This is a genomic window from Anaerosolibacter carboniphilus (assembly GCF_014205875.1).
GTDB classification, from domain to species: domain Bacteria; phylum Bacillota; class Clostridia; order Peptostreptococcales; family Thermotaleaceae; genus Anaerosolibacter; species Anaerosolibacter carboniphilus.
On the sequence record NZ_JACHEN010000015.1, the window covers coordinates 1 to 57,671 of the forward strand.

Genomic DNA, 57,671 nt, shown 5'->3' on the forward strand with positions numbered 1-57,671 from the left:
AAGACCCCAAGTAGACTACTTGGTTGATAGGTCGGAGGTGTAAGGGCAGTAATGTCTTTAGCTGACCGATACTAATAGGTCGAGGACTTGACCAATATTGTATAGATTCTCTAAATCATTGTTCAGTTTTGAAGGTATATGCCTTTAGTTGACGGTTGACCGTTGACTGTTTACAGTTGTTAGGGTAGTTCTTTGGAGTTAAAAAGGCCAAAGAGAATGACGTAAATAACTGATAACAGACAACCGATAACCGACAACGGTGGCGAAGCCACACAAATCCAGTGACTACAGCGAAGGGGTCACACCTGTTCCCATACCGAACACAGAAGTTAAGCCCTTCAGCGCTGATGGTACTTAGGGGGTAGCCCCTTGGGAGAGTAGGTCGTCGCTGGTTTGATAAAGAAACTCAGAAGCAATTGCTTCTGAGTTTCTTTATTTATACATAATTAATGCTGTAAATTTTTGATTACAATCTACGAGTTCATGGTTGTATAGACATTTATTGTAAATTATTGTATCATCTATTTATAATATCTGTAAAACGGGTAATATCAATTGGATAAATCGAAAGTATCGATACTAAGGATGGCGAAATAAATTTGGAAATCCGATCAACTTATCTGAGGAGTTAGTGGCAGATAGTAAACTGGCATTAATTAATACTGTCATTTCATCATTTGCTGCTGTCACGCAGAATCGTATTATAAATAACGTCAGCCTTATAGCATAAGTTAAGTTCTAGATTTTATTTAAGTATAAAAATGAAAAATAAGTTTAAGGAGATTGCACTATGAATAATAAGCAAGTTCTTCCCAAAATAATTAAGCCCAAATTTATAAAGGATATTGAACAAACGTGTACGAAAATTATTGATATTGAAGATGAAGGTAGTATTAAGAATATCTATATATCAGATTGCAGAATCAAAAGACAAGCAGCTAGTCAAGTAAGCTTTGAAGGTGTGATCTTTAATAAAGTAGATTTCAAAGGTATCACATTGAATTCATTAGAACTTACTGATGTAAGATTTGAAAACTGTGATTTGTCAAACGCAAATTTTAGTGGGGCAATTATTCATAGAACGGAGTTTATAGACTGTAAGCTGATGGGGCTAAATCTCAATGAGGCTACATTCCAGAACATTTGTATGAATAACTGCAATGGTCAATTTGTTTTAATGAATTATACTCAAATGAAAAATGTGATCTTATCAGATTGTATATTTGAAAATAGTAACTTTCAACACAGTGATTTTAATAAGGTTGAGTTTAGAAAATGCAATTTTAAACTAAGTCAGATGTCCGGAACAAGCTTATCAGGAATAGACTTGAGTAATTCCGATTTTGAAGGAGTAGGTATACGACCCGAAGATATTAGGGGTGCAATCGTTTCTCCTATGCAAGCAGTAGACTTTTCAAAATTATTTGGACTTGTTATAAAAGCGTAAATATAGAGCCAAAAGTAACAACCTCTACCAATTGTACTTCAAGGAAGTGTGTGTGAGTTAATGTCTGTTTGGAATATGAACCGTTATATGTAATACCATGCATAGGGAGTACTGTGTGTTGCTAGAAAAGTTGAAAAATAAATAGACAGGATAGATTTTTAATGTGTATAATGTAAATATAATTAAAACCGATGAGTAAGAGTAGTAGACATAAGGCTTTGAATTTACAGAGAGCTATTGATGGTGAAAATATAGCATTTCAATCTATGTTGAATGGACTTATGAGGGCAACTCGAAAGCTTTGCTAGTAGATGTTGACGGAAATCCTAACCGTTATAATGGAAGCGTATGTTGGTACGTGAAATTTGTTATTTTGGGTGGCTAAACAGAACAATGAACTTCTGTCCCTTTTGGGATGGGAGTTTTTTATTTTAAGGAGGCGATTTCATGGAAGATGGTTGGTGGTGTCTATTTTAAAATAATATTCTAAAGGAGGCATTTAAAATGAAACGAATTTTAACAGGTGATAGAACAACTGGAAAGTTACACTTGGGGCATTATGTAGGTAGTCTCCAAAATAGAGTAAAATTGCAAGACGAATATGATACCTTCATTATATTAGCAGATATACAAGCGTTGACAACACATTTTGAACGACCAGAGTTATTAAATAAAAGCATTTATGATGTTGCGATTGACAATTTATCAGTAGGGTTAGACCCGAATAAGATAACTATGTTTTTACAATCTAAAGTTAGCGCGATTGCAGAATTGACAGTATTTTATTCAATGCTTGTTTCAGTTAATTCATTACGACATAATCCAACTATAAAAACAGAGGCAAAACAATATGGATATGATGATTTAAGTTATGGATTTTTAGGATATCCTGTTAGCCAAACAGCGGATATAACCTTTTGTGATGCGGATTTAGTTCCAGTTGGAGATGATCAAATTCCTCACATAGAGCAAGCAAGAAAAATTGCAAGAAGATTTAATGATTTATATGGGAAAGGAAAGGTTATTATTAAAGAGCCAAAACCATTGCTTAGCAATACTCCAAGACTTATTGGATTAGATGGAAATTCAAAAATGGGTAAAAGTCTTGGTAATGCAATCTATTTATCAGACGCCGTTGAAGATGTTAATGCAAAAATAAAATCAGCTGCAACCGATAGAAATAGAATAAAGATAAAAGATGCAGGTAATCCGGATATATGTACGATAAGCAAATATCATGAGGTATTTAACCCTAGCGAATATAAAAATATTTACGAAATGTGCAGAAATGCAGATGTTGGTTGCGTAGCTTGTAAAAAACTTTTAGCAGAAAAGATCAATTGTCTTGTTGCTCCATTTAGAGAAACACGAGCTTACTATGAGGAGCATAAAAGTGAAGTACGTGATATTATACTGGCAGGTAGTGAGAAGGCAAATATGGTTGGCAACAAGATTGTTGAAGACATTAAAAGAGCTATGAATATTCACATAGAATAGAAACTAAATAACTTGAGTTGTGCAAAAATTATATTGCTAGTTTTAGAATCTTGTACAACTCAGCAATATCCATTAAAGTAAAAGTAAATAATTAAATAATTTTTATAGCTTTTTTGAAAAATGATAAATATGCCTAGCTTATAGAGTGTGAAATAATTTATAGGCGAGTGAAATAGAACTCCTTTCTGTCATAGAAATCATCACTGATAGATAGGAGTTTTTTTATGTAGCTTTACTATATTTGCTGCCAATAATAGTAATTTCATATTTGATAGCAACGAAAACAAAGTTTAGAGTTTTCGCTATAGCTCTTTGTATTAGTAGTATTTTTATTTCGTTTAGAGTTTTTGTTTTAACTAGTTTATTAATATGGTTTTAGCTACTATATCTCTTCCAAAGCAATGCAAGAAATAGTAATTGAGCAATATTTAAAAGCTTCTGGTCATCCAAGAACTGTTATTATATGGTAGAATAAGTAATATACGGTTGTAGAAAATTACAAGGTACAGATTATTTATTCAAACAGGAGGTAAATTATATGAAGCCAAAAGAGATACTTTGTCAATGGGTTGACGCATTTAATGATGCAGATGCAGAAATTATTTCAGAATTATATGATAACAGTGCAATAAACCATCAGGTTGCCAATGAGCCAGTTATTGGGAAAGAGGCTATAAAGAAAATGTTTGAACAAGAATTTGCTCAAGCAAAAATGGTTTGTATCGTTGAAAATATTTTTGAAGATGGACAATGGGCAATTTTGGAATGGCGCGATCCATTGGGTTTAAGAGGTTGCGGTTTTTTTCAAATAGTGAATGATAAGATTTTATTTCAAAGAGGTTACTGGGATAAACTATCTTTCTTAAAACAGCATAATTTGCCTATTGAATAAAACGAGTATAATCCTTATTCGGAGTAATATACATTATTTCTATAATACAAAGCAAAGTTATGAATCGAATGCAATGCAATTGAAATTGAGTTGAACTCGAAAACTTCTGGTTATCTAAAAGCTTTTAAATTATTTATATAACAGGAGGATTTAGAATATGAGTATGGCTGACTTGCTAAAACAGGAGGCATTGATACATGGTGACAAACTACAAATGCTATCTATAAAGTGTTTGCAAAATCTTAAAAACGAGATTGAACTCTTCGAAAAGGACGAGGGTTTAAATGGTTTTCAAAGATGGATTGTGAATAACTTGTATAAGTTGGATGTACCGACTGTTGAATCTGTAATAAAATCTATCATCATTATCGCTGTTCCACATCCGTCCTATGCAAAAGTGGAGTTTGTGAGACAGGGCAAAAAATATAATTTTGTAAGTCTTGTAAAGTCTGACTTTGATAATACTGAAAAATATCTGAATAATTTTCTCACACCAAAACATTATCATATAAAAGCTGCACCCAATCTGCCGCTGAAACGATTAGCTTCCCAAAGTGGTTTAGCAGTCTATGGCAGGAATAATATCTGTTATATAGAGGGAATGGGTAGTTTTTTTTCCTTTATTGCTTATTTCTCAGACATACCCTGTGAGAATGATGATTGGGGGGAAATGCGACAGGCTAATAGATGTATTAATTGCAATATTTGCTTCAACAATTGCCCTACAGAAGCTATTAGAGAAGAACGTTTTTTAATAGATAATGAAAGATGTTTGTCATATTTTAATGAAAACTCAGATGAATTTCCAGAATGGATACCGTTATCGATACATCATTGTTTATATGACTGTTTGAAATGTCAAATTAATTGTCCAATGAATAAAGAATATGTGAATAATGTTGTAGAATCAATCAAATTTAGTGAAGAAGAAACTGATATGTTATTATCAGGAAACTATTTTGATTCATTTTCCCTCGCTCTAAAACAGAAATCAAAAGTATTAGGTTTAAATGATTGGCTTGATGCTATTCCAAGAAATTTAAAGATATTATTTGAGCTAAGCGACACACATAATGAGACTACTCTTTAGTACATTTATTATGCAATTTTCTTATATTGCGAAGTAAGGGTTATTTACATAATACAGGATGGAGGGAACGAAAATGAGAATTTGTCGGCAGTGTCAATGTGAGATGGTTGAGGGATTTGATGTGAAGGTTGAAGGTGCAGGATATGGTATTAAAATAGCTGAAGGTATCGGCATCTTTGCCAACAGAATAGAAAAGCCTAAAGTTGCAATTTGTCCTGAATGTGGAGAGATCTCTTTGTATATTGAGAATACAGATAAAATTTCAAAAAGTAAATAATAACTATGGATATTTCTTATGCGGTGAAATACACATTTCATAAAATAAAACAAAGAGTAGCTGGATATTAAATCGACTACTCTTTGTTATTCTGTATTAATAGAGACTGTTAAAAGTTTTATTGCGAGTGAAATAAAACTCCTTTCTGGCATAAAAATAACTGCAATCATAGAAAACATTTTTTAACGCATGGATCGCAGCCGTAATCATGATTATGGGGATTTAATTTACAGTTAAGATCTTTACACGAACAAAAGTGCTTTTTATTCATAGGAATTGACCTCCTTCGACTTGATAGCATGAATTAGTATTTGATAAAAAAATAAACCCAGAAAAATATCATCTAAGATATTTTCCCGGGCTTTTCTCCCTCCGTGTACACAGATAACTGTATGTTTTCTCTTGGACCAGACCAGCCATAAGCTGCGGAACCCTAGAAAACTTTATATTTATTATGTAGTATTCTAGATTAATTGTCAACTCAAATGGAACATTTAATTGCACTAAAATAAGATTGCATATCGATTGATAATCTTCCATGTTAGACGATGAAAAGATTAGAAATAACGCAATAATTGTTATGAATAAACTTATGTTCAAAGGATGTCTCCTCAAGATTATAGTCATGTTTCTATTTTATGAATGTAGCATTACTCATTAAAACAAAAGCTATCCTAATTATTACTACAAAAAATCTACAATCAATAAAAATATTTAGTGAAATCTGTATGACAGAGTAAAAAAGCGCCTTGTTAAAGGCGCCCTAGTTATAAAAGAATAAGGTTTATTAAATTAATCTTGAAACACTAGCAACGTTGTTTCATAAAGCGTTTTAAATGATCCATTGACCTTCATTTGAATCTGTACTTTATGATTACCTACTTTTGTAAAGTTAATATTGGTAAACTGGGTAAGATCAATTAACTGAGGAATGTCATCTGTTATTTGAACACTAAATTCTTCACTACTGGAAACTATTTCTTTATCCGGATCTAAAAGAACCATTCTATAGTGATATTCACCGGGATTAAGATTAGACACGGCTGTATATACATAGAAATCCTTAACATGAACACATGCTTTATTTGAAAAATTACCTAAAGTGTATATACCATCTTCATAGTCTGCATTTTTGGCAAATATCATGGTCACTTCAGGTTTAATAATATTTATTGTTTTTGTTTCGCTATTCCACTCTATGGCACCATTTATAGAATCTGCTATAGCGTTTAAGGGTAGCAGTATTTCATCATTGAAGTTAAGCACAGGGAAATTATTCTGTACAAATTCTCCGTTAATAGATACATTTATCTCTGAAAAATTAGTATTGGTTGTATTAGATTCCATTGATACTGCAACTACAGGAGTAGATGTAAAGATGAAGAGTGCAAACAATAAGATGAGTTTTCTTTGGATTGTCATTAGTAATCCTCCTAGCCATAGAATAATTTTTAAAAAATAATACTAAATATATGTTTCATTGAAAGAATGTTTTTTTATCTAAACACACTCCTCTCAATATAGCTTCAAGTTGTTATATTATAGCATGTCATGTAAAATTATGTAAGCGTTTGAAGTGCCATATTGCTAAAATAGGACATTGGAACCATACTGAAATATACTATGTTTATGTAATTAAAAAAGATATTAGAGTAATTTGAGATTTTGTAAGAGTTAGTATTGCATTATTTATAAACAAAGGGAGGCATATACAATTGAGAGAAGTAAAGTACGGAAAATTCGGTAGGCCCCTTTATGAATTAGAAGGATAGTTTGGATCATAACTAGGTTTTATTGCTAGTACAACAGATGCAAATTTGAGCGCAGCAAAAGCCTTCTGAGGGTCTAGTTTAGAGATAATCTTGTAAATAATAAAGCTGAATGAGAGAAGATAGACAATAAGCAGCACACTGGCAGCTACCTCCTTGATAAGTAAAAAGAAAAGAATTAAAAAGCGGGCAGATCGTATGGAAGTATCTACCCGCAGGACTATATATTAGTTTATTGAATTACGCAGTGATTGGTCCAAATGCTGCGATATCCCGTGCATCAATGGACATTAGCGTTCCTACTGGGATTGATCCAAAACTTTCAGTCAATATAATTCTAATGAATGGTATTGGTTCTTGAGATTCGCAAGATACTACTCTCCCAATTAAAGTGTTAGGGCTACCACCTTCAAGCACAAATGCTCCTATGGCACCAACAATTACACCACCTTGAGTTAAGATTTGACATGTGTCAGGCAAAACCTGCTCAATAGAAATTTCATTTGACATAGATTTTCCTCCAATCATAATATTTTGAGGCAATGCATAATGCAAACAACTAAGCATAGTGCCCTGTCCCAATTCATGGTATGCATATCACTGATTAGGTGTCACAAAATATTTAAAATGGGTTTTCATAGAAAGATATGATAAAAGATCAGCTTGATGGCTGATCTTTTACGTTGGTTCCTCTTGAGAGGCGAAATTTGCTTCACTAATTGTTTTATAACTAATGAAATATTTTAGTGATAAAATAAGCAGAAAACTGCCTATTATTAAAGCCACTAGATTAAAATTGCCATCAAAATAAAGAAGTTCACTTACAGCAATGAAATTATTGAAAATATGCATTACAATGCTTGGAATCAAAGAGTCAGTCTTTAGATAAATAAATCCAAAAATTAAGCCTATTATAAATGCATTGAGACCTTGGTGAATGTTTAAATGTATTAAACCGAATATTATTGAGGAAGTGACTACCGCCACCCAAGGCTTATTTCTCAGTAATAAACCTTTCATAATAATGCCTCGATAAAGAATTTCTTCATATATAGGACCTGTAATAACCACCAATAGAATTAGTACAATTGGACTTACGGATAATTCTTCAAAATAATCTATAAGATACTCATCTGGAGGGATATCTTTCAGAAGCTGCATAAGTGTATTATCAATGAACAAATTATAACCTACCATGAGCAATAGGATATACAAGCAAGTTTTTAAAGAGGGTTTACCTCCTAAAGTAATGCCTTGAGAAAATCTTTTTTTAGCGTATCGATTTAGATAAAGAAGAACTATTAAAAAAACAAATAATTCTTCAGCAAGTTGTAAAAAAGTCATTGAATTAGGATTTGAGTTGAAGAAGGGAAAGAATGCTGCTATTTCAAAAGGGATATACAATCCAGATTGAATCGCTAAGACTAAAAGTGCGAATAAAAAAGAACCTATAACGGTAAAGCCAGGTATTTTTCCTTTTGATTCTTCCATGATGGGCCTCCTAACACTTGATGAAGTAATTATAAAGATAAAATTTAGAAAAAGCAAATGCAATATATAGAAGAAGTACCACAACTATCTGCTATGAATGAATTAACTAAGGTATAATTGAAACTGAAATGTCGTCGGATACAAAGACTACTCTGGATAATTTGAAGTGTAGCAAAATGAATAAAAAGTTTTTTAAAAGCATCTATATGATATTACTGCTAATAATATCTGCGCTTATATTTTCTACTGGTTGTTCTGCGGAGCCAGCGCCCTTATAAGATAATGTAGAACCAGGGAATATCCCTGTCGAACAAACTTCAGATGTAAATCAGTCCAGCGGATCGACACAAGTGGGGAGCTTAGAAGGTTCCTTTATCGATGTTGGCTAAGCTGATTTATTGGAAATAAGTCACCATGGAAGTCATAATCTTTTAACAGATAGAATAATAGGAATAAAATGACGTATCAGGAGAATGTCTTTCTATTCCTATTGAGAGAATTATATTTACTATTTTAGATAATAAGTGCTAGAGGTATATCCTAGGTCATAAACAATCCTATAATCATATGGGAGAATAGGAAAATTTGGTTCTGGAAAATAAAAGAGATGGCAAATGCTGCCGAGAGACCAAAAAGAATAATGATAGTAAATTTTTTTCAAAAGTTCACCCCCTCTCCAGCGGTATAACTTATGCAATGGAGAAAAAAGTGTGACAAGCTGTAAAGTAATGAAGCAATAGTTTTGAGTATCGTTAAATATAAGTTTAGACAAAGTAAAAAATAGAGCCCTATCACAAGGATAGAAGCTCATAGGTTAAAGGAGGATTTCATTGTTTCTATTCATAAATATATCCGACTTGAGAATGTCCAAATCAAAAGATTATTGTTTAAGATAAAGTTTCTGAGGATACGAACATACTATATAAATTAACAGCTCCTGCTCTGAACTGGCAGGGTGGAAAACTAAGTTGGAATGTTTATGACAAAAGCAAAGTAAGAATTCTTTGTGAATTAGAAGGGAAAGAGAAGATAGAATTAAAGTAGTTGTTATGATTGAAGATTACTAGTTGACATACCTGCAATAGTTGGCCCAATACTTCTTACGTGAGTTATAGCACATATATCTGGGCTTGATTCAAGAATAGTACTTCTAAGAATTTGAGCGAATCTTGTACATAAACTTCCTCGGTTAGGCTTTGTAAGCATGTCCTATACAGTGAACATGATAATCCTGTAAGGTTTTTATAAGGTATATTCAAAATGCAACATCGAATAAAAAGCCAGAAGAAATATCCTCTGGTAGCGGGAATTAGATAAATGTAATTTCGTTGAATCCTAGCCTTGGCATAAAGCCTACCTGACCAGTGTTAACTACCATAACTTGATCATATATTTGTATGCCTCCACGAGGACCTTCTTCACTGGTGGGACTAGGGATATTCCAACGTAATACGATTATTCTGATTCCTTGGGAAATTGTAGTACTTGGTGAAGCTAAATCAGGTTGAGTTAGTAAACGATTTGGATTGGTCATAACATGGAGTCTATTACCTTGTACTTCTACCAAGTTGATACGTCTAAGCGCTAAGGCAGCTATTTCAGCAACAGCACTACTTGGATCATTTCTTGCGACATATCTAAGTTCTTCTTTAGCCCTCAATCCATATGCAAGTCTACCCAGACTGATTGCGGCATAGAAACGGACTGTTTCACATGGATGACTTAATAGGTCAATTGGGTATGGAACATACTTTTGACCTAGCGCTTGCCACTGAAATGAGCCTAAGTAGAAGATACCGTATTCTTCTAATGGGGTAATTAGATCGCAGTTTATATCTCCAATCCGTTTCCAACTTTGATAGAATTCTTCTGGGTCAGCGATATCTTGAACAATTAATAATTCATCACCAGAATAAATAAGATTGGTATCATGGATTTGATTGGCTGCAACGAGTGTTTGTAATGATACATTGAATTGTCTTGAAAGACAGTTCAATGTATCTCCTGGAAGTAAAATGTAATATGGAAGACCGCCCGCTTTGGGCAAGTTAGTATTAGGGTCTGGAATTATCAGAGGCTGGCCAACGAAAATGAAATCCGGATTACAGACAACATTTGCTTGGAGAATCGTATTGCTTGTAGTGTTGAATTTTTTTGCAATGCTACTTAAGCTATCGCCTCGCTGAACATGGTAGAGCATAAGAATCACCCCTTCTTATTAGAATATTAAATATTTACCTTTGGGGTGCAGATAATTGCGTTTTGATTCATTTAAAAAGAGAGGGTTAATTACAACACTCTCCAGATAATGTAGTTTATTTAATTAGTTTTTTAGCTTTTTGTGTATCATTAGGCTTGAGAGTCGGAGGGATTTTATCACGACCTAATTGTTTTCCTACAATGTAGCGAGCACACTTAGTTTCATTACCATTACAGTAATGATTTTCAATCAGCTTGACAAAGTGCTCAGGGAAATTTTTAAAACTATCTTTATGGGCATCACAGGTTTTCTTGAATCTACATCCAGACATTGACATTGTACCAACTCCTAAATGTTAAGATTATGATAGTACAATATATTCCGTAAGCAGAACTGTTTATGATACAAAGTAGAATCTTGATGACGTTGATAAAAGGAAAATATTTACACAATCTTCACAGTGGTTCCGATTGGGACTAGATTATAAAGTTCAATAACATCCTTATTATGCATTCTTATACAACCATTAGATATGAATTTTCCGATAGAAGAAGGATTATTTGTGCCATGAATTCCAATATGAGGTTTGCTTAATCCCATCCACCTCACACCAAAAGGACCACCTGGGTTTATAGATTTGTTTACAATTTTAAATGTGCCTTTAGGCGTAGGAGTAGCTGATTTTCCAACAGCAACAGGATAAGACTTAAACCATTGTCCGTTACGGTATAAGGTGAGTGTACGAGCCGTTGTATGAATAGCAATGCTGTAAGTTGATGTACTACGCCAATAATAATACACTTTGATCCCTCCCTGATTTAGCGTAAAGATAATACATATTATGCAGAGCGGCTACAAATATGAGGAAAATAAAAAATTAAATCAGAAGAGATATTAATGTTACGAAATAATAAGTATACAAATAACATCGCACATAATTCCAAAAATGTTTGTAAAACTATGGCCTAATGAATCGAACTACCCGAGGGGGATCGGGTAGTTTGTGAGGAGTATTATAATGAATCTATGAGTCAATCAAGAACTCTTTTTCTAATCTATAGTATTCAAATCTGAGGGACAAGGTTACAAAATTATAGTTTAGTGAAGGGGAGGGAGTCAACAATATCTACAAATAAAAATCCAAGTAATATCAACTTGGATAAAGAGGCTGTCTTATTTTGTTTTTAGGACTAATAAATTTCTAAGTTCACGATATTCATCAGGTTCGAGCTCTAAACTTTATATAAAACAATACCATGTTTCATTTTTACCTGATTTTTGAAAGGAAATCAATATTATATTTTATATAAATAACCATAACAGTAACATAATCATTTCCCTTTCACTCCACCCATTTAGCTAATAAAGGTTATCATTGGTTTTTATTGCTAATCTCAAGTACTTTGAAAAATATCTTCAGTACTTCGACGATTTTATCTTAAGTAAATGGATAGTAGAGCATCTATGATATTAAGCACACTGGCTATAATTATCAAACTTTGCGTATCAAACTCAAGACAAATGTTCAATTTCATATCCATTCACCGCCCTTATTAGCTTTTTAAACTATTATTGACAGCCAACTGGGTGGAGTTTAGGGGTTGACTTGATTATTAACAAAACTAATTATGTTTATACATCGAATTAGCATTAAATATAAGTTTAGAAACTGAAAAAACATAAAGAATTTCCAAACAGCAATGGAAATCCTTTATAGGAGGGGTGTTCTTGTTTAAAAGCTACCAGCAATTTTATTCTATATAAAGAAAAATCAAAATTCATGTGATGATTAGAGTTTCCGAGGAACCTAGTATACTGCATAAATCTACGACTTCTGTCCTAAACACGGCAGTTTGGGATACGAAATGGGAATTTTCGTTAGATCTATTGAAAATTTACAATATGAAATGACAGTTGAAGAGTTTAAAGAAAATCTTCCATCGATGATTAAGCGTGAGAAATTAACTGCTTCACAACATAAAATCAATTATGATGCTATGTATTTTGAGTCATCCAATTATGCACTTTTATTTTACAATAAAGGAGACAATGAAGAATTTATCGAAAATTTAGAAAAAAAGAAGGATAATGGAAAAAGGGATTGAACTATAGAATATGAAAAGATTTCCAATTGTATTGAGGTGGAAGAAAAAATGCTATCAAAAATATTTAGCTGTACACTGAATGGACTTGATGGAAGTACCATAGAGGTTGAGGTAGACATATCAAATGGTCTTCCAGCACTAAATATTGTGGGCCTACCTGACACCGCTGTAAAAGAATCGAAGGAAAGAATTCGAGCAGCCATCAAGAATTCAGGTTTTGAATTTCCCATGAAAAGGATAACGATTAACCTAGCACCAGCCAACACGAAAAAAGAAGGGACTCATTTAGATTTACCGATGGCTTTAGGCGTGTTAGATGCTGCAGGGATTATTAAAAATGATAAAATGAAGGAATATGCATTCATTGGTGAGTTATCTCTTAATGGAAAGATCAATAGAGTCACAGGTGTGTTGCCATTGGTCATTGCGTTGAGAAATAATGGATTCAATAAGATTATACTACCAGAGGAAAATGCAGAGGAAGGAGCAATCATAAAGGATATTGAAATATATTCTTTTTCAAACTTATATGAAATTGTCCAATTCTTTAATGAGGAAATAACTGCTGTTCCAGCACAGAGAAAACCAGTCGTAGAAAGGCAGGATGCATCGGAGGGAATAGATGATTTTAGTGATGTTGTAGGACAGGAGGGCATAAAGCGGGCTTTTCAGATTGCAGCAGCTGGTGGACATAACATATTGATGATAGGTCCACCGGGATCAGGGAAAACAATGCTTGCAAGAAGATTTCCAAGTATTCTTCCAGATATGACCTATGAGGAAGCTATTGAAGTTACAAAAATACATAGTATTGCTGGGCTGCTAACAAACTATTCTTCTCTGATAACAAAAAGACCTTTCAGATCCCCCCATCATACTATTTCTAGCATTGCCTTGATTGGCGGAGGAAGAATGCCTAAGCCCGGGGAAGTTTCCCTTGCTCATTATGGAGTCCTTTTTTTAGATGAACTTCCTGAATTTCAAAGGAATGTATTGGAAGTGCTGCGGCAGCCTATTGAGGATGAAATTGTAACTATATCTAGGGTAAATGGAACACTTACGTATCCCTCTAAATTCATTCTAGTAGCCAGCATGAATCCTTGCCCTTGCGGCTATTACGGCGATAGCGTCCATCCGTGTAGCTGCACGCCACCTCAAATTAAAAAATATTTATCTAAAATTTCTGGTCCTCTTTTAGATCGTATTGACATGCATATAGAGGTATTTCCAGTGAAATACAGTGAATTGCAGATTCAACAGGGAACGAGGAGCAGCTTAGAACTGAAACAAAGCGTAAATGAAGCCCGTAAAATTCAGCTTGAGCGATATGAAAAAGATGGTATACTTTTTAATTCCCAGCTGAAGCCCAAGCTAATAAAGAAGTATTGTAAAATGGGAAGCGCTGAGAAGGAGCTTTTAGAGACAGCATTTAATAAGCTTGGACTTAGTGCAAGGGCCTACAATAGAATCGTTAAATTAAGTAGGACAATTGCAGATTTAAGTGGTAGTGAGAAAATCCAAGTGACACATATAGCTGAGGCCATTCAATATAGAAATCTAGACAGAAAATATTGGAATCCATGATGGTAAGGGTGATAAATAATGGAGGAAAAATACTATCTTGCTTGGTTAAATTATGTAAATGGTGTAGGTTTAAAAACGATTGAAGCACTCATTCGCCGATTTGGGAGCGCACGAAATGTTTTTTTTGCATCTGCCAGCGAATTGTTGAGAAGTGATGGAATAAATGAAAACATAATTCATAACATATTACAAAATAGAGATGAAGAAAGAATTGAAGCGCAGAGAATAATTATAGAAAAACTAGGTATAGATATATTATCAAGAAACGATATGGAATTTCCATGCAATCTCAGAAATATTTATGATCCACCATACTTGCTTTATAAAATTGGAAGTATCCATACAGATGATGAAACTGCTGTAGCTATTGTTGGTGCTAGGAAGGCAACACCTTATGGGAAGTGGGCGGCATATAAATTGGCTGGAGATTTGGCGAAAAGAGGTATTACAGTTGTAAGTGGCATGGCATATGGTATTGATACAGCTGCCCATAGGGGAGCCTTAGATAATGGTGGCAGAACCATTGCTGTATTAGGATGTGGTGTAGATATTTGCTATCCAAAATCAAATTATTCACTCATGAAGGAAATACAAAAAAATGGTGCTGTAGTCTCTGAATATGCCATAGGCACTCCACCTTTACCCAATCATTTTCCGCCACGTAATCGTATTATTAGTGGAATGGCAAAAGGTATTGTTGTTATTGAAGCAAACGAAAAGAGCGGGTCTTTGATTACTGCAGAATTTGCTTTGGAACAAGGGCGAGAGGTTTTTGCTGTACCTGGAAATATCAATAGTAGCCTAAGTAGGGGTACAAATCAGCTTATTAAAGATGGAGCCAAGATTGTAACTTGCGTAGAAGATATCCTTGAAGAATTAGGAATGGAGGAAGTGAAGGCTATAGATCAGCAAATGATAGAGCTAAGTACTCATGAAATGGAGATATACCACACAGTTAAGGAATGCCAACCTGTCCATATGGAAATTTTATCCTTGAAAACGAAGCAAAGTATTGATAATATAAACAGTATTGTTACTATTTTGCAATTAAAAGGTTTAGTAGAACTTTTACCGGGAAAAATATTGATAGCAAGATAAACAAGACGAAGTGTTTTGAAATAACAATAGGTTTTTGATATAATAACTATTGTTTTATTATATGGAGGTGAAAAAGTGGCAAAATCCCTAGTAATCGTAGAGTCTCCTGCGAAAGCAAAAACAATAGGAAAATTCTTAGGCAAAAATTATAAAATAACAGCCTCCGTTGGACATGTGAGAGATCTTCCTAAAAGTAAAATGGGTATTGATGTTGAACATGAATATGAGCCTAATTATATTACAATAAGAGGAAAAGGGCCCGTTATACAGGAATTGAAGAAAGAGGCTAAAAAAGCAAAGAAAATACTATTGGCAACCGACCCTGATAGAGAAGGGGAAGCGATATCATGGCATCTGGCACATATTTTATCCATTGAAGAGAATGACAAATGCAGAATTGAGTTCAATGAGATAACCGAAACAGCGATCAAGAACGCTGTGAAAAAGCCGAGAAAGATCAATAAGAGTCTTGTAGATGCGCAGCAAGCCAGAAGAGTACTAGACCGTCTAGTAGGCTATAGTATAAGCCCTCTCTTATGGAGAAAGGTACGTAAAGGGCTGAGTGCTGGCCGAGTGCAATCTGTTGCGACAAAGCTCATATGTGATAGAGAAAAAGAAATCAGTGAATTTATACCACAAGAGTATTGGAGTATAGCTGCATATCTTAGAAAAAAGAATTCAAAAGAAGTAATAGAGGCCAAATTTTACGGATCGGATCAAGAGAAGATTGAGATTCATTCGAAAGATGAAGTAGAGGGAATTTTGGCAAGGCTGAATAAAAGCGAATATGTTGTTTCCGATGTTAAGAGAAGAGAGAAGAAAAGAAATCCTTATCCACCCTTTACTACCAGCAGTTTGCAACAAGAAGCGGCCAATCGATTGGGATTTACGACGAAAAAGACAATGATCGTAGCCCAGCAGCTTTATGAGGGGATTGAGTTGAAAGCTGAGGGATCCGTAGGGCTTGTTACCTACATAAGAACAGATTCTACCAGAATATCTGATGAGGCAAAAGAAAAAGGTCGTCAATATATCGTTAATACTTTTTCTGAAAAATATCTCCCAGAAGAAGAGAAACAATATAAAACCAAAAAGGAAGCACAAGATGCCCATGAAGCGATCAGGCCAACGGATATTGAGAGAACTCCTGATCATATAAAAGAATCCCTTACGAACGATCAGTATAAGCTGTATAAGTTAATTTGGGAGCGATTTGTGGCGAGTCAAATGAAAAATGCTCTTTATGATACATATGCGGTGGATATAGCGAATAATGGATATATCTTCAAGGCTTCAGGGTCTAAATTAGTTTTTGATGGTTTTCTGAGGGTATATACCTATGCTACGGTTTCCGATACAGAAATTCCAGAAGTTGAGTTAAATGATAAGCTAGTACATGATAGCCTCGATCCTAAACAGCATTTTACACAACCACCACCTAGGTTTACAGAAGCTACTTTGGTAAAAGAATTGGAAGAGAAAGGTATTGGAAGACCTAGTACCTATGCACCAATTATTACAACCATCCTAAGTCGTGGATATGTTGAAAAGGAGAACAAAGCGTTAAAACCTACAGAACTTGGACTTATTGTTACTGAATTGCTGGAAGAGTATTTTAGCGATGTCGTTGATCAAGACTTCACAGCTGAACTAGAAATAAAACTTGACGAAGTTGAAGCAGGAAGATTAGACTGGATTAGGGTAATTGACGATTTTTATAAGCCTTTCAGTGTTGTGCTTAAACACGCAGAGGAAGAAATTGAAAAAATTGAGTTGGTTGAGGAAGCCACCGATGAAATTTGTGAAGAATGTGGAAAGCACATGGTTGTGAAATATGGTAAATTTGGAAAATTCCTCGCTTGTTCAGGATATCCTGAATGTGAACATACAAGACCTTTTGTGCATAAAATTGGTGTTCCTTGTCCTCACTGCCAAGGGGAAATTGTCGAAAGAAGATCAAAAAAAGGTCGATTGTTTTATGGGTGTATAAACTTTCCTAAATGTAATTTTGTTACATGGAGTAAACCGATCGATGAAAAGTGTCCAGAGTGTGGAACGCTTCTTGTTGAAAAGAAAACAAAAAAAGGAACTATAATTCAGTGTTCAAGCAAGGAGTGTAAATATAAGCGTCAAGGCGAAGAGGAATAGTGTTTGTCAATCTATTATGAAAATTTTAACTTTTTTATCTTGCAAATTATGACAAAATGTGCTAACATTCTCTTAGTTTCTCGAAATATGTCTTTCATCTTAAAACAATATGTATATCATTATGTTTGTTATAAAGCGAAGGATCAGATGAATAATGCTTATGAGGAACCTTTCTAAATATAGTTAATTGGATTTAAAAAAGCTCTGATATTATATGTAAGACCTGCTAAAAGAATCTGAAGGAATAAAAATCCAGCCTACTGAAAAAGATATGAATATGATGAAAGACTGTGATATTTCGCTATTAATTCAAAACCATTCTTACAGTAGTTGATCTATTGATTGCTGATGTTTGTTTTGAATTGGCAAGCGTCATCACGGGATTAGATTTTGATAAAACTGTCAGAGCGAGTGTTAGGTGGAGGTTATTTCTCTATTCATGATTCGAATAGATCTATATCATGGTTAATAAAGCGAAGGAGGAGAAAAATGGCTAGTACATTATTAGAAAAAACAAGACGACTGAATAAAATCCTACAGCAAACAGGCAAGGCGCCAGTATCATTTTCCGAGATGTGTAAAACACTGAGTGAGATACTTGATGCCAATGTTTATGTTGCAAGCAAGAAAGGAAAAGTACTTGGTGTAAGTCTTGCAGATGCTTCAGATTGTCCAATCATTACAGATCCTGAAACTGGAGAAGACAAATTTCCTGATGAATACAATGAAGAACTACTTAAGATTGTAGAGACGCAATATAATATTACGGGAGACTCATTGCTTGAGATTTTCAAGTATGATGTAGAAAGCTATAATAAGCTTGTTACGATTGTGCCTGTCAACGGGAGCGGTCAAAGATTAGGAACTGTAATATTAGCACGACATGAGAAAAGCTTTAATGATGAAGATTTAGTATTGGCTGAGTATAGCGCTACAGTGGTAGGCATGGAAATTCTTCGTGCGAAAAGTGAGGAAATAGAGGAAGAAGCAAGAAGAAAGGCTGTTGTACAAATGGCGATTGGAACCCTCTCATACTCCGAGTTAGAAGCTGTAGAGCATATATTTGATGAGCTTGAAGGGAATGAGGGACTATTAGTAGCTAGTAAAATTGCTGATAGAGTGGGAATTACGAGATCTGTAATTGTAAATGCATTAAGAAAGTTTGAAAGTGCTGGAGTAATTGAATCCAGATCTTTAGGAATGAAGGGTACACACATCAAGATTTTAAACGATAAGTTAACGGATGAATTGAAAAAGCTAAAAAGATAAATATGAATAATAATATCCTGCGAAAAGCAACCAAATCAATAGGTTGCTTTTTTTTATAAAAATTCAATATTTTAAAATTACAGTTGTGTTAAATTGCCTCAAAATCTAATGAGGTAATATCTTTTTACACAGCAATATAGTATAATATAAAATAATTATGTAAACTTGCAAGGCCTTAGGCACTATTTGACGAAAAAACGCATAATTTTGCAGCTTTTTAGTGAGATTTGTTGTATTATTATATTGGGAAAAAGAAGGAAAATGAAAAATCTTGTTGAATTATAGTACATAAATAATGTCGAAATTTCGTATATTATAGATTTTATTATAGGAGGCGTTCACATTAATGCTAAATAAATCCTTTGGAAATATAAAGACCCTTGAAAAGTCTTTAAATGCATCATGGTTAAGAAATGAGACGATATCTAACAATATTGCAAATGTCAACACGCCAGGCTATAAGCGCGAAAGTGTAGAGTTTGAGTCCATACTAAAGGATAGCCTTCTGAACATAGGGATTGAAGGGAAAATGACTCATGAAAAGCATATGCCGATTGGCGCTGTTGATATTGATCATATTGAGCCCAGTATAAGCAAAGATTTTAATAGTAAGTACAGGCGGGATGGCAATAACGTAAACATTGATGTTGAAATGGCCAGTCTAGCAAAAAACACTATTCGGTATAATATGATGACCCAAAGGGTTACTGGAAAACTCAACAAACTAAAGAGTATCGTTAAGGATGGGAGGTAGTAGGTAATGAGTATGTTTAAAGCAATTGATGTCAGTGCTACAGGTCTTACGGCTGAAAGATTGAGGATGGATATCATATCCAAAAATATCGCCAACGCCAACACCACTCGTACAAGTAGTGGTACTCCCTATAGAAGACAAGTTCCTATTTTTAAAGAAGCATCAACGAATTTGACATTTCAGCAACACTTAGACGCAGCAAAAAACGGGATTGTTGGGGGAAATGGGGTTGAAGTTACAGCTGTAAAGGAAGATAAGTCACCATTCAAGAGAGTTTATGATCCAGGTCATCCCGATGCGGACAAGGATGGTTATGTACAAATGCCCAATGTAGAGATTGTAGCTGAAATGATCAATATGATTTCATCCACAAGGGCCTATGAGGCAAATGTCACCTGCATTAATTCTGCAAAGAGCATGGCCATGAAGGCACTAGAGATTGGTCGCTAAAGTCAAGGAGGGTTTTAAATGAAAATAAATAATGTTTTGAGTATAGGAAATAACGATCTTCAAGTAAAAGAGAATAAACCACAAATTGACTTTGGGGGGTTTTTAAAGGATGAGATCGGAAAGGTAAATGAATTGGAACTCCAGTCTCAGCAAGCTGACGAAATGCTTGCAATTGGTGAAACGGAGAATATTCATGAAGTGATGATTGCTGCACAAAAGGCTGAAATTGCCCTACAGTTCACGATGGAAGTTAAGAACAAAATCATGGAAGCTTATAAAGAGATAATGAGGCTTCCGCTATAACAGAATTTGTATGATGATGAAATGAGGTGGATTAATGGGGGACACAATACAGCAAATGAAGCAGCAATTAAATGAATTTTATCAATCTTTGAATAAATCCCAAAAAATTAAAATTGGTGTTAGCGGATTACTAGTGATTACTGCAATCTCATTGATGGTCTTTTTTACATCAAGACCTGAATACACTCCTTTGTATAACAATCTGACGACCTCAGATGCCGGGGAGATGACCAAGAAACTTGATGAACTGAAAATACCTTGGAAGAATGCAGATGGAAGTGAAAATGGTAAAACAACCCTTTTGGTACCGAAGGAATACTACGATAAGGCAAAAATGAGTTTGGCCATTGAAGGGTTTCCAAAAGAAGGTTTTTCATATGAAGATATGATGAGCACTAGCAGTTTAACGATGACAAATGACGAACGAACAAAGCGTTTTATTATAGCACAACAGAATTCTTTAGCACAAACAATCGAAGAAATCGATGGCGTGAAAAATGCAATTGTAAATTTATCCGTACCAGATGATACAAAATTTTTAATTGATCCCCAGCAGTCTAAAGCGTCAGTATTTGTCAATTTGGACAAAGGTAAAGAACTTTCAAAAGAACAAATTGATGGGGTAGTTATGTTGGTATCAAATGCAGTAAAAGGATTGGCACCAGATAATATTTCAGTAGTTGATAATCTAGGTAGGTTGTTGAATAAAAAGGATAGCGAGAACTTCGATGCAACAACGCAGATGGGATTACAACAACAAGTGCAAAATGACTTGAAAAATAGTATCGAAGAGTTTTTATCTACAGTCTATGGTCCGGGAAATGTAGCTGTAATGGTGAATGTCAAGCTGGACTTTGATAGTGAAGTAACGGATATTAAAGAATTTTCACCACCTATTGAAGGGGAAACCAATGGTATTATTCGTAGCATGAATGAGTTGAAAGAGCAGGTTATAAATGGACAAGCTGGTGGGGCACCAGGAACTGATACGAACTCAGAAGATATTACTCAGTATGTTGAAGGCAGCAATGAAGCGTCTAAATATGATAAAGCCAATCAGACTATAAATTATGAAATAAATGAATTAAACAAGAAGATTGTTAAAGCTCAGGGACAAATCAAAGACATTACAGTAGCTGTTTTAGTAAACCAAGGAGCTTTAGTGAATCAGGAGTTGACAGAAGAAGATAAACAAGAGATTATCAATTTAGTCTCTGCTTCAGCCGGCTTAGATACAAAAGTGGTTGAAGTAATGGCGAGAGATTTTGATAATACCCTTAGCAAGCAGTTTGAAAACGCTAATGCGCAAAAAGGAAATACTGGACTATTTGGCAATATCCCACTTTGGGCTATTGGAATATTATTGGCATTCCTCGTGGGTGGCGCTGGATATGCAGTATATCGCGTGAGACAAAGAAAGAATGAAGTAAATGACTTGTTGCAAAATCAACCATTGACAGTGGAAGAAGTAATCGACGAAATTGATTTAGAAGGCAGCGAAAAATCTGGATATAAGAAAGAAATTGAGAAATTTGTAGACAAGAAGCCTGACGCTGTAGCACAGCTGTTAAAAACATGGCTAAATGAAGAGTAGGAGTGTAATTTATGGCTCGTAAAGCAGGAATCACTGGAAAAGAAAAGGCGGCAATATTGTTAATTGCTTTAGGACCTGATAAATCAGCGAAAATATTCAAACATCTTCAAGAAGAAGAAATTGAAGAATTGACGCTGGAGATTGCAAATATGCGAAAGATTTCTCCAGAAGAAAAAGAAAGGGTGCTAGAGGAGTTTTATCAGATATGCTTAGCTCAGGATTACATTTCTGAGGGTGGTATTAATTATGCTAAGGAGATTCTAGAAAAGGCGCTAGGTTCTCAAAAAGCATTTGACATCGTTAATAAGTTAACTGCTTCTTTACAAGTAAGGCCATTTGATTTTGTGAGAAAAGCTGATGCAGGACAATTATTAAACTTTATCCAGAATGAACATGCTCAAACAATATCTTTAATTCTGGCATATTTAAATCCATTACAGGCAGGACAAATTTTATCTGCTCTTCCTCAGGCAAAACAAGCTGAAGTAGCTCAGCGGATCGCAACCATGGATAGAACATCGCCAGAGATCATAAAAGAAATTGAATCAGTTTTAGAAAGAAAACTATCAGCTATGGTGACTCAAGATTATACAACTGCTGGTGGTATTCAATCTATCGTAGATATTTTAAATGCTGTTGATCGAGGTACTGAGAAATTTATTATGGAAACCCTTGAAATTCAAGATGTTGAGCTAGCTGAAGAAATCAAGAAACGTATGTTTGTATTTGAAGATATTGTTACCCTTGATAACACTTCCATTCAAAGATTTATACGGGAAGTTGAGAATAATGAGCTGGCAGTTGCATTGAAGGGTGCCACAGAAGAAGTAAAAGAAATCATATTCAGCAATATGTCTAAGCGAATGGCGGAAATGATCAAAGAGGATATGGACTTTATGGGTCCTGTCCGTCTGCGAGATGTGGAGGAAGCACAGCAGAAAATTGTTAATATTATCCGTAAGCTAGAAGAAGCAGGTGAAATTATCATTTCACGCGGTGGGGGAGATGAAATAATTGTCTAGGATTTTCAAATCATCCTACGTGAACATTGGAGAAATAAAAGAGATTCATGTATGTACAGTAATTCCGTCTACTGATATAGAAATGGAAGAAACAAAAGAGGAAGAAACAAAAGACGAACAAGTAATTGATGTGGAAGCCTTGTATGAAGAAAAGCTAAAGGAAGCAGAGCTTCAGATCAATGATCAACTAGCAGAGGCAAAAAGAGAAGCTGACGAAATTGTTCAGAGAGCCCAACAAGAGGCAATGAGTGTATTGGAAAAAGCAAGACAGGAAGGTTATGTTGAAGGAAAAGAAGTTGGATATGATGAAGGCAAGCGCTCAGCTGATGCGATTATTCAAGAGGCACTACAGATCAAAGAGCATATTCAATCACAGAAAGTGTCCATGACGAAGGAAATTGAAAAAGATGTAAATGCTTTAATTATCCAGATTGTTGAAAATATATTAAACATGAAAGTACAAGATTGTGAAGACGTCATCATGGGGCTAGTGAAGCTAGGATTGGATAAATGCACATATACGGATCACCTCGTTATTCGCGTTAGCCCAGAGGATTATGGTTTTGCTATGGCATCTAAAGACAAGATACTATGCCTTGCAGAGAATATAAGCGACTTGGAAATTAAGCAGGATGCATCGTTGAACAAAGGGAGTTGTGTTATCGATACAATCTCTGGAAGTGTGGATTCAAGCGTAGAAACTCAGCTGCAATACATCAAGGATATTTTTCTAGAACTGCTGGAAAGTGAGTGATAGCTTGGAAGCATTAAACTTAAATAAATATCGATCAGCTATTGAAAATGCGAATCTTATTAAGTATATAGGAAGAGTGTCTCAGGTGATTGGGCTGACAATAGAGTCCAATGGACCCGCAGTTAAGTTAGGAGAACTATGCTTTATATATCCCTTAAAAGGGAATCAGTGCATTAAAGCTGAGGTTGTGGGATTCAAAGATAGTAAAGTGCTTTTAATGCCCCTGGGAGAGATGGATGGAATTGGACCGGGAAGTAGGGTTGTAGCCACTGGCGATGCATTGTACGTCAATGTTGGAGACGAACTTCTGGGAAGGGTATTAGATGGCCTGGGAAATCCCATGGATGGAAAAAACAATATTGCATTAAATAGAAAGTATCCCATTAACAATCAGCCACCCGATCCGTTAAGACGTAAAAAGATCAATGATGTCTTGTCTTTGGGAGTAAAAGCGATTGATGGATTGCTAACTTGTGGAATAGGGCAAAGGATAGGAATTTTCGCAGGTAGTGGTGTTGGGAAAAGTACTTTACTTGGAATGATCGCAAGAAATACCATGGCAGATGTGAACGTCATTGCGTTAATAGGAGAACGAGGTAGGGAGGTCCGGGAATTTATTGAAAACGATCTTCAAGAAGAAGGACTTCGCCGATCTGTTTTGGTCGTAGCGACATCAGACCAGCCTGCGTTGGTTAGAATGAAAGGTGCTTTGCTGGCAACAGCCATTGCAGAGTATTTTCGAGACAAGGGGAAAAATGTAATGCTTCTAATGGACTCGTTGACAAGATTCTCAATGGCCCAGAGAGAAGTTGGACTGGCTGTTGGAGAACCACCTGTCACTAGAGGATACACACCATCTGTTTTTGCAGCCCTTCCTAAATTGCTTGAGCGTTCAGGAAATTCAGATAAGGGTTCAATCACTGGACTGTATACAGTGCTCGTGGATGGTGATGACTTGAATGAGCCAATCACGGATGCAGTAAGGGGTATACTGGATGGACACATTGTATTGTCGAGAAAACTAGCAAACAAGAACCATTATCCCGCCATAGATATCTTGGCTAGTGTAAGCAGGGTAATGCCTAACATTGTAGGAGATCAGCACAAGGCTATGGCGAATCAATTTAAAAATCTATTGGCTGTCTATAAGGAAGCTGAAGATTTAATCAACATTGGTGCCTATGTAAAAGGAAGCAACAAAGAAATCGATCATGCTGTTGCGATGATCGATAAACTAAACAACTATCTGAAACAGAATACCCACGATAAGTTTGATTATGAAGATGCTCAGCAGCTGTTGGCAGAACTAATGGTTTAGGGGTGTAGCCGATGAATAAATTCAATTTTAAATACCAAAATCTTTTGGGCGTAAAGGAAAAATATGAGGAACTGATTCAAGGCAAATTAACTACGGCTCTCAAAAGATTAGAGGATGAGAAACAAAGGCTTGTAGCATACGAAAAGACCAAAGAAACTTACAATGGTATGATTCATACAAAAATGATAGAAGGAACGGATCTATCGGTGATTCGCATATGGGATATTTACGTTAGAAGTTTAGATAAGAAAATATCCTACCAGACGCAAGTGATAGAAAGGTGTCATCGGGATGTGGATGAAATTCGAACAAGCTTGGTAAAGGCTTCTCAGGAACGAAAAACATTTGAAAAATTAAAAGAAATTGGTTTTGACGATTTTACTTATAATGAAAAAAAAGAAGAAGAAAAATTCGTAGACCAATTGGTTACCTTTAAAAATTTTAAAAGTATTTAGGGGGAAAAAATGGCAAAATCGAAACCACTTGAAAACGAGAACCAAGGCCTAAGCATAGGAAAAATCGTCATCATCGTCATCCTTGTTTTTACATTTGTTCCCATTAGCGTATTGAGTATCCTGTATTTTACAAATGAGAATTTTAAGTATATCGCTAACGGACATTTGGGCAATGCGCCTGGTGCTATAGGAAAGTACTTTCAGAGTTTTCCTACTAGAGATGAAAGGGAGGCCCAAAAGAGAAATGTAGCCAATTATCTATTAGATCTGGATACTTCAAGGGCCGCAGATAAATTGATCTTGATAAAAAAAGAAGACAATGCCTTATTCTCAGATCTGATTAAGATCATGTCTGAAAAAAATGCAAAGAAAACGGAACCAATCTTAGAGTTGATACGAGATAATTCCATTAAAAAGGATATTCTTACATCAACCATTGAACAGATTAATAGCGAGAAAAAACTTAGCCTGTCAGAACAAGCGAAGTATTATGAAACACTTTCTGCTGCCAGTTTGGTACAAGAGATCAACAGAGTACTTATGGATGGAGCGGTTTCTTTTCGGGATATGGGCTTGATAATTGAACAGATGAATGAAAAGATTGCGGTCAGTGTGTTAAATAACTTAGATGAGGAGATGGCCCTCAAAATCCTTTCTAACTTTGATTCCTTAGAAAAAGGAAAAAAGTTGCAAGAGATCGTAGCGCAGATGAAGGATAAGGAAAGAAGCCTTGTAAGTAGTGCCCAGATCTATAATACAGAATTACCTGAAAAGCTAATCAATGATTTGGGACAAGTAAAAAAATATAAACTGGAAGAGCTTTCCGTACTTTATAGAAATATGAGCATATTGCAAGGCGCTCAAATTCTTTCTCGGGTAGAAGATAAAGATTTTAAATTAAATCTATTGAACAAGATCAAAGAGGATGAAATTGTTCGAGAAGGAAATGATTTGGTTACTTCAGATCTCATAAAGGCAACAAAAATGTTCGAAGAGTATAATCGTAAAATTTCTGATCTTGTGAATGTTTATAAAAAAATGGAGCCGCAGCAAATTGCGGATTTGATTTCAAAGCTGTATAAAAATAACAACGGAGTCAGCAAGTATTCCTTTGAAAATGGCGAAAGTTTCAACATTACAGATAAGGATCTTGCCATAGAGGTGCTAAGAAAATTATCTGAAAAGGTGACGGCTCAAGTATTAGCCGGCCTTGATGCCGATTTAGCATCCGAAATCTCAAAATCATTGGCATTACCGAAAGAAAAAATATAAATATACTACATGAAAGGAGGTGAAAAAAGTGGCGCAGATAAATTTGAATGCACTATCAGCAATGATGCAAGGCACTCGCAGCATTAAAAAAGTTCAGAGTGACAGCAATACCCATCAAGGTGAGTTTGATAAGGTTTTTGAGAGCAAGCTTCAAGGAACAAAGTCAGAGCAGGCTGCCAAATATCAAAAGCAAAACGCTGTTCAGGACAAAAACTTGAACAAAACAGCAGCTAGTTCATCCGAAAACAGTAAAATTCAGACTCCAGTTGAGGATGAATCCAGTGTCGACGAGCAACAAGCTAATGATCAGGATATGAATCCGGACCTACTTGCTATGATTCAGTCGATGGAAAAAATGATGGAGCAGATTAACATGCTTCTTGAAGGTACAGGCGATCTAGATAACGATAGTATGAACGCCATGATGAAGGACATTCGTGTTCAGCTTGGTGACTTACTAGCACAAATAGAAAAGTTCAGTCAAGGAAATCTGACTCAAGTTGAACAGACTGTTGATCTAAATCAACTTACTGACGCTGTATCTAGTTCCCTCACTGCATTGGATGATCTCTTAAATGGAAGTGAAGGGAATGAAAAATCCATTGAAATGGGTTCCGTTTTGGAGAAGCTGGACGGCGTATTACAACAGCACATTGATCAATTGAATACTGCAGCAAAGGGAATCGTTGCAAATTCTCGGAATGACCTTGTGGATGCTAGTCAAACAGATGATTCATTAGATCAACATGTCAGTGAATTGAAACAAGAAGAACCTGCAGTGCATCTGACGAAGGTAAATTCAACGGAAGAAAAATCGTCAAACAGTGATGGTGAAGAATTGAATCATGACAGCCTGGGAAAACAGGAAAGTCTCCACAGTGCAAAAGTTCTTGTAAATGTGCAGCATACTGATGCGCAGCCTGTTCAAGTGCAGCAGGATAGCCCTGTGGAAACAGTGAAAGTTGATTTGCCTATCATGCAGCAAGTGAAGGCCAACAATATCATTGAACAAGTAGCCAATAAGATTCAAATCAATGTAGGAGACGAAGGCTCCGAAATGACATTGCAGTTGAAACCTGAAAACCTAGGGAAACTGGATATGAAGATCTCCATCGAAAGGGGCATTGTGGTAGCTCGATTCGTAGCTGAAAGTCAAATGGTGAAAGAAGTTATCGAATCAAACTTCAATACGTTGAAGGATGCCTTACAGGAGAAAGGTCTTGCAGTTCAAGAGTTGAGCGTTTTTGTTGGCAATGATCCAAATTATCAAAATCAACAAAACTTCATGACGTTTAAACGAAAGGCAAGTAAGGGCAACAATGGTTATGATGAAGGCATCTTTGGCGGATCTGTAGAGGAAGTGGCAGCGAATCATTCAAGATCTTTAAGCACATCAAAAATTGACTTTTTTGCATAAGGAGGTATAAAAATGGCAGATGAGATAATCGGTAAGATTGGCCAGAATACGTCAACTTATAACACGACAAGCACCACTGGTTCATCCATGGATAAGGATGCTTTTTTAAAGCTTTTGGTGACCCAGTTAAGTCATCAGGATCCATTGAATCCAGTAGAGGACAAGGAATTTATTGCCCAGATGGCCCAGTTCAGTACTTTGGAAGCAGTACAAAATTTAGACAGTACGATGGAAGAATCTATGGATTTGATGTATGACCTTACTACCGTTCAGGTACAGCAGGCAAAAGAGCATAATGAAAAGATTCTTGAGAGCAATCAGAAGATCATTGATGAGTTGGTAAAACTCAGTAAGGCCATTGAGGCATATGGAATAAAAACAGAATAATACATAGTAAGGCGAAGGAGGAATGGGAATGAATAAGATTTGGATTCAGAATACAAGGCCCATTAATCCTAGCGTAGGCAATACCAAGCCGCCTTCCTACGAAGCTGTTGAGAAAAAGCCCTTTGCTCAAGTATTAGATACAATCATCAACCATCAGGACGTAAAATTTTCAAAACATGCATTGCAGAGGCTTGAGGCTAGGAATATACATTTGGACAACCATGAAATCGATCGAATTCATGATGGTCTAAAGAAGGCGAGTCAAAAAGGAATCCGAGAAACACTGATTTTAATGGACAACAAGGCTTTTGTGGCAAGTGTCCATAACAAAACTATTATCACGGCTGCTCTGGACGAGCAGTTAAAGGAAAGTGTATTTACCAATATTGACGGTGCTGTCATCGTATAGCTGGACCTTATAAAGGAAGCTAGGATGATTCCTAAATGACAGAGGGAATCATAGGCACCAAATTGAAGGAGGTCATGTAAAAATGATGCGATCAATGTATTCTGCTGTGTCGGGTTTAAGTGCACATCAGACGAAAATGGATGTAATCGGTAACAATATTGCCAATGTAAATACCGTAGGATTTAAATCTGGAAGAGTAACCTTCCAGGAGGTTTTTAGCCAAACCATCAGAGGAGCATCCGCTCCCCAGGATGATAGAGGGGGTTCAAATCCCCAGCAAATCGGACTGGGTGCCAATGTAGCATCCATTGATACCATCTTCACGAGGGGTGCTGCTGAGGCCACAGGTGTAGCAGCAGACTTAATGATCAATGGAGATAATGGATTTTTTATTGTATCAAACGATTCAAATTTTGCAAACAGAAGCTATACAAGAGCCGGGAACTTCAAAATTGATGCTGCAGGAAATTTAGTTACAACCGAAGGCTATAGGGTACTGGGATATCCGGTTGAGGAAAGCTCTTATGGAGGCAAACCTGTTTACAAGACGAGTCTAGAAGGATTGAAAATCAATCAAGCAGCCACAGTCCCAGCCCAGATCACGACAAAAGCGACAGCTTCAGGAAATCTAGATAGTGAAACGAAGTTACTTGACCCAGCTCCTGCAAATCTTATATCGGAGGATCCAACTGATAGAGATGCAGTTTATATTAAAACTGCCGATGGGAAATATGAAACCAATCCCGATTATGCAGATTGCATAGCCAGGGAATATACTTTTGAAGTAAATGATAAGCTAGGCGGAACCCATACTATCAGACAAGCATTTATCAAAACAAACGAAAATGAATTCACAGTAGTCTCTTTTTATGAGGGAAAAGATGGAACAATGACAAGTTTTAAGGATGGGGCAACAACTAATCCTGCTACTGAGGTCATAAGTTTTGAAGACGGCATATGGGAGTCAGGCGGTCCATTAGAATTAACAATAGATGGAGCAGTTACAAATGGTGCGGGAGCTGTTATATTTAACGTAAATTATAATGATTTAACCTCCTATGCTTCGGATTCCAATGCATCTGCTGAGAAAGATGATGGCTATAAAGCTGGTACCTTGGATGGATACACCATAGGTGCCGATGGAACGATTTCTGGTATATTCAGTAATGGAGTGAAAACACCATTGGGGAGAATCGCCATTGCAAACTTTAAGAACCCAGCTGGTTTGCAGAAGACAGATTCAAATATGTTTATCAATACAGCCAACTCAGGAGACCCTATCATTGGTAAGCCAGGAGAGGCTGGGTTTGCTTCGTTAAATCCTGGGACTCTTGAAATGTCCAATGTGGACTTATCCAGGGAATTTACCTATATGATTACAACTCAAAGAGGTTTCCAGGCCAATTCCAGGGTCATCACTACAACAGACCAGATGTTAGAAGAGTTAGTAAACTTGAAGAGATAATCAATAAATTAGGAATTATAATCCCAATTTTGGGATTATAATTCCCTACTAAAAAGGTGATAAGATGATCAAAGTATCTCGATTAAGCGGAGAAAGCTATATCGTCAACAGTGAACTGATTGAGTTCATTGAGGCCACGCCTGATACGGTAATTACCCTCACTACAGGGAAGAAAGTTGTTGTGAAGGAAAACGTAGAAGAAATTGTACAACGTGCAATTGAATATAAACAAAAAATTTTCACCAAAGAAGTAATCATAAAAAGCATTTCAGGAAATGAGGTGTAGCTATTGGATTTAGCAACATTAATTGGAATATTACTAGGTTTTGGTTTTATGCTAATGGGAATTATGCTGGGTGGACCGATTTCATCCTTCTGGGATGGGCCTTCTGTGGTTATTGTTCTTGGAGGTACAGTGGCAGGTACGCTGGTAGCATTTCCACTCAGTAAGATGAAGCTGGCTATTCCAGTGTTGAAAAAAGCATTCTCTTCCAAGGAATTGGAGCCTGGGGATACGATTAACAAAATAATCGATCTGGCCAATACAGCAAGAAGAGAAGGATTGCTAGCGCTGGAAGAGGCATCAGAAAACTTGGATGATGATTTTCTTCAAAAAGGTGTCATGTTGATCGTAGATGGTACAGATCCTGAATTGGTTAGAAACATTCTGGAGACAGAGTTGGCCTTTCTTGAGTCAAGGCATGGTTCAGGAAGGGGATTGTTTGAAATGATGGGGAGTCTTGCGCCAGCCTTTGGTATGATTGGTACGCTTATAGGATTGGTACAGATGCTGCAAAAGCTGGATGATCCGAAGTCCATTGGACCGAGTATGGCTGTAGCCTTAATCACAACCTTCTATGGGTCAGTATTGGCAAACCTAATCTTTATCCCAATAGCTGCCAAATTAAAGGTTCGCAGTGGTGAGGAAATATTGATCAAAGAGATCATGGTTGAAGGTCTTTTGTCCATACAGGCTGGAGAAAATCCAAGAATTATTGAGGAGAAATTAAAGGCATTCTTGCCACCAACAACCAGAAAAAGCCTTCAAAATGGAAAAGGGGAAGGTGCTGAGACATAATGGCTAGAAAAAAAGGTCAGGAAGAATCCCAGAATGGTTCTCCAGCGTGGATGACTACATATGGTGATTTAGTTACCTTATTACTATGTTTTTTCGTACTATTGTTTGCCTTTTCAACAATCGATGCCAAAAAGTTTGAAGCAATCATGCAGTCTGTCCAAGGTTCTCTCGGTGTTTTAAAAGGCGGACAAACGATAAATGAAACACCTTTCGTAAATGAGGCATTAAATGAGGAACAAACAACGAAGGAATTGCAGGAGTTAGAGGACTTCAAAAAGTTACAGGAAATTATTGAAAAGTACCTAGAACAAAATGGCTTCCAAAATGAGATTTTGGTGGATTTGGAACCAAGGGGATTACTTTTAAGATTTAAGGACAATGTACTGTTCGATTCAGGAAAAGCGGATCTAAAAGGGAACGCCAATGAAACGTTGGTCTTCTTATCTGATCTACTGAAGCAAGAGGAGTTTAAAGAGAAATATATAAGAATAGAAGGTCATACTGATTCTGACCCGATCATCAACATAAGAAAATATCCTACCAACTGGGAATTATCAGTGGCGAGGGCATCCAACGTTGTAAGGTTTCTAATTGAACAAGCTGGTTTACAGCCGGACCGGTTATCGGCATCAGGATATAGTCAGTACCATCCTATTGCACCCAATGATACCGACGGAAATAAAGGGAAAAATCGTAGAGTAGACATTGTGATTCTACGGTCGGACTTTGTGAAATCAGAACCATATTATTAGAATTTCAAAAGGGGCGTAGCGATATGACTGTAAAAAAAGTAATGTTATTTAGTATCGTAGGTTTTCTAGTAACAGCAATTATTTTCGGTGGTGTTTTCTATTTTGCAGTTTATAAAACACCTGAAAAAACAGTAAAGGAAGTAAAGACATTTAGTTATCCGATAGGAGAGCTTTACTCCAATGTAAAAGATAGCAGAAAAATATTAAAAGCCAATGTAGTGATTGAAACGCTGGACGAAAAGATTCAGGGAAAACTGGAACCCAATAAGTCTAAGATCACAAACAGCATCCTTGAAGTTTTAAGAAGTAAGGACGAAAGCAGCCTGGCTGGTGAAAAAGGACAACAGGCATTGAGAACAGAGGTTTTAAAAGCGGTGAAACAAATTGTAGACTCTGACAAGATTACAAATGTTTACTTTGTCGAGTTTATTGTCCAATAAGAGGGGGTGACGTAATTGTCCGATGTATTGTCACAGAGTGAAATAGACGCCCTGCTCCAGGCATTGAGTACAGGAGAGGTAGACGTTCAGGAGATCCAAGAGGATACGAAAGAAAAGAAAATTAAAAAATATGATTTTCGACGACCTGATAAATTTGCGAAGGATCAATTACGTACGCTTCAGGTTATTCACGAGAATTTCTCAAGATTATTAAATACCTATTTGTCAGGGTCATTAAGATGTTTGGTAAATGTAGATGTCTTTACGGTAGAGCAATTGACCTACCATGAATTCAGTAATTCTATTTCAAATCCTGCAGTTTTAGGCATCGTAGATTTTTCGCCTTTGTCTGGCCAAATTATTTTCGATATTACGCCGGATATTGCGTTTACGCTTATTGATCGCATCTTGGGTGGAAGCGGCAAGCCGATGGATGAGAATAGGAATTTTACTGAGATTGAGATTACGCTATTAAAATCAGTAATAAAGCAGATGATTCGTTTACTAAATGAACCATGGGAAAATGTTTTGGATCTAGAACCAAGGCTTGAAAAAGTAGAGACCAATTCGCAATTTGCACAACTGATTTCTCCTAACGAAACCATTGCACTCATAACATTGAATATTAAGATAGGAGAAGTAGAAGGAATGCTTAATATTTGTATTCCACATCTTGTGATTGAGCCAATATTGTCTCAGTTAAGTACAAAATACTGGTTTAATAGCACCACGAAAGAATCAACACCCGATGATCAGAAAATAATAGAAAGCCGTATCAACAAAGCATACATTCCTGTGCGTGCTGTGATTGGAAAAACCTATATTACGGTGAATGAATTTTTAGACCTTCAAGTAGGAGATGTAATCCAGCTTGATACGACGATCAATGAGGATATGAAAATTTTTGTTGGAGACGAACTGAAGTACAGAGGAAAACCAGGAACAAAAAAGAAAAAAATGGCAATACAAATTGTAAGTGTTGAACGAAAGGAGGAAATCTAAAATGGGTGATATGCTATCTCAAGAAGAAATAGATGCTTTGTTAAATGGTACATCGAATACTATCAAAAGCGACGAGAAGACATTAGATGAAAATGAAAAGGATGCCCTTGGAGAAATAGGAAATATCAGCATGGGGACTTCCGCGACAACATTATTTACACTATTAGGGCAAAAAGTTACAATCACTACACCGAAAGTATCCATATTGTCGGTTAGGGAGCTGCAGGAAAACTATCCAATTCCAATTGTTGTTGTGGAGGTAAAATATCGAGAAGGTCTCGAAGGTACGAACTTGCTGGCACTAAGGGAAGATGATGTTAAGATCATTACAGATCTTATGATGGGTGGAGATGGAACGAACTTTACAGGTGATCTGACTGAGCTTCATCTCAGCGCTATCAGTGAAGCTATGAATCAAATGATTGGTTCCGCGTCTACGTCTTTAGCAGAAATATTCCATAAGAAAATTGATATTTCGCCACCAAAGGCTTTTGCGGTGAATTTTTCTAGCAATTCTTTAGGCTTGGAATTATTTCAACCGGATGATAAAATTGTAAAGGTAGCCTTTAGAATGGTGATTGGTAGTCTCATAGATAGTGAGATTATGCAGATTATTCCTATTGATTTTGCGAAAACTCTGGTGAACAATCTATTTGAGGGTAACGCAGAAGCAACTGCTGAAAATCATAATATGGCTCCAATTCATACAGCGCCAGGAAAACCTGCAAAAGCACCAGAGTACCATGTTGACCAGATGGATTATGCATCACAAAATAGTCAGCCACACTATATGGAGGATTATAGTACTATGCCAAGTTCAGCTACTATACCAAATAGACAAATGCCTGTGAATGTGCAGCCTATTCAATTCCAATCCTTTGACGAACCAAGAACGAGAAATGACAGGGAGCATATCGCTTTACTTAGGGATGTGCCGCTGGAAATAACCGTAGAACTGGGTAGAACGTCAAGAAGAATTAGTGAAATTTTAGATTTAACACCTGGTTCTGTTATTGAACTGGATCGACTAGTGGGTGAACCTTTGGATATTCTAGTAAATGGACAACACATTGCAAAAGGAGAAGTTGTTGTTATTGATGAGAATTATGGCATCAGAGTGACTGACATTTTAAATCAAGATAAAAAATTGAACAAGATTAAATAACAAGGAGGAACACAAATGTCTAAAGGAATTTTAATAGTTGATGATGCAGCGTTTATGAGAATGATGATCAAGGATGTTCTTACGAAAAATGGATTACAAGTGGTAGGTGAAGCTGAGAATGGTGCAAAAGCTATAGAAAAGTACAAAGAACTTCAGCCGAACCTTGTGATTATGGATATTACAATGCCTGAAGTAGATGGAATCCAGGCAGTAAAGGAAATTAAAAAAATCGATGCCAATGCAAAGGTAATCATGTGTTCTGCAATGGGACAACAGGCAATGGTTATAGAAGCAATTCAAGCTGGCGCAAGAGACTTTATCGTAAAACCTTTTCAAGCTGACCGTGTCATTGAAGCTGTAAGAAAGGTTCTGGGTTAACTAGAAAGGGGATATATTCAGTATGTTTCATATGCTGCAAATTCCTGTTTATGCTGTGATAGAAGCGAAAGATCCCAGTGGTTTGCGTATGATTGGACAGTTGTTTTCGTTGATTTTTATGTTTATCCTAATCATAGCTGCAGCATACCTTACTTCTAAATACGTTGCCAAGAAGGGCGCTGTTATAGCTGGGAATAGAAATTTAAAAGTTGTTGAAAGATTGAATTTTGGTATTGATAAAGCAATGTATATAGTCAACGTGGGCGATTGCTATTATCTAGTAGCAGCAAGCAAAAATACATTTCAACTAATTGATAAACTTGAAAGAGAACAAATAAAAATCTTTCAGCATGAAACCGGAACTGGAATTTCTAATAAGGTATTTGATACCTACCTGGAAAAATTCATGAAAAAGAATAAAAACAATGAAGAGGATTCTTTAACTCAATTTGAAGATATGAATCCATTTGGTTTTGTAAACAATAAAGATCATTTGCTAAATAAGCTGAATCGGGTGAAAAGCCGAAGTGAAGAGCTTAATAAGCATAGAGATAAGGATGAAAATGATGAAATCTAACAAAACTAAAAGAATATCTATCATTACGCTGTTGATACTACTCGTTTTTGTCTTTTCTTTTTCTATTGTTTCTGCTGAACCAAATCTACCAATCCCCAAAATTGGTTTGAGCTTAGATGAGGCAAATTCTCCCCGAGAAGTAGCTAATAGTATTGAAATACTCTTCATGCTTACTGTGTTAGCGCTGGCACCATCTATTTTAATGATGATGACATGCTTTACTCGAATTATTATTGTTTTATCCTTTGTGAGAAAAGCAATATCTACTCAGACTACACCGCCAAATCAGGTGCTTATTGGTTTGGCCCTATTTCTTACCTTTTTTATCATGGCACCTATAGGGGCTAAGATAAATAGTGACGCAATTCAGCCATATCTTGCAGAGGAAATTTCTCAAGAAGAAGCCTTAAGCAAGGCCATGGAACCTGTAAGGGAGTTCATGTTCAAGCAAACCAGAGAAAAGGATCTAGCCTTATTTGTTAATATTTCAGGAAGTGCAAAGCCCAACAAATTAGAAGATGTACCTACAAAGGCTTTGATACCTGCTTTTATTATCAGTGAATTAAAAACGGGCTTTCAAATTGGATTTGTTTTGTTTATCCCCTTTATTGTTATAGATATGGTTGTTGCAAGTACGCTAATGTCTATGGGGATGATGATGCTTCCGCCTGTAATGATTTCACTTCCCTTTAAAATACTATTGTTTATTATGGTAGATGGTTGGAATCTAGTTATTAAGTCCCTGATCATGGGGTTTAAATAGGAGTGCATAGATCATGAGTGAAGGTTTAATTATTGAGTTGTTTCAACAGGCCATGTTTAATGTTATCATTTTGTCAGCGCCCATGTTAATACTTGGACTTGTGGTAGGTCTTGCTGTAAGTATTTTTCAAGCAACTACACAAATTCAAGAGGCTACCCTTGCTTTCGTGCCTAAAATTCTGGCTGTACTGCTGGCAGTTATTGTATTTGGGCCTTGGTTATTGGCTACTGCAGTAGACTATACCCAGGAGCTTTTTTTAAACTTGAATAAGTTTGTACAGTAGATAGGATGAGATAATTTGGAAATTATCGAAATGTTATTAGATCAAATGGGTATATTGATTTTAATTTTCGCAAGGATTGTGGGCATGCTCCTAACAGCCCCCATATTCAGTCAGAATAATATACCCACCAATGTAAAATTAGGCTTTTCTTTAATACTTGCTTTCATTCTATTGCCTATTATGAAAGTACCAGCAAATCTACAACTTGACAATTTTTTTGAGTTGATGCTTCTTGGGTCTAAAGAGCTGCTGTTGGGGATGATGATCGGATTTATTTGTTATCTTTTCTTCAGCGTTGTGTATATTGCAGGTCATATGATTGATATGGAAGTCGGGTTTTCTATGGCGAGCGTATTGAATCCTATGGATGAAAATGATGAAATTACCCTTAATGCAAATCTTATTTTTACCATGGCTGTACTTGTTTTTTTATCCGTCAATGGCCACCATACATTAATACAAGCTCTTAAACAAAGCTTCGATATCGTGCCTCTAGGAAAATTAAATATCAATGGAATGATGATTGAAAAGCTCATTTCCATATTTATCTCCATATTCATCATTGCGTTCAAGTTTTCGGCACCGATTGTTGTAGCAATATTTTTAACGAATGTCCTGCTGGGAATTCTGGCGAGAACGATGCCTCAAATGAATGTGTTTGTCGTAGGGGCGCCGATAAAGATTTTGCTGGGTATTATTGTCCTGTTTGTTGTTTTTCCGCTGTATATCGGGTTTTTCGAATATATATTTGATACGATGTTCGAACACCTATGGGATTTTCTCCATGCCATAGTAAAAGGATGATAAAATGTATCTTTTTGATATAAATTTACAGCTCTTCACTGGTGAAAAAACTGAAGAAGCCACACCCAAAAGAAAAAAGGATGCAAGGGAAAAGGGCCAGGTTCTACAGAGCAAAGAAATAAACTCAGCGCTGATATTGCTGTTTACTTTTCTTGCACTTCAATTGGCAGGAAAATATATCTATAGTAGCCTGGCACTATATATGAAGAATATATATACATTCACAATAAACGATGAAACAATTTTTACTGTAAATGGAATTCACAAGGTTTTTATGGTCATGATCTGGGAAACTGTCAAGGTTGTCGTACCTATTTTAGGATGTGCCTTCGTGGTGGGATTATTGAGCAGCTATATGCAAGTTGGATTCTTATTTACTACGAAGCCCCTGGGTTTTAAATTGGATCGGCTTAACCCAATCAATGGTTTTAAGAAGATATTTTCGAAGAAATCAATTGTAGAATTCTTGAAATCCATTATGAAAATAGCAGTTGTTGGTTATGTCACGTTTAGTTATGTATTAAAGCAGTCAAAAAATGTAGTAAATATTTTGGATATGGAAATAAGCGGTATTATTGCTTTTTTAGGGAAGGCCACAATAAATGTTGCATTTAGAGCGGCTCTCGTTCTTATTATTTTAGCAGTACTAGATTATTTTTATCAGAAATGGGAGTTCAACAATGAATTAAAAATGTCTAAGCAAGAAATTAAGGAAGAATACAAACAAACCGAAGGAGATCCTCAAATCAAATCAAAAATAAAAGAAAGACAAAGACAGATGGCCATGAGGCGAATGATGCAGGATGTACCAAAGGCCGATGTAATTATTACCAACCCTACCCACTACGCAGTAGCGGTTCGCTATGATCAAGAACAGGATAACGCACCTATTGTATTGGCGAAGGGACAAGATTTAATTGCATTAAACATTAGAGAGCTGGCGGGAAAGCATGATGTACCCATTATTGAAAATAAGCCTTTGGCAAGGGCATTATATAGTTCTGTGGAAATTGGAGAGTACATTCCTCCAGACTTATATCAAGCTGTAGCTGAAGTATTAGCTTACGTTTACAAATTGAAAAATATGATTTAGGAGGAAGGCAAATGAAGTTTGGTGATATCGTTGTATCTCTAGGGATTATTTCGATTGTGCTTATCATCATCATTCCTATACCATTGTTTTTACTGGATGTATTATTAAGTTTAAATATATCCTTGTCCTTATTGATTCTCTTGATATCTGTGTATAACAAAGAACCATTGCAATTTGCTGTTTTCCCATCCATGCTATTGATTACAACTCTGTTTAGGCTCTCATTGAATATTTCTACTACGAGAAATATTCTGTCTAACGGCTATGGCGGCGAAGTAATTGAAGCCTTTGGGGAATTTGTAATTGGGAGTAATGCCATAGTTGGATTCATCATTTTCTTAATTATAACGATTATTCAATTCCTCGTTATTACGAAGGGATCCGAGAGGGTATCAGAGGTAGCTGCACGATTTACATTGGATGCTATGCCAGGTAAACAGATGGCAATAGATGCTGACCTCAATTCAGGACTGATCAGTGAGAGTGAAGCGAGAGATAGACGTAAGAGAATACAGAAGGAAGCAGATTTTTATGGTGCGATGGATGGAGCCAGTAAATTCGTTAAAGGTGATGCCATTGCAGGAATTATTATAACAATTATTAACATTACAGCAGGGTTTGCTCTTGGTATGGTTGGCGGTGGCTTAACACTGACAGAAGCGATATCAAAGTATACACTTTTAACTGTTGGGGATGGTTTGGTGGGACAGATTCCTGCTCTATTAATATCAACAGGAACGGGTATTGTTGTAACGAGGGCAGCGTCAGATTCAGACTTAGGGAACGATGTTCTATCCCAATTATTTAATCAACCCAAAATCATGTTCATCATCTCTGGTGTACTCCTGTTATTGGGATTAACACCTTTACCTAAAGTACCCTTTTTTACACTGAGTGCTGTATTTTTATATTTGGGATTTAACTTAAGAAAGTCTATAAAAGAAAGTGAAATAGAGGAGCAGGAAATTGCTCAAGGCAGTGAAGTGGAGGAAATTAGAAAACCTGAAAATGTAATCCCGTTGTTGCAGGTGGACCCTATCGAATTAGAGTTTGGATATGGAATCATTCCATTAGCTGATCCAAATCAAGGGGGGGATCTTTTTGATCGTCTGGTAATGATTAGAAGGCAATGTGCCCTTGAATTAGGAATTATTGTTCCAATGATACGGTTAAGGGACAATATTCAGCTAGAGCCTAATCAATATGTGATAAAAATAAAGGGCGTGGAAGTTTCTGATGGGAATATTGTCTTTGATCATTACTTAGCGATGAATCCAGGATCTGCCGAAGGTGATATTATGGGAATTGATGCGATTGAACCTGCATTTGGATTACCTGCAAAATGGATTTCGAATGACGAAAGAGAAAAAGCTGAAATTTTCGGTTATACAGTTGTAGACCCATCTTCTGTTATTTCTACTCACTTAACTGAAATCATTAAAAGGCATTCAAGCGAACTGCTAGGTAGACAAGAAGTGAAAACGCTATTGGATAATGTGAAGGAGCACCATGGAACCCTTGTAGATGAATTGGTACCTAAGATATTATCCATTGGTGAAATCCAAAAAGTGTTGTCAAATCTGTTGAGAGAAGGAATTTCTATTCGAGATATGGTTACAATCCTTGAAACCCTTGCAGATTATGGTCCTATAACGCGGGATAGCGATATGCTAACGGAATATGTGAGACAGTCTTTAGCGAGAGCGATAACAAAACAGTTTATCGAAGGTAAGAGAGCGAAAGTAATTACCTTAGAGCCAGCTTTAGAGCAAATCATTATGGAATCTATTCAGCAATCAGAGCATGGTTCATATTTAAATTTAGATCCTATGATATCTCAAAACATATTGACCAACCTATCTCAACAAGTCCAAAAGTTAATGGCCATTGGAGAACAACCGATTATTCTTACTTCTCCGATTGTTAGATTTTACTTTAAGAGATTATCTGAACAATTGGCACCGGAATTGATAGTTCTTTCCTATAATGAGGTTGATACTAGAATAGAAGTTCAGTCGGTAGGGGTGGTGAGTGCATAAGATGAAGGTGAAAAGATATATAGCAGGTGATGCCCAAGAGGCAATGCTAAAGGTCAAATCGGAATTAGGAAACAATGCCGTGATTTTGCATTCTCGAAAAATAAGACGCCCAGGGATATTTGGTGTATTCAAAAAACCTCTTGTAGAGATGGTTGCTGCGATCGAAGAAAATAGTGAAAAAAAGACAATACATCCTATCGAACAGAATAATAAAATAGGAAAAGTGTTTCAGTCAGACCCTAATAAGATTGATGAACTACACAACCAGGTTGGAAGCATTCATGCCTTACTAAATGATGTGTTAAATAGGATGGACTCAATGGAACCCTCCAAAGATGGACAGGGCCTGAAAAAAGATGAGATTTATGAAAAGTATTTAACCTTGCTGATACAAAATGATGTAGATCATAATCTCTCAGAAAAGATATTATCCATTGTAAAAAAACAAATGAGTTTTTCGAAAGAAAATGAAGAAGCCATCAAAAATGCAATTCGAATTAAGATTCGAGAATACTTAGGACAACCTTCTCCTGTAGAGGAGGCAAAAGACCAGCAAAAAATAATCGTTTTAATTGGACCTACTGGAGTAGGAAAAACAACTACATTAGCTAAGCTAGCTGCAAAGCTGTCCATAAATGGGAGAAAGTCAGTTGGTGTTATTACTGCTGATACCTATAGGATTGCAGCTGTCGATCAACTGAGGACTTATAGCGAAATATTAGGAATTCCATTGAAAGTTGTATACGAAGCGCAGGAAATGAAGAATGCTTTGTCGAATTTTAAGGATAAGGATATTATTTTAATTGATACAGCAGGAAGGAATCATAAAAACAGCGAGCAGATAGAAGAGGTAAAACAGTTGATAGGACCCATTGAAAATCCTGAAATATTCCTGGTGATCAGTGCTACAACTGGGTATAAAGACATAAAAAACATTGTTAGTTCTTATGATTTTATCAAGGATTACAAGTTACTTTTCACTAAAATAGACGAATCCAGTACAAAGGGAAATATATTGAATACAAGAATACTAACAGGTAAAAATCTATCCTATCTAACAATAGGACAAAGCGTTCCAGATGATATAGAACTTGCCAACCCTGATAGAATTGCAAATAGTATTGTAGGTGAAAAAAATGAATGATCAAGCGCAGAGATTAAGGGAAATTATCAATAACTTAAAACAAAACAATTCTGAAACAATTATGGATCAGGGCAAGATAAATACCATGAATGAGAAAGATGCAAGGGTAATTACGATTACCAGCGGAAAAGGTGGGGTTGGTAAATCCAATTTCACGATTAATCTTGGACTAGCCTTAAGAAAGTTAGGCTTTAGTGTTGCCATTTTGGACGCAGACCTAGGATTAGCAAATATAGACGTAATTATTGGACTGATTCCCAAATACTCTTTAGCTCATGTCATTAGAAAAGAAAAAACCATCAAAGAGGTTATGACAGAAGGCCCCCAAGGAATCAAAATTATTTCCGGGGGCTCTGGCCTAAGGGAGCTGGTGAACCTTACAGAGGAGCAACTGAATCATTTGATCGAGAATCTTAAAGTCATTGGAAAAGAAACAGATTTTATTTTAATTGACACTGGAGCAGGGATCAGTCATTCGGTGCTCTCCTTTGTAAATGCTACGGACGAAGTAATATTAGTTACTACACCAGAACCAACGGCCATCACCGATGCATATGCCATGATTAAAAATATCGTAACTGAGGATGCAGAAAAAAGAATTCGTCTTTTGATTAATCGAGTAGAAAATAACCAAGAAGGCCTGGATATTTATAATAAACTGAATACTGCAGCCCAAAGATTTTTAAACATTACGCTAGAACAACTGGGATATCTTTATGATGATACGGTTGTATCTAAATCTGTAAAGTCTCAGAAACCCTTTATATTGAATTATCCCAACAGTTTGGTAAGTCAAGGGATTAATTCAATTGCTTCAAGAATTATCAACGAACAAATCACTGAAGTGTTTGAAGTAAGCGGATTTAAAAGATTTATAAATAAGTTTTTTCATGGACAGAGAAAATCGATATAGTCCATTGGATTTATGAAATGATAATCTAATGCAGAAGGGGGAAGAGTCTAAGGAATATGAGTGGTTATGATTTACCATCTATTGGAGATAGAATCGAAATTGAGAATAGTACGATCATGAAAAATGATGTAAAGTTAATAAGCCAAGTATTAGATATAATAGACGAAAAGCACATGTCTATAGCTATGCCAATTGTAAATAGTGTGGTGGTGCCCATACCCACTGGTGAAATTGTACAAATTAAATATGCCAAAAAAAGCATAGGGGTATTTGCCTTCAGTGCCCGTGTGTTGGCAAGAAAACATTCAGAACATCTGTCTTATATGAAAATGGAGAGATTAAGCGATGTAAAAAAAGTACAACGAAGGGATTATTTTCGTTTAGACATTGTATTAGATGTAAAAATGAAATTAGTAGAAACAAATGGTGTAGGAGACAACAATAGCTTCAGTGCATTAACGAAGGATATTAGTGGTGGTGGTTTGAGACTAATTTCAAAAACAAAGTTGTCTGCCAATGATCTCGTAGATATTTCACTAAAAACCGATGATGGAACAATTCAAGCGAGGGGCCGTATTATACGTTGTGTGCCATATGAGAGTTCAGGAAGTGATTATGAAATCGCTATTATCTTTGATGCGATTGATGAACAAGCAAGAACGCAAATCATATCCTTTATATTTAAATACCAAAGAAAAATGAAGAAAAAGGGATTGGTATAGATGAAAAAGCTCAACGTTTTAGTTGTCGATGATTCAGCCTTCATGCGAAAAGTAATTACGGATATAATTGAGGATGATCCAGCGTTTAAGGTTATAGGAACAGCAAAAAATGGACAGGAAGCTATCGAAAGAATTAAAGAATTATCGCCAGCGATGATCACAATGGATGTTGAGATGCCTATTATGGATGGAATAACGGCCCTGAAGATGATTATGAAAGAAATGCCACTACCCGTGCTAATGCTAAGCAGCTTAACGAAAGAAGGGGCAGATGCTACTGTTAGTGCTTTAGAACTCGGAGCCGTTGACTTTATTGCTAAACCTTCCAGCATATTTAAAATGAATACGGAAGATATGAAGCAGCAGCTGCATGAGAAATTGAAAATAGCCTCGAAAGTGAATATGAAGTCAAAACATATCTCTAAACCTGAAATGACAACTTCGGACAGGAACGTTTTTAATTTTAAAGAGGATATAAATCTTAAAAATATAGTAGCTATAGGAACTTCTACGGGAGGGCCAAGGGCGCTACAAAGCGTTATTCCATTTCTACCTAAAAATATTCCAGCTAGCATTTTAATTGTTCAACATATGCCACCAGGGTTTACGAAATCCTTGGCTGAAAGATTGAATAACCTATCAGAAATTACAGTGAAAGAGGCAGAAGAAGATGACATCCTTTTGTCAGGTCATGCTTATTTGGCGCCAGGAGACAGACATATGAAGGTTGTAAAAGTTGGTAATTCATTTAGAATTAAGCTAACAAAAGATCAGCCTATGTCTGGGCATCGTCCATCTGTAGACTATATGATGAATTCTCTTGCCCAGCTTCAGATGAAAAATATGATAGGTGTAATCATGACAGGGATGGGGTCCGACGGAGCGGAAGGGATGAAGAACATTAAACTAGGTGGTGGTATTACAATTGGGCAAAATGAAGAATCCTGTGTGGTATATGGCATGCCTAAGTCAGCTGTAAACCTAGGTTGTGTGGATGTATTAGTTTCTCTAGAAAGCATTGCGGAATCAATAATAAAAGCTGTGGGGGTGTAAAGCTATGGATATGAGTCAATATTTAGAAATATTTATTGAGGAGTCAAAAGAGCATTTACAAAACATGAATCAGAGCTTATTAGAATTAGAAAATGATAATAATGAGCTAGGTCTTTTGAATGAAATTTTTAGGGTTGCACATACCTTAAAAGGTATGTCTGGTACCATGGGATTTAGCAAGGTGGCAAGTCTTACCCATGAGATGGAAAATGTACTACAGTCCCTTAGAAGTAATGAGTTAAAAATTAGCGGAGGTATTATCGATGTCCTTTTTGAGTGCTTAGACACTTTGGAAGGATACATTAGCGAAATTGAAAAAACTGGAGATGAAGGAACCAATGATTCTCAAGCTTTGATTCAAAAACTAAATGGAATTATGTCAAATGATTCGAATTTAGAAGGTCAAAATTTACAAAGCAAAGAATCTACATCTAGTTTGCAGCAGAATAACATTAATATCGAAATTGAGGATTTTTCAAAAAATGCTATTGAAAAGGCATCTCTTGAGGGCCATAAATGTTTTAAATTAAAAATTGTTTTGAGTCCAAACTGCATGCTGAAATCTGCTAGAGCGTTTATCATTTTTAACACATTGGAAAGGGACTGCGAAATTATTAAATCAAGTCCTTCTGTTGAAGATATCGAAGATGAAAATTTTGATCTTGCTTTTGATTTAGTTATTATCACAAAGCTGCAGTTAGAGGAGATCAAAAAGGAAATAGAATCTATTTCAGAGATTGATGAAGTACATATTCAGCCTGTTACGATCGGTGCGGCTAGTCCTAGAAAAGAAGTTATTCAATTGGAAAAGAGTATCGTAAACGAGGATGACCAAGAGAAGCAGGTGGATGAAAAGAAAGCATCCAAGGCAAAGAAACCAACTGTTGGAAAAACAGTTAGGGTAGATATTGATAGATTAGATAATTTAATGAATTTGGTCAGTGAACTAATTATCATTAAAACAAGATTAGAAGATATTGATGATTCAGGCAAAAAACACAATATGAATGAGGCTATTGAGTATTTAGAGCGAATCACTACAAGTCTCCATGATGCTGTTATGAAGGTCCGAATGGTTCCTATCGAAAGAGTGTTCAATAGATTTCCTCGTATGGTTAGAGATTTATCAAAGGAGTTGGGTAAGGAAATTGAGCTTTTCATGTCTGGAGAGGAAACAGAAGTGGATAGGACTGTTATTGACGAAATAGGGGATCCTCTTATCCACTGCATTAGAAACTCCATTGACCATGGCATTGAAGATCCTGAAACAAGAAAAGCTCTTGGCAAACGTGAATATGGAACAGTCAAACTGGTAGCATATCCAGATGGAAATAGTGTAGTTATTGAGGTTGAAGATGATGGCCAAGGCATCAATATAGAAAAAGTCAAAAGTAAAGCAATCCAGAAAGGCTTACTAAAGAAGGAAGAAGCTGAAACCCTCGATGATAAGGAAGCGGTGAATTTATTATTTCATCCAGGTTTTAGCACCGCAGATAAAATCTCTGATATATCAGGAAGAGGCGTAGGGTTAGATGTGGTAAAGACAAAGATCGAATCCCTTGGAGGCGTGGTAGAAGTTCAAACTGCTAAATCGAAAGGAAGTAAATTTATCATTCGCTTACCACTTACTCTAGCAATCATCCAGGCATTATTGGTCAATGTGGGCTCTGAGAAATATGCAATACCTTTGAGTTCAATTAAAGAGATTGTTACGATAAATGCAACAACGATTAGAAAGGTGCAGAATCAAGAGGTCGTATTATATAGAAATACAACATTGCCAATATTGAGGATGAATCAAATATTACAAGTTGCAGAGTCTGGTCAAGGAAAAGAAGACTTGACTGTCGTTGTGGTTCGAAAAGGGGAGAAGACTGCAGGCTTCATTGTAGATAACCTCATTGGGCAGCAAGAAATTGTAATCAAATCATTAGGCAAATTCCTTTCTGGCATTAAGGTTATAGCAGGCGCAACAATTTTAGGAAACGGTCAGGTTGCATTGATTGTAGATACGAATTCCTTGTTGTAAAAATCAATCCTACAAAAAGGGGAGAAATATATGGATAACAAAGTGGTTGGCACCGAGAATCAATATGTATTGTTTAAATTAGATGATGAGTTTTATGGAATTGATATACTCCAAGTTGAAACAATAGAAAGGGTAATGGATATAACCAGAGTACCCCACGCTCTGGATTATGTTCAAGGTGTTATTAATCTCAGAGGAGAAGTAGTTCCGGTTGTAAATCTTAGAAAAAGGTTTTGCTTACCAGAGATGCCATTTAATGACGAATCGAGAATTATCATTGTTTCCGTGGAAGAAATTGTTGTTGGAATACTGGTTGACTCATCTTCGGAGGTTTTACAGTTAAATAGCGACGAGATTGACGATGCAGCAAATATCACAAATAACACAGGCAATGAGTTTATCAAAGGTATTGGTAAACATGAAGAACGAATTATTATTTTACTTGATTTAAAAAAGGTTTTGGACATCAGAGAAGCTACGGATGATGCAGAGTAGGGAGGTGGAACGATATGGGGATATCCATAGAGGAACTCGATAGTCAACAAATTGACGTACTAAAGGAAATAGGAAATATCGGGGCAGGGAATGCCGCTACTGCTTTGGCGAAAATGATAGATCGCAAGATTGATATGAACGTTCCAAAGGTTGAGATATTGGAGTTTAAGGAAGTCGCTGAGCTGCTAGGAGGACCAGAAGTACCTGTTTGTGGCATATATTTTCGTGTAGATGGAGATATAAGTGGAAGCATTATGTTTTTGCTTACATTAAAATCATCGACAACGTTAACCAATATGATTATGCCCACCAGCGGAGATATGGAGATACCAGACGAAATTGGACAGTCAGCCCTTCAAGAAATTGGAAATATCTTATCAGGCTCTTATATTTCTTCTTTATCTGCGCTAACTGGACTCAGTATCAAAATTTCAGTTCCATCATTGGCTATCGATATGGCAGGTGCCATATTAAGTGTACCTATCATTCAGTTTGGACAAGTTGGGGATCATGTGTTGTTAATTGAAACTGAGTTTAATGAGGGAAATAATGAAGTGAAAGGTTTCTTTTTCCTTATACCAGATGTGGATTCGTTCGAAATTTTATTGAAAAGTTTAGGTGTTTTACAATGACAGGAGAAATTATCAAAGTAGGAATGGCAGATCTAAATGTAATAAAACATCCAGGCACATTGACAACATTGGGGTTGGGGTCTTGTGTTGGAATTACCTTGTATGATCCCGTGACCAAAGTATCTGGTCTTGCCCATATTATGTTGCCATCTAGCAAAGCAATTCGTAATAACAGCAATACCGCTAAATTTGCAGACACTGGTATCGTCCAGCTTTTGGAGGATGTTATAAAAATTGGAGCCAGTAAATCCAGACTTGTCAGTAAAATTGCTGGTGGTGCACAAATGTTCTCATTTTCTAATAAGAATGACATTATGAAAATCGGAGAGAGAAATGTGGCAGCTACCAAAGAGATTCTGGACGGACTTCGGATACCAATTATTGCAGAAGATACTGGGGGCAATTTTGGTAGGACAATAGAGCTTTATTCTGATACCGGAATACTTCTCATAAAAACCATCGGACATGGGACGAAACAAATATGAATGGAGTTTTTATATGGAAAAGCTGAAAAAACTACCATATGTATTACTTTTAACATCTATTTTGATTGGGACAATCATTGGGATGCTTTCAAATATTAGCTTTATATCTTATTTAAAGAGAACCTTGTTTTTCTATGCTATCATATTTCTAGGATCCTATCAGTTTGTTTCATTTATTTTAAAAGCAAATACAGGACAAAAGAAAGTGGATTCTAACAGTGTTGACATTGTTATTCCTCCAGGAGAGCCAGAATTTTATGATAGTTCTGAGAAGGAAAATCAGAACTTTGTGCCGCTAGATTTTAAGAGCTATGATGAAAAAAATCAATCTAAAATCTTAGGGCAAATGAATGAGTCTTAGGGGGAGGTATAGCTATGCAAAACAGTGCTTTGTGGGACAAGTACGTAAAGACTAGGGACAAGCAGGTAAAGGATCAGCTTATTATCGCGTATATAGACCTGGTAAAAATTATTGCGGGTAGACTATATAATAATTATGGAAACCACATTGAGTTCGATGATCTGGTTAGCTATGGAATATTTGGTTTGCTCGATGCCATTGATAAGTTTGATCCAACAAAGAATGTTAAATTCGAAACCTATGCATATATCCGTGTAAGAGGTGCCATTATTGATCAATTAAGAAATTTAGATTGGATTCCGCGTTCTGTCAGACAAAAGTATAAGAAGTTAGAGGAAGCATATAAGACCATTGAAAATAAAAGTGGTAGAAGTGCAAATGATGAGGAAGTGGCGTTGACGCTGGGGATTTCTGTTGATGAATTAAATGACATGCTGTCAGATGTCCATTCTTTTACAGTGGTTTCTTTAGAAGAAAAAATTCTAAATAATGCAAACTTCGCCATCATAGATGACGATATAAATAGTGAGCCCCAACAATATTTTGAGCAAGAAGAAATGAAAGGGATTCTCGTTGATTCTATAAGTAATCTTCCAGAGAGAGAGAAGAAAATTATTAGCCTATATTACTATTCTGAACTTACTTACAAGGAAATATCTAGTATTATGGGCATATCAGAATCAAGAATATCCCAGTTGCATACTAAGGCGATTATGAGGTTAAAAACTCGATTAGAAAAAATTAGTTAATCTATAAAAGGTGGTGATTGCAATTGACAAAGGATTATGTTGTTGCTGAGGGAAAAACTTATGAAGAAGCTTTAGGAAATGCTTTAAAAGAGTTGGATACCACTGCTGAAAATGTTGAAGTTGAAATCATTGAAGAAGGCAAGTCGATTTTTAATTTATCAGTAAGAAACTGCAAGGTAAGGGTGACTCGGAAAAATGTCATGGTCGAAAAGAACATTCTTTATAACAATGATAACGAAAACGGTCACTATGAACTGAAGTTTGATGAAAATCGCAAAACTTTATTGATCTATCCTCCAAAAGGTACGGGAAAAGCTGTCAGCTATGAGGAAATTATTTCTGTCTTAAAAACACAAGGAATCATAAACTATGACACGCAAAAAATAAAAGATGCATTAGGATCAAGAGAAATATGTTCCGTTGAAATTGAAGAATCTAGTGAAAGTGATTTGAAAGATGCAGAGGTTCTTGTAGAGATTAGTAAGGATGAGATGCGGGCATTCATTACCATCATACCTCCAAAGGGCGGCAGGATGGTTACCAAGGAGAATGTAATAGAAACGTTAACTACGGCAGGTGTTGTTTATGGCATCGATTCAATAGCTATCGAAAACCTCATGATCGAAAGTAATTTTAATAAGAAAGTCGAAGTTGCCCGTGGAAAAGATGCGATACATGGTATCGATGGCACGATGCAATACATGTTTGATATTCACACAAAGATAAGACCTGAGGTATTAGAAGATGGTTCAGTGAATTTGAAAGAACTACATCTCATTCATAATGTAAAAAAAGGGGATATCTTGGCGATTAGAACTCTACCTACTGAGGGGGTTGAGGGTACGACCGTAAGAGGAAGAGCGCTTTCTCCAAAAACAGGAAAACAAGTGCAATTTAAAAAGGGAAAGAATGTAACAGAGAGTACCGATGAATTGCAGCTAATTGCTGATATCAATGGACAAGCTAAACTGATCGATGATAAAGTAACTGTATTACAGGTGTATGAAATTAACGGGAATGTGGATAATGCCACAGGGAATATTAACTTTAATGGGAAGGTTGTTGTAAAAGGGAACGTAACAACGGGATTTGAAATCCGTTGTGAAGGTGATGTAGAAGTACATGGTGTTGTGGAAGGGGCTATTATTGAAGCAGAAGGCAATATCATACTACATAAAGGCATTCAGGGAAATAATAGTGGTAAGCTAGTAAGCAAACAGGATATTATTGCCCGATATATGGAGAATTGTTATGCAAAAGCCTATGGAAATATACAAGCGGAAGTTGTAATGCATTGTAAATTAGAGTCTAAGGGGCAGATTACTGTCAGTGGTAAGAAGGGGCTAATTGTTGGTGGAGAGATAAGAGCAAACAATGATATCTATGCTAGAATCATTGGTTCCCATATGGCTACTGCTACCAAGTTAGAGGTAGGTATTGATCCTGAAATAAAGGAACGTTATGATGGATTAAAAGAAGAGTTGGACAACTTGATGAAAAATATAGACAGTGTGAATAAAGCGATTGATTTATTGTCGAAAATGTCTAAGGTTACTACTTTACCACCAGATAAGCAGGAGATACTTACAAAATCTATAAATACAAAACAATACTTAGATACCAAAATAGAAAGTGTCAATGGTGAATTAATGAATCTAAAACAATTGTTACAATCTTTGTCTAATGGACGCATACACGCAGAAAATATCATATATCCAGGGGTAAAGATTTCCATTGGCAATTCGTTTTACTTCGTAAGAGATCAGATTCAGCGTTCAACAATCGTTCGCGAAAGCGGAGAGATTAAAATTATTCCTTATATGGGATAACAAAAGGGTGATGGAAGTGTCTATACGGCCAATTGATTTTCAATCAATGATTCCTAAAAATATCAAACTATCACAAGAAAATCAAACATTAAACAATAAAGAAAGATTTGAGCATCAGACCCTTGTGATACAAGATCAGAAGAACACTGAAAAACAGTTAAATCGCGTAAACACCTTTGATCGGAAAACGTATCCCAAAATTGCTAATCAAAATCATCATAAAAGCAGGCAGGAAAGAGATCATAATTCTCAAGAGGATAAAAAAGAAGAACAAGAAAATGATGAATTCAAAAGTAATGAAAAACTTGCAACAGGTAAGGGTTTTAAAATTGATATTATGATTTAATTTGGGGGCTAAAATGACGACCAATATAATATATTATTTAGTTTTTTTTATAGGTGCGGGATTGGTGCTCTTGTCTTACTTTGTCCTTCGTAGGCAGCAGAGCACTTTTTTTTCACCTGAGGATCATAAATTGAGAGAGCAGGAAAAAAAATTAGCAGAATACATCGAGCTTGCTGAGGAAATTATTGAGGAATTGAATACAGTAAGCGAGCAAATCATCCAAAGCATTGATGCTCGAACCGTAGAAATGTGTCATATGATGGATGATATCGATAAAAGGCTAAAAAGTTGCAAAGAGGTCATGGATAAGTATCCCTCTGAAATGTCCAAAGATAGTCATGTAATAATGGATGATTTCGCTGATGAGAAAGAATTATTAAGGATTCCTTCTGTTAAGGCAAAAGCAGAAGACGCAAATCATTTAGCAACCAACGAAATATTAAGATTATTTGATGAAGGAAATAGTCCATCGCAGATTGCAAAGCTTCTAAATAAAGGGATCGGTGAAGTACAGCTTATTCTTAATCTTCGGAAAAAGTGAAAGCATGGGGAATAAAAACCTTTGACATCTTTGTTAGGGGTTTTCTTTATGAAAAGCAGTTGCTATTTTTATTGAATTTTATGGTAGTTATGGTATATTTGTATAATCAGAAGGAAAGACTGATAGTAAATTAAATATGTAAATTGTTATTGCCAAATCCATTTGGGTTATGTTATACTACTTAAGGTGATTTAAATACACACTCTCTGGAATCTTCAAATGGTTGCCGCAAGGTCACTTGAAGAGATGAACAGAGTGGAGGAAAAAACCAAGGAGGTGAAGAAAATGTCAGTAATTTCAATGAAACAGTTATTAGAAGCAGGCGTTCATTTTGGACATCAAACAAGAAGATGGAATCCTAAAATGGCAGAGTACATTTTCACAGAAAGAAATGGTATCTACATTATTGACTTACAGAAGACTGTAAAAAAAGTGGAAGAAGCGTACGCTTTCGTGAAAGAAGTTGCAGCGAGCAACAAAACAATGCTATTTGTAGGTACGAAGAAACAAGCCCAAGAATCTATTGAACAAGAAGCTAAAAGATGTGGAATGTACTTCGTAAACCAAAGATGGCTAGGCGGAATGTTAACAAACTATAAGACAATCCGTAGAAGAATTGAGCGTCTAAATGAGTTAGTAAAAATGGAAGAAAACGGATTATTCGATGTTCTACCTAAGAAAGAAGTAATCAAGTTAAAAGCTGAACAAGAAAAACTTGAAAAATTCTTAGGTGGTATCAAAGAAATGAATGATCTTCCAGGTGCTTTATTTGTTGTAGATCCTCGTAAAGAGAGAATTGCAGTACAAGAAGCCCAAAAACTAGGAATACCTGTAGTAGGTATCGTTGATACGAACTGCGACCCTGATGAAGTTGATTATGTAATTCCTGCCAATGATGATGCTATCAGAGCAGTAAAGCTTATCACAGCGAAGATTGCCGATGCGATGATCGAAGGTAGACAAGGCGAGCAAATGGAAGAGTAATGGATGATGGTAAGGGTTAAGAGGGGATTCCATCCCTTACTTCTCTTACCATTTATATTATATACAGAAACATGTGAGGAGGCGTTCTAATGGCTGTTACAGCTGGAATGGTTAAAGAGTTAAGAGAGAGCACTGGAGCCGGTATGATGGATTGCAAGAAGGCTTTAGAAGAAACAAACGGAGATATGGAGAAAGCAGTTGAAGTCCTTAGAGAAAAAGGATTAGCAAAAGCTGCTAAAAAAGCGGGTAGAATTGCTGCTGAGGGTCTTGTGGAGTCATATATTCACGGTGGAAGAATCGGTGTATTGGTAGAAGTCAATAGTGAAACTGACTTCGTTGCTAAAAATGATGAATTCAAACAATTTGTTAAGGATGTTGCAATGCAAATTGCAGCGTCAAATCCACTTTACATAAGAAGAGAAGAAGTTTCTGAAGAAGTTATTCAGAAAGAAAGAGAAATCTTGAGAGCGCAAGCTTTAAATGAAGGAAAACCTGAAAAGATCGTTGATAAAATGGTCGAAGGAAGAATAGATAAGTTCTTCAAAGAGGTGTGTCTATTAGAGCAACCTTTTATAAGAGATCCTGAAATTACAATTCAAGATTTATTAAACCAAAAAATCGCTAAAATTGGAGAGAATTTATCCATTAGAAGGTTTGTTAGATTTGAAGTTGGAGAAGGTATCGAAAAGAAAGAAGAAAACTTTGCGGAAGAAGTAGCGAAACAAATTAATAGCTAATTAGACAACTAAACATAGAGAACACACCCAGTGTTCTCTTTTTTAAAATATTACATAAGAAATGGAAAAGGTTTTTTTAGATGTATGTAGAATAATTAGAACGGAGGCTGTAATTGTGAGGCCAAAATATAAAAGAGTCATATTGAAGCTTAGTGGAGAAGCATTAGCTGGTGATCAGGGATTTGGTTTAAATGAAAAAACAATTGATTCAATTGCCGATCAAGTGAAAGAGATATTCGACTTAGGCGTCGAGGTATCAATCGTAGTAGGTGGAGGTAATTTCTGGAGAGGTAGAAGTGGTAAAGGCATGGATCGGACAACAGCAGATTACATGGGAATGCTGGCAACTGTTATTAATGCTTTGGCCTTACAAGATGCATTAGAAAGTATTGATGTTTTGACGAGAGTGCAGACTGCAATTGAGATGAGGCAAATTGCAGAACCATATATAAGACGAAAAGCTGTTCGTCATTTGGAAAAGGGTCGAGTAGTTATTTTTGCAGCGGGAACTGGCAATCCATACTTTTCAACAGATACAACAGCAGCTTTGAGAGCAGCTGAAATTGAGGCAGAGGTAATTTTGTTGGCGAAAAAGGTAGATGGTGTTTATGACTCTGATCCCAAAACAAATCCAAATGCTCAAAAATTTGATGAACTAACATATATTGATGTTTTAAATAAAGGATTAGGTGTCATGGATTCTACAGCTACTTCCTTGTGTATGGATAATAAAATACCGATTGTTGTGTTTGGCCTTGATGAGCCGCAAAATATTAAAAAGGTAATATTAGGTGAAAAAATAGGAACAATCGTAAGGGAGGAATATTAGATGAGTTTAAGTGTACATAAAGAGTTAGACGAAAAAATGCAAAAAACGATAGGTGTTCTAAAAGAAGATTTGCACAGCATTAGAGCAGGAAGAGCAAATCCTGCTTTGCTGGATCGAATAGTGGTAGAGTACTATGGATCACCTACACCATTGAAGCAAATTGCTACAGTGTCTGCTCCAGAGCCAAGATTATTGCTCATTCAGCCTTTTGATAAATCCTCAGTACAGGCTATTGAGAAAGCCATTACACAGTCTGATCTGGGTATTAACCCATCCAATGATGGAAAAATCATTAGACTAGCTATCCCTCAATTGACAGAGGAACGGAGAAAAGACTTGACAAAGCTTGCCAAAAAAGTTGGAGAAGATGCTAAAATAGCTATCCGAAATGAAAGAAGAGACGCTAACGACAAATTGAAGAAGATGCAAAAAAACGCTGAAATTACTGAAGATGATTTGAAAAAATCAGAAGATGAAGTTCAGAAAATGACCAATAAGTATATTGAGATCATAGACGAGTTAATCGAGAAAAAAGAAAAAGAGATTATGGAGGTATAGGTCTTGTGAATACTCCTGACGTGGTTGGATTTACTTTGGAGAGTGCTAAGACTGAATTATCGAAATTTAACCGAGATGTAAGGGTATTTGAGACCTTTGCACCAAAAGAGAAAACTACTATCGGTGAGTGTAGGGTAGTGAAGCAGGTTATACATGAAAATTGGATCGAATTGATAGTGAGTTATTTTTAAGCCCCCGTTAAAGGGGGTTTAAAATATTTATTTCTCAATGATTATTGGAGGCACTTTTGTATGAATTTTATCAAAAATATGTTTACAAAACAGTATGCTACATACGATTATGAGAACATTGATCTAACAAGAATACCTAAACATGTGGCAATCATCATGGATGGAAATGGGAGATGGGCAAAAAAAAGAGGGTTGCCTAGAACAGCAGGGCACAAGGCAGGTGTTGAGGTACTAAGAGATGTTATTCGCACAAGCTCCCAGTTGGGAATTAAATATTTATCCTTATATGCCTTTTCCACAGAGAATTGGAAAAGGCCTCAGGATGAGGTAAATGCACTTATGCAGCTATTGGTGATCTATTTACGGAAAGAAGTGCAAGAGTTGCACGAGAACAACGTTAAGATTCATATTATTGGGGATATAGATAGATTACCGGAAAACGCCCGAATGGAGATTCGTAGCGCGTTTGAGTTAACACAAAACAATGATGGTTTGATCGTAAACATTGCTCTCAACTACGGTGGACGGTCTGAAATCATTCAAGCTATAAAAGAGATATCAAGACAAGTTAAAAATAATGAATTAGAAATTGAATCAATCGATGAGCAAATGTTCTCTAGGTTCCTATATACAGCAGGAATGCCTGATCCAGACTTACTCATAAGGCCTAGTGGAGAATTGCGGATTAGTAATTTCTTACTTTGGCAGATTGCATATAGTGAATTTTGGTTTTCTGATATATTCTGGCCAGATTTTTCTGGGAAGCATTTAATAGAGGCCATTATAGATTATCAGAAAAGAGATCGAAGATACGGGGGCGTCAAATAGGAGGAATTTTATGTTAGTTAGAATTATATCAGCGCTATTGGGGATTCCCCTATTACTGTTTGTGGTTATAAAAGGTGGTATCATATTAAAAATTTCGATGTTAATTTTAGCTATTTTAGGTATAGATGAATTCTTTAATGCGTTCTATAATATTCATATGAAACCTTCAAAGATTATTGGTATATCTAGTGCCTTTCTACTGGCGTTTTTCACATATGAAGGGATGAAGATAGACCTGATCATGTTGTGGTTTTTTCTGAATACTTTTATGATATTGATATATACATTATTAGGTAAAAAAGTTGATGTTTTATCCTCTGGAATTACTGCCCTTGGTATATACTATATTGTTTTTTTTATGTTTCACATTAACTTCATCATGTCTAGCAATTATCCTATGCTCTTGTGGTTGGTATTTATTACTGCTTTTGCCACTGATACATTTGCATACTTTACGGGTGTGTTTATTGGCAAAACAAAGTTGTGTCCTGATATAAGTCCCAAAAAGACGATTGAAGGATCTGTGGGTGGCGTTTTAGGATGTATGGTTATCAGTGGAATTTTTGCGAGCATCGTAGTGCCACAAATGCTAATCCATTGTTTGATTTTAGGATTCTTTGGCAGTATTGTAGCTCAGCTGGGTGATCTTACAGCTTCGATGTTTAAAAGATATGTAGGAATCAAAGATTATGGAAAAATAATGCCTGGACACGGAGGCGTTTTAGATAGATTTGATAGTATACTTTTTACAGCACCATTCGTATACTATTACATTATTTTGGTGATCAAATAATTTTAAATGTGTAAAAGGCAAAGTATGCCTTTTTGCTTTTTAAAATGACTTAAACAGTGTCGAAAGGATGATTGTATGAAGAAAATTAGTATCTTAGGGTCAACTGGATCTATTGGAAAACAGACAATTGATGTGGTTAGAAACAACAAGAACGAATTTCATATATTTGGACTAAGTGGTAACAATAATATTGATGAATTGGAGCAGCAAATTCGAGAATTTAATCCCATGGTAGCTGCCGTTATGGAAGATACGAAAGCATTAGAGTTATCTAGAAGGCTGGGAAAATGTAAAACTGAAATATTAACGGGCATGGAAGGACTTATTGCCGTAGCAACCTTGCCAAATATTGATACCGTATTAACTGCTGTGGTTGGAATGATTGGATTACTTCCTACAATGAAGGCAATTGAAGCGAAAAAGAATATTGCCTTAGCCAATAAAGAAACTTTGGTTACAGCAGGGGAAATTGTTATGAAACAAGCTCAGATTCAGGGCGTAAAAATTATCCCTGTAGATAGTGAACATAGTGCAATCTTTCAATGTATACAGGGCTACAAAACGGAAGATATTAGAAGGATCATTTTAACAGCTTCTGGAGGACCGTTTAG

64 protein-coding genes, 2 rRNA genes and 1 riboswitch (1 of these 67 running past the window's edge) are annotated in these 57,671 nt (G+C 36.1%); of the genes, 59 read left to right on the plus strand and 7 right to left on the minus strand.

Going from position 1 to position 57,671, the window contains the following annotated elements; genetic code table 11:
• The 7 genes from HNQ80_RS12430 to HNQ80_RS12460 all read left to right on the plus strand — a co-directional run.
• Positions 1 to 95: ribosomal RNA gene (locus HNQ80_RS12430) — 23S ribosomal RNA — on the plus strand; the annotation flags it as partial.
• Positions 96 to 277: 182 nt separating this feature from the next.
• Positions 278 to 394, plus strand: a 5S ribosomal RNA gene (gene rrf, locus HNQ80_RS12435).
• A 396-nt stretch (positions 395 to 790) separates the two neighbouring features.
• Positions 791 to 1,447: a pentapeptide repeat-containing protein gene (locus HNQ80_RS12440; RefSeq protein ID WP_184310989.1), complete on the plus strand. Its 657-nt coding sequence runs from the start codon at positions 791 to 793 to the stop codon at positions 1,445 to 1,447.
• A 504-nt stretch (positions 1,448 to 1,951) separates the two neighbouring features.
• Entirely contained in the window at positions 1,952 to 2,944 is a 993-nt protein-coding gene (gene trpS / locus HNQ80_RS12445) for a tryptophan--tRNA ligase (protein ID WP_184310990.1), read from the plus strand.
• Between the two features lie 538 nt (positions 2,945 to 3,482).
• Complete coding sequence (locus tag HNQ80_RS12450) at positions 3,483 to 3,836, plus strand: nuclear transport factor 2 family protein (protein WP_184310991.1); 354 nt, start codon at positions 3,483 to 3,485, stop codon at positions 3,834 to 3,836.
• A 157-nt stretch (positions 3,837 to 3,993) separates the two neighbouring features.
• Complete coding sequence (locus HNQ80_RS12455) at positions 3,994 to 4,926, plus strand: 4Fe-4S double cluster binding domain-containing protein (RefSeq protein ID WP_184310992.1); 933 nt, start codon at positions 3,994 to 3,996, stop codon at positions 4,924 to 4,926.
• Positions 4,927 to 4,999: 73 nt separating this feature from the next.
• Positions 5,000 to 5,203 carry a nucleic acid-binding protein gene (locus tag HNQ80_RS12460; RefSeq protein ID WP_184310993.1) on the plus strand — a complete coding sequence of 68 codons (204 nt, stop codon included), beginning with the start codon at positions 5,000 to 5,002 and terminating at the stop codon, positions 5,201 to 5,203.
• A 166-nt stretch (positions 5,204 to 5,369) separates the two neighbouring features.
• On the opposite strand, the gene HNQ80_RS26670 is transcribed toward HNQ80_RS12460, so the two are convergent.
• The 7 genes from HNQ80_RS26670 to HNQ80_RS12490 all read right to left on the minus strand — a co-directional run bounded on the left by HNQ80_RS26670 (position 5,370) and on the right by HNQ80_RS12490 (position 11,464).
• Positions 5,370 to 5,504 (minus strand): DUF6485 family protein, encoded by a 135-nt coding sequence (locus HNQ80_RS26670; RefSeq protein WP_408626316.1) that lies wholly within the window; start codon positions 5,502 to 5,504, stop codon positions 5,370 to 5,372.
• 50 nt (positions 5,505 to 5,554) lie between these two features.
• A riboswitch (guanidine-I (ykkC/yxkD leader) is annotated at positions 5,555 to 5,651 on the minus strand.
• A 344-nt stretch (positions 5,652 to 5,995) separates the two neighbouring features.
• Positions 5,996 to 6,625 (minus strand): stalk domain-containing protein, encoded by a 630-nt coding sequence (locus tag HNQ80_RS12465; RefSeq protein ID WP_184310994.1) that lies wholly within the window; start codon positions 6,623 to 6,625, stop codon positions 5,996 to 5,998.
• A 587-nt stretch (positions 6,626 to 7,212) separates the two neighbouring features.
• Positions 7,213 to 7,539 (minus strand): hypothetical protein, encoded by a 327-nt coding sequence (locus HNQ80_RS12470; RefSeq protein WP_184310995.1) that lies wholly within the window; start codon positions 7,537 to 7,539, stop codon positions 7,213 to 7,215.
• Between the two features lie 111 nt (positions 7,540 to 7,650).
• Complete coding sequence (locus tag HNQ80_RS12475; RefSeq protein WP_184310996.1) at positions 7,651 to 8,463, minus strand: CPBP family intramembrane glutamic endopeptidase; 813 nt, start codon at positions 8,461 to 8,463, stop codon at positions 7,651 to 7,653.
• A 1,309-nt stretch (positions 8,464 to 9,772) separates the two neighbouring features.
• On the minus strand, positions 9,773 to 10,663 hold the full coding sequence (locus tag HNQ80_RS12480; RefSeq protein WP_184310997.1) for a LysM peptidoglycan-binding domain-containing protein: 891 nt from the start codon (positions 10,661 to 10,663) through the stop codon (positions 9,773 to 9,775).
• Between the two features lie 115 nt (positions 10,664 to 10,778).
• A complete protein-coding gene (locus tag HNQ80_RS12485; RefSeq protein ID WP_184310998.1) occupies positions 10,779 to 11,000 on the minus strand; it encodes a hypothetical protein in 222 nt (73 codons plus the stop codon).
• Positions 11,001 to 11,107: 107 nt separating this feature from the next.
• A complete protein-coding gene (locus HNQ80_RS12490; RefSeq protein WP_330602858.1) occupies positions 11,108 to 11,464 on the minus strand; it encodes a L,D-transpeptidase in 357 nt (118 codons plus the stop codon).
• A gap of 1,064 nt (positions 11,465 to 12,528) precedes the next feature.
• Between HNQ80_RS12490 and HNQ80_RS12495 the strand changes: the two genes are divergently transcribed.
• From HNQ80_RS12495 to HNQ80_RS12750, 52 genes are all read left to right on the plus strand, one after another.
• Complete coding sequence (locus HNQ80_RS12495) at positions 12,529 to 12,768, plus strand: hypothetical protein (protein ID WP_184310999.1); 240 nt, start codon at positions 12,529 to 12,531, stop codon at positions 12,766 to 12,768.
• A 48-nt stretch (positions 12,769 to 12,816) separates the two neighbouring features.
• Entirely contained in the window at positions 12,817 to 14,352 is a 1,536-nt protein-coding gene (locus tag HNQ80_RS12500) for a YifB family Mg chelatase-like AAA ATPase (protein WP_184311000.1), read from the plus strand.
• A gap of 18 nt (positions 14,353 to 14,370) precedes the next feature.
• Positions 14,371 to 15,450 (plus strand): DNA-processing protein DprA, encoded by a 1,080-nt coding sequence (gene dprA, locus HNQ80_RS12505; protein WP_207726996.1) that lies wholly within the window; start codon positions 14,371 to 14,373, stop codon positions 15,448 to 15,450.
• 75 nt (positions 15,451 to 15,525) lie between these two features.
• Positions 15,526 to 17,598, plus strand: a complete 2,073-nt coding sequence (gene topA / locus HNQ80_RS12510) for a type I DNA topoisomerase (RefSeq protein WP_184311001.1) — start codon at positions 15,526 to 15,528, stop codon at positions 17,596 to 17,598.
• Between the two features lie 489 nt (positions 17,599 to 18,087).
• Positions 18,088 to 18,867, plus strand: a complete 780-nt coding sequence (codY, locus tag HNQ80_RS12515) for a GTP-sensing pleiotropic transcriptional regulator CodY (RefSeq protein WP_184311002.1) — start codon at positions 18,088 to 18,090, stop codon at positions 18,865 to 18,867.
• Positions 18,868 to 19,213: 346 nt separating this feature from the next.
• A complete protein-coding gene (gene flgB / locus HNQ80_RS12520; protein WP_184311003.1) occupies positions 19,214 to 19,621 on the plus strand; it encodes a flagellar basal body rod protein FlgB in 408 nt (135 codons plus the stop codon).
• A 6-nt stretch (positions 19,622 to 19,627) separates the two neighbouring features.
• Entirely contained in the window at positions 19,628 to 20,071 is a 444-nt protein-coding gene (gene flgC, locus HNQ80_RS12525) for a flagellar basal body rod protein FlgC (protein WP_184311004.1), read from the plus strand.
• A gap of 18 nt (positions 20,072 to 20,089) precedes the next feature.
• A complete protein-coding gene (gene fliE / locus HNQ80_RS12530) occupies positions 20,090 to 20,374 on the plus strand; it encodes a flagellar hook-basal body complex protein FliE (RefSeq protein WP_184311005.1) in 285 nt (94 codons plus the stop codon).
• A gap of 34 nt (positions 20,375 to 20,408) precedes the next feature.
• On the plus strand, positions 20,409 to 21,968 hold the full coding sequence (gene fliF, locus HNQ80_RS12535; protein ID WP_184311006.1) for a flagellar basal-body MS-ring/collar protein FliF: 1,560 nt from the start codon (positions 20,409 to 20,411) through the stop codon (positions 21,966 to 21,968).
• Positions 21,969 to 21,979: 11 nt separating this feature from the next.
• Positions 21,980 to 22,990, plus strand: a complete 1,011-nt coding sequence (fliG, locus tag HNQ80_RS12540; protein WP_184311007.1) for a flagellar motor switch protein FliG — start codon at positions 21,980 to 21,982, stop codon at positions 22,988 to 22,990.
• Complete coding sequence (locus tag HNQ80_RS12545; RefSeq protein ID WP_184311008.1) at positions 22,983 to 23,744, plus strand: FliH/SctL family protein; 762 nt, start codon at positions 22,983 to 22,985, stop codon at positions 23,742 to 23,744. The genes fliG and HNQ80_RS12545 overlap by 8 nt, the downstream gene beginning before the upstream one ends.
• The gene (gene fliI, locus HNQ80_RS12550) at positions 23,737 to 25,062 is read left to right on the plus strand and encodes a flagellar protein export ATPase FliI (protein WP_184311009.1); all 1,326 of its coding nucleotides are present in this window, start codon (positions 23,737 to 23,739) and stop codon (positions 25,060 to 25,062) included. Before HNQ80_RS12545 ends, fliI begins: the two co-directional genes overlap by 8 nt.
• Before the next feature lie 11 nt (positions 25,063 to 25,073).
• Complete coding sequence (fliJ, locus tag HNQ80_RS12555) at positions 25,074 to 25,517, plus strand: flagellar export protein FliJ (RefSeq protein ID WP_184311010.1); 444 nt, start codon at positions 25,074 to 25,076, stop codon at positions 25,515 to 25,517.
• 9 nt (positions 25,518 to 25,526) lie between these two features.
• Entirely contained in the window at positions 25,527 to 26,789 is a 1,263-nt protein-coding gene (locus HNQ80_RS12560) for a coiled-coil domain-containing protein (RefSeq protein ID WP_184311011.1), read from the plus strand.
• 28 nt (positions 26,790 to 26,817) lie between these two features.
• The gene (locus tag HNQ80_RS26480) at positions 26,818 to 28,206 is read left to right on the plus strand and encodes a flagellar hook-length control protein FliK (protein ID WP_184311012.1); all 1,389 of its coding nucleotides are present in this window, start codon (positions 26,818 to 26,820) and stop codon (positions 28,204 to 28,206) included.
• A gap of 12 nt (positions 28,207 to 28,218) precedes the next feature.
• Positions 28,219 to 28,593 (plus strand): flagellar hook assembly protein FlgD, encoded by a 375-nt coding sequence (locus tag HNQ80_RS12570; protein WP_184311013.1) that lies wholly within the window; start codon positions 28,219 to 28,221, stop codon positions 28,591 to 28,593.
• A 28-nt stretch (positions 28,594 to 28,621) separates the two neighbouring features.
• Positions 28,622 to 29,002, plus strand: a complete 381-nt coding sequence (locus HNQ80_RS12575; protein WP_184311014.1) for a TIGR02530 family flagellar biosynthesis protein — start codon at positions 28,622 to 28,624, stop codon at positions 29,000 to 29,002.
• An 82-nt stretch (positions 29,003 to 29,084) separates the two neighbouring features.
• Positions 29,085 to 30,467, plus strand: coding sequence for a flagellar hook protein FlgE (locus tag HNQ80_RS12580; protein WP_184311015.1), 1,383 nt, complete (start codon positions 29,085 to 29,087; stop codon positions 30,465 to 30,467).
• Between the two features lie 64 nt (positions 30,468 to 30,531).
• Complete coding sequence (locus tag HNQ80_RS12585) at positions 30,532 to 30,753, plus strand: flagellar FlbD family protein (protein ID WP_184311016.1); 222 nt, start codon at positions 30,532 to 30,534, stop codon at positions 30,751 to 30,753.
• Between the two features lie 3 nt (positions 30,754 to 30,756).
• Positions 30,757 to 31,545, plus strand: a complete 789-nt coding sequence (locus HNQ80_RS12590) for a motility protein A (RefSeq protein ID WP_184311017.1) — start codon at positions 30,757 to 30,759, stop codon at positions 31,543 to 31,545.
• On the plus strand, positions 31,545 to 32,297 hold the full coding sequence (locus tag HNQ80_RS12595; RefSeq protein WP_184311018.1) for an OmpA/MotB family protein: 753 nt from the start codon (positions 31,545 to 31,547) through the stop codon (positions 32,295 to 32,297). Before HNQ80_RS12590 ends, HNQ80_RS12595 begins: the two co-directional genes overlap by 1 nt.
• Before the next feature lie 23 nt (positions 32,298 to 32,320).
• On the plus strand, positions 32,321 to 32,737 hold the full coding sequence (locus tag HNQ80_RS12600) for a flagellar basal body-associated FliL family protein (protein ID WP_184311019.1): 417 nt from the start codon (positions 32,321 to 32,323) through the stop codon (positions 32,735 to 32,737).
• A gap of 15 nt (positions 32,738 to 32,752) precedes the next feature.
• Positions 32,753 to 33,739, plus strand: a complete 987-nt coding sequence (fliM, locus tag HNQ80_RS12605) for a flagellar motor switch protein FliM (RefSeq protein ID WP_184311020.1) — start codon at positions 32,753 to 32,755, stop codon at positions 33,737 to 33,739.
• A gap of 1 nt (position 33,740) precedes the next feature.
• The gene (fliY, locus tag HNQ80_RS12610; protein ID WP_184311021.1) at positions 33,741 to 34,904 is read left to right on the plus strand and encodes a flagellar motor switch phosphatase FliY; all 1,164 of its coding nucleotides are present in this window, start codon (positions 33,741 to 33,743) and stop codon (positions 34,902 to 34,904) included.
• A 15-nt stretch (positions 34,905 to 34,919) separates the two neighbouring features.
• A complete protein-coding gene (locus HNQ80_RS12615; RefSeq protein WP_184311022.1) occupies positions 34,920 to 35,282 on the plus strand; it encodes a response regulator in 363 nt (120 codons plus the stop codon).
• A 22-nt stretch (positions 35,283 to 35,304) separates the two neighbouring features.
• The gene (locus HNQ80_RS12620) at positions 35,305 to 35,859 is read left to right on the plus strand and encodes a FliO/MopB family protein (protein WP_184311023.1); all 555 of its coding nucleotides are present in this window, start codon (positions 35,305 to 35,307) and stop codon (positions 35,857 to 35,859) included.
• A complete protein-coding gene (gene fliP, locus HNQ80_RS12625; RefSeq protein WP_334297388.1) occupies positions 35,846 to 36,622 on the plus strand; it encodes a flagellar type III secretion system pore protein FliP in 777 nt (258 codons plus the stop codon). The genes HNQ80_RS12620 and fliP overlap by 14 nt, the downstream gene beginning before the upstream one ends.
• A gap of 13 nt (positions 36,623 to 36,635) precedes the next feature.
• On the plus strand, positions 36,636 to 36,905 hold the full coding sequence (fliQ, locus tag HNQ80_RS12630; RefSeq protein ID WP_184311025.1) for a flagellar biosynthesis protein FliQ: 270 nt from the start codon (positions 36,636 to 36,638) through the stop codon (positions 36,903 to 36,905).
• A 15-nt stretch (positions 36,906 to 36,920) separates the two neighbouring features.
• Positions 36,921 to 37,709, plus strand: coding sequence for a flagellar biosynthetic protein FliR (gene fliR / locus HNQ80_RS12635; protein WP_184311026.1), 789 nt, complete (start codon positions 36,921 to 36,923; stop codon positions 37,707 to 37,709).
• Between the two features lie 4 nt (positions 37,710 to 37,713).
• Complete coding sequence (gene flhB, locus HNQ80_RS12640) at positions 37,714 to 38,802, plus strand: flagellar biosynthesis protein FlhB (protein WP_184311027.1); 1,089 nt, start codon at positions 37,714 to 37,716, stop codon at positions 38,800 to 38,802.
• An 11-nt stretch (positions 38,803 to 38,813) separates the two neighbouring features.
• Positions 38,814 to 40,841 (plus strand): flagellar biosynthesis protein FlhA, encoded by a 2,028-nt coding sequence (flhA, locus tag HNQ80_RS12645; protein ID WP_184311028.1) that lies wholly within the window; start codon positions 38,814 to 38,816, stop codon positions 40,839 to 40,841.
• 1 nt (position 40,842) lies between these two features.
• A complete protein-coding gene (gene flhF / locus HNQ80_RS12650) occupies positions 40,843 to 41,985 on the plus strand; it encodes a flagellar biosynthesis protein FlhF (RefSeq protein WP_184311029.1) in 1,143 nt (380 codons plus the stop codon).
• Positions 41,978 to 42,898: a MinD/ParA family protein gene (locus tag HNQ80_RS12655; protein ID WP_184311030.1), complete on the plus strand. Its 921-nt coding sequence runs from the start codon at positions 41,978 to 41,980 to the stop codon at positions 42,896 to 42,898. Before flhF ends, HNQ80_RS12655 begins: the two co-directional genes overlap by 8 nt.
• 56 nt (positions 42,899 to 42,954) lie before the next feature.
• On the plus strand, positions 42,955 to 43,620 hold the full coding sequence (locus HNQ80_RS12660; protein ID WP_184311031.1) for a flagellar brake protein: 666 nt from the start codon (positions 42,955 to 42,957) through the stop codon (positions 43,618 to 43,620).
• On the plus strand, positions 43,621 to 44,673 hold the full coding sequence (locus HNQ80_RS12665) for a protein-glutamate methylesterase/protein-glutamine glutaminase (protein WP_184311032.1): 1,053 nt from the start codon (positions 43,621 to 43,623) through the stop codon (positions 44,671 to 44,673).
• 4 nt (positions 44,674 to 44,677) lie between these two features.
• Positions 44,678 to 46,702 carry a chemotaxis protein CheA gene (locus tag HNQ80_RS12670; RefSeq protein ID WP_184311033.1) on the plus strand — a complete coding sequence of 675 codons (2,025 nt, stop codon included), beginning with the start codon at positions 44,678 to 44,680 and terminating at the stop codon, positions 46,700 to 46,702.
• Between the two features lie 30 nt (positions 46,703 to 46,732).
• Complete coding sequence (locus HNQ80_RS12675) at positions 46,733 to 47,197, plus strand: chemotaxis protein CheW (RefSeq protein WP_184311034.1); 465 nt, start codon at positions 46,733 to 46,735, stop codon at positions 47,195 to 47,197.
• A 14-nt stretch (positions 47,198 to 47,211) separates the two neighbouring features.
• Positions 47,212 to 47,829, plus strand: a complete 618-nt coding sequence (locus HNQ80_RS12680) for a chemotaxis protein CheC (RefSeq protein ID WP_184311035.1) — start codon at positions 47,212 to 47,214, stop codon at positions 47,827 to 47,829.
• A complete protein-coding gene (locus tag HNQ80_RS12685) occupies positions 47,826 to 48,314 on the plus strand; it encodes a chemotaxis protein CheD (protein WP_184311036.1) in 489 nt (162 codons plus the stop codon). The genes HNQ80_RS12680 and HNQ80_RS12685 overlap by 4 nt, the downstream gene beginning before the upstream one ends.
• Positions 48,315 to 48,327: 13 nt before the next feature.
• Positions 48,328 to 48,675: a hypothetical protein gene (locus HNQ80_RS12690; protein WP_184311037.1), complete on the plus strand. Its 348-nt coding sequence runs from the start codon at positions 48,328 to 48,330 to the stop codon at positions 48,673 to 48,675.
• 14 nt (positions 48,676 to 48,689) lie between these two features.
• The gene (locus tag HNQ80_RS12695; protein ID WP_184311038.1) at positions 48,690 to 49,424 is read left to right on the plus strand and encodes a FliA/WhiG family RNA polymerase sigma factor; all 735 of its coding nucleotides are present in this window, start codon (positions 48,690 to 48,692) and stop codon (positions 49,422 to 49,424) included.
• A gap of 23 nt (positions 49,425 to 49,447) precedes the next feature.
• On the plus strand, positions 49,448 to 51,253 hold the full coding sequence (locus HNQ80_RS12700; protein ID WP_184311039.1) for a FapA family protein: 1,806 nt from the start codon (positions 49,448 to 49,450) through the stop codon (positions 51,251 to 51,253).
• 46 nt (positions 51,254 to 51,299) lie between these two features.
• Positions 51,300 to 51,599 (plus strand): hypothetical protein, encoded by a 300-nt coding sequence (locus HNQ80_RS12705; protein ID WP_207726998.1) that lies wholly within the window; start codon positions 51,300 to 51,302, stop codon positions 51,597 to 51,599.
• Between the two features lie 13 nt (positions 51,600 to 51,612).
• Positions 51,613 to 52,140 (plus strand): DUF6115 domain-containing protein, encoded by a 528-nt coding sequence (locus HNQ80_RS12710; RefSeq protein WP_184311041.1) that lies wholly within the window; start codon positions 51,613 to 51,615, stop codon positions 52,138 to 52,140.
• A gap of 285 nt (positions 52,141 to 52,425) precedes the next feature.
• The gene (gene rpsB, locus HNQ80_RS12715) at positions 52,426 to 53,124 is read left to right on the plus strand and encodes a 30S ribosomal protein S2 (RefSeq protein ID WP_184311042.1); all 699 of its coding nucleotides are present in this window, start codon (positions 52,426 to 52,428) and stop codon (positions 53,122 to 53,124) included.
• 89 nt (positions 53,125 to 53,213) lie between these two features.
• Positions 53,214 to 53,861, plus strand: coding sequence for a translation elongation factor Ts (tsf, locus tag HNQ80_RS12720; RefSeq protein ID WP_184311043.1), 648 nt, complete (start codon positions 53,214 to 53,216; stop codon positions 53,859 to 53,861).
• A 112-nt stretch (positions 53,862 to 53,973) separates the two neighbouring features.
• Complete coding sequence (pyrH, locus tag HNQ80_RS12725) at positions 53,974 to 54,690, plus strand: UMP kinase (RefSeq protein WP_184311101.1); 717 nt, start codon at positions 53,974 to 53,976, stop codon at positions 54,688 to 54,690.
• Positions 54,691 to 55,248 carry a ribosome recycling factor gene (gene frr, locus HNQ80_RS12730; protein WP_184311044.1) on the plus strand — a complete coding sequence of 186 codons (558 nt, stop codon included), beginning with the start codon at positions 54,691 to 54,693 and terminating at the stop codon, positions 55,246 to 55,248.
• A 5-nt stretch (positions 55,249 to 55,253) separates the two neighbouring features.
• Positions 55,254 to 55,439 (plus strand): hypothetical protein, encoded by a 186-nt coding sequence (locus HNQ80_RS12735; RefSeq protein WP_184311045.1) that lies wholly within the window; start codon positions 55,254 to 55,256, stop codon positions 55,437 to 55,439.
• 60 nt (positions 55,440 to 55,499) lie between these two features.
• Positions 55,500 to 56,267, plus strand: a complete 768-nt coding sequence (locus tag HNQ80_RS12740) for an isoprenyl transferase (RefSeq protein WP_184311046.1) — start codon at positions 55,500 to 55,502, stop codon at positions 56,265 to 56,267.
• A gap of 10 nt (positions 56,268 to 56,277) precedes the next feature.
• Positions 56,278 to 57,060, plus strand: a complete 783-nt coding sequence (locus HNQ80_RS12745) for a phosphatidate cytidylyltransferase (RefSeq protein ID WP_184311047.1) — start codon at positions 56,278 to 56,280, stop codon at positions 57,058 to 57,060.
• 75 nt (positions 57,061 to 57,135) lie between these two features.
• Positions 57,136 to 57,671: the 5' portion of a 1-deoxy-D-xylulose-5-phosphate reductoisomerase gene (locus HNQ80_RS12750; RefSeq protein WP_184311048.1), read on the plus strand. The gene runs 613 nt beyond the window's last position; 536 of the gene's 1,149 nt are visible here — the first part of the coding sequence; it begins with the start codon at positions 57,136 to 57,138; its stop codon lies off the right edge, out of view.

What these genes read in the sequence shown, in the direction of transcription:
- HNQ80_RS12440 (WP_184310989.1), top strand. Translation starts at nt 791, where the DNA reads ATGAATAATAAGCAAGTTCTTCCCAAAATAATTAAGCCCAAATTTATA.
- trpS (WP_184310990.1), top strand. Translation starts at nt 1,952, where the DNA reads ATGAAACGAATTTTAACAGGTGATAGAACAACTGGAAAGTTACACTTG.
- HNQ80_RS12450 (WP_184310991.1), top strand. Translation starts at nt 3,483, where the DNA reads ATGAAGCCAAAAGAGATACTTTGTCAATGGGTTGACGCATTTAATGAT.
- HNQ80_RS12455 (WP_184310992.1), top strand. Translation starts at nt 3,994, where the DNA reads ATGAGTATGGCTGACTTGCTAAAACAGGAGGCATTGATACATGGTGAC.
- HNQ80_RS12460 (WP_184310993.1), top strand. Translation starts at nt 5,000, where the DNA reads ATGAGAATTTGTCGGCAGTGTCAATGTGAGATGGTTGAGGGATTTGAT.
- HNQ80_RS26670 (WP_408626316.1), bottom strand. Translation starts at nt 5,504, where the DNA reads ATGCTATCAAGTCGAAGGAGGTCAATTCCTATGAATAAAAAGCACTTT.
- HNQ80_RS12465 (WP_184310994.1), bottom strand. Translation starts at nt 6,625, where the DNA reads ATGACAATCCAAAGAAAACTCATCTTATTGTTTGCACTCTTCATCTTT.
- HNQ80_RS12470 (WP_184310995.1), bottom strand. Translation starts at nt 7,539, where the DNA reads ATGCTTAGTTGTTTGCATTATGCATTGCCTCAAAATATTATGATTGGA.
- HNQ80_RS12475 (WP_184310996.1), bottom strand. Translation starts at nt 8,463, where the DNA reads ATGGAAGAATCAAAAGGAAAAATACCTGGCTTTACCGTTATAGGTTCT.
- HNQ80_RS12480 (WP_184310997.1), bottom strand. Translation starts at nt 10,663, where the DNA reads ATGCTCTACCATGTTCAGCGAGGCGATAGCTTAAGTAGCATTGCAAAA.
- HNQ80_RS12485 (WP_184310998.1), bottom strand. Translation starts at nt 11,000, where the DNA reads ATGTCAATGTCTGGATGTAGATTCAAGAAAACCTGTGATGCCCATAAA.
- HNQ80_RS12495 (WP_184310999.1), top strand. Translation starts at nt 12,529, where the DNA reads ATGGGAATTTTCGTTAGATCTATTGAAAATTTACAATATGAAATGACA.
- HNQ80_RS12500 (WP_184311000.1), top strand. Translation starts at nt 12,817, where the DNA reads ATGCTATCAAAAATATTTAGCTGTACACTGAATGGACTTGATGGAAGT.
- dprA (WP_207726996.1), top strand. Translation starts at nt 14,371, where the DNA reads ATGGAGGAAAAATACTATCTTGCTTGGTTAAATTATGTAAATGGTGTA.
- codY (WP_184311002.1), top strand. Translation starts at nt 18,088, where the DNA reads ATGGCTAGTACATTATTAGAAAAAACAAGACGACTGAATAAAATCCTA.
- flgB (WP_184311003.1), top strand. Translation starts at nt 19,214, where the DNA reads ATGCTAAATAAATCCTTTGGAAATATAAAGACCCTTGAAAAGTCTTTA.
- flgC (WP_184311004.1), top strand. Translation starts at nt 19,628, where the DNA reads ATGAGTATGTTTAAAGCAATTGATGTCAGTGCTACAGGTCTTACGGCT.
- fliE (WP_184311005.1), top strand. Translation starts at nt 20,090, where the DNA reads ATGAAAATAAATAATGTTTTGAGTATAGGAAATAACGATCTTCAAGTA.
- fliF (WP_184311006.1), top strand. Translation starts at nt 20,409, where the DNA reads ATGGGGGACACAATACAGCAAATGAAGCAGCAATTAAATGAATTTTAT.
- fliG (WP_184311007.1), top strand. Translation starts at nt 21,980, where the DNA reads ATGGCTCGTAAAGCAGGAATCACTGGAAAAGAAAAGGCGGCAATATTG.
- fliJ (WP_184311010.1), top strand. Translation starts at nt 25,074, where the DNA reads ATGAATAAATTCAATTTTAAATACCAAAATCTTTTGGGCGTAAAGGAA.
- HNQ80_RS12560 (WP_184311011.1), top strand. Translation starts at nt 25,527, where the DNA reads ATGGCAAAATCGAAACCACTTGAAAACGAGAACCAAGGCCTAAGCATA.
- HNQ80_RS12570 (WP_184311013.1), top strand. Translation starts at nt 28,219, where the DNA reads ATGGCAGATGAGATAATCGGTAAGATTGGCCAGAATACGTCAACTTAT.
- HNQ80_RS12575 (WP_184311014.1), top strand. Translation starts at nt 28,622, where the DNA reads ATGAATAAGATTTGGATTCAGAATACAAGGCCCATTAATCCTAGCGTA.
- HNQ80_RS12580 (WP_184311015.1), top strand. Translation starts at nt 29,085, where the DNA reads ATGATGCGATCAATGTATTCTGCTGTGTCGGGTTTAAGTGCACATCAG.
- HNQ80_RS12585 (WP_184311016.1), top strand. Translation starts at nt 30,532, where the DNA reads ATGATCAAAGTATCTCGATTAAGCGGAGAAAGCTATATCGTCAACAGT.
- HNQ80_RS12595 (WP_184311018.1), top strand. Translation starts at nt 31,545, where the DNA reads ATGGCTAGAAAAAAAGGTCAGGAAGAATCCCAGAATGGTTCTCCAGCG.
- HNQ80_RS12600 (WP_184311019.1), top strand. Translation starts at nt 32,321, where the DNA reads ATGACTGTAAAAAAAGTAATGTTATTTAGTATCGTAGGTTTTCTAGTA.
- fliY (WP_184311021.1), top strand. Translation starts at nt 33,741, where the DNA reads ATGGGTGATATGCTATCTCAAGAAGAAATAGATGCTTTGTTAAATGGT.
- HNQ80_RS12615 (WP_184311022.1), top strand. Translation starts at nt 34,920, where the DNA reads ATGTCTAAAGGAATTTTAATAGTTGATGATGCAGCGTTTATGAGAATG.
- HNQ80_RS12620 (WP_184311023.1), top strand. Translation starts at nt 35,305, where the DNA reads ATGTTTCATATGCTGCAAATTCCTGTTTATGCTGTGATAGAAGCGAAA.
- fliP (WP_334297388.1), top strand. Translation starts at nt 35,846, where the DNA reads ATGATGAAATCTAACAAAACTAAAAGAATATCTATCATTACGCTGTTG.
- fliQ (WP_184311025.1), top strand. Translation starts at nt 36,636, where the DNA reads ATGAGTGAAGGTTTAATTATTGAGTTGTTTCAACAGGCCATGTTTAAT.
- flhB (WP_184311027.1), top strand. Translation starts at nt 37,714, where the DNA reads ATGTATCTTTTTGATATAAATTTACAGCTCTTCACTGGTGAAAAAACT.
- flhA (WP_184311028.1), top strand. Translation starts at nt 38,814, where the DNA reads ATGAAGTTTGGTGATATCGTTGTATCTCTAGGGATTATTTCGATTGTG.
- flhF (WP_184311029.1), top strand. Translation starts at nt 40,843, where the DNA reads ATGAAGGTGAAAAGATATATAGCAGGTGATGCCCAAGAGGCAATGCTA.
- HNQ80_RS12655 (WP_184311030.1), top strand. Translation starts at nt 41,978, where the DNA reads ATGAATGATCAAGCGCAGAGATTAAGGGAAATTATCAATAACTTAAAA.
- HNQ80_RS12660 (WP_184311031.1), top strand. Translation starts at nt 42,955, where the DNA reads ATGAGTGGTTATGATTTACCATCTATTGGAGATAGAATCGAAATTGAG.
- HNQ80_RS12665 (WP_184311032.1), top strand. Translation starts at nt 43,621, where the DNA reads ATGAAAAAGCTCAACGTTTTAGTTGTCGATGATTCAGCCTTCATGCGA.
- HNQ80_RS12670 (WP_184311033.1), top strand. Translation starts at nt 44,678, where the DNA reads ATGGATATGAGTCAATATTTAGAAATATTTATTGAGGAGTCAAAAGAG.
- HNQ80_RS12675 (WP_184311034.1), top strand. Translation starts at nt 46,733, where the DNA reads ATGGATAACAAAGTGGTTGGCACCGAGAATCAATATGTATTGTTTAAA.
- HNQ80_RS12680 (WP_184311035.1), top strand. Translation starts at nt 47,212, where the DNA reads ATGGGGATATCCATAGAGGAACTCGATAGTCAACAAATTGACGTACTA.
- HNQ80_RS12685 (WP_184311036.1), top strand. Translation starts at nt 47,826, where the DNA reads ATGACAGGAGAAATTATCAAAGTAGGAATGGCAGATCTAAATGTAATA.
- HNQ80_RS12690 (WP_184311037.1), top strand. Translation starts at nt 48,328, where the DNA reads ATGGAAAAGCTGAAAAAACTACCATATGTATTACTTTTAACATCTATT.
- HNQ80_RS12695 (WP_184311038.1), top strand. Translation starts at nt 48,690, where the DNA reads ATGCAAAACAGTGCTTTGTGGGACAAGTACGTAAAGACTAGGGACAAG.
- HNQ80_RS12705 (WP_207726998.1), top strand. Translation starts at nt 51,300, where the DNA reads ATGATTCCTAAAAATATCAAACTATCACAAGAAAATCAAACATTAAAC.
- HNQ80_RS12710 (WP_184311041.1), top strand. Translation starts at nt 51,613, where the DNA reads ATGACGACCAATATAATATATTATTTAGTTTTTTTTATAGGTGCGGGA.
- rpsB (WP_184311042.1), top strand. Translation starts at nt 52,426, where the DNA reads ATGTCAGTAATTTCAATGAAACAGTTATTAGAAGCAGGCGTTCATTTT.
- tsf (WP_184311043.1), top strand. Translation starts at nt 53,214, where the DNA reads ATGGCTGTTACAGCTGGAATGGTTAAAGAGTTAAGAGAGAGCACTGGA.
- frr (WP_184311044.1), top strand. Translation starts at nt 54,691, where the DNA reads ATGAGTTTAAGTGTACATAAAGAGTTAGACGAAAAAATGCAAAAAACG.
- HNQ80_RS12740 (WP_184311046.1), top strand. Translation starts at nt 55,500, where the DNA reads ATGAATTTTATCAAAAATATGTTTACAAAACAGTATGCTACATACGAT.
- HNQ80_RS12745 (WP_184311047.1), top strand. Translation starts at nt 56,278, where the DNA reads ATGTTAGTTAGAATTATATCAGCGCTATTGGGGATTCCCCTATTACTG.